Origin of the sequence: Streptomyces sp. RPT161 (genome assembly GCF_027533845.1) — a bacterium.
Taxonomy (GTDB): Bacteria; Actinomycetota; Actinomycetes; order Streptomycetales; family Streptomycetaceae; genus Streptantibioticus_A; species Streptantibioticus_A silvisoli_A.
In genome coordinates this window covers 56,580-114,250 of the sequence record NZ_JAPZVN010000013.1, presented here as the reverse complement: position 1 = coordinate 114,250, position 57,671 = coordinate 56,580, and the positions used below count along the sequence as shown (strand labels likewise).

The following is a 57,671-nucleotide window of genomic DNA, read 5'->3' as shown; positions in this document are numbered from 1 at the left end:
GCGAATGCACGTCAGTTTGCGACGCCCTGTGCTTGCTTGCGGGGCGATTCGATGGAGACTGGCCTGCCCGCTTCACGCGCGGGCCGCACCGCCCACAACGAGGGCGACGTGACGGCCGCGCAGGCGCCACTCGTCATAACCCGTACGGCCGCTGTACGGACCAGCCATACGGCGCTCCCTACGCCGACGTCTCCCCCCGCAACCCCCCGGCCAGCCGATCGCCGACCTCGACGACGAGCGGATCCAGTTTCGGTCGAACCCAGCAGGTCCGGGACGGCTGCGCCGTCGCAAGAACACCCACCGCACACCACGCCACGACGTGCACGATGTCGGCCCACCGGGCTCCCGAAAGGAAGGCACGAAGAAGGCGATCACCCCGCGTCCGTGCCGCACAGGGGAAAGATCAAGCCTGCAGCCAGGCTAAGAATCGCCCACAGAGGGAAATCTCAAGTCGTAGGATTGCTATAAAAGTCTTGACATGCCCTCGCTGGATGGTCGGGTTGTGCTGCTGAACCGCATCAGGCTGGTTGCCTTGCCCAAGTGCTGCCGGAAGTGCTTGTGTGCAGGCCGCGTGATGGGATCCGCCGAAGCCTTTCGTCGGGCCTCGGCACAGATCATCGTGTCGCGGGCCGTTTCTCCAAGGCCTCCACTACCGCGACCCCGCCTGCACCGGAGCGCCCCGTGAAACTGCCCGGCCGTCGTGGAGCCGAAGACCGCGGCACAGCACAGTTGCCTGCTCCGCCAGCGTGGATGCGGTGGCTACCGGCCATCTACGTCGCAGCGGTCCTGGTGCTCGAACCGGTCACTCCAGTGCAGTGGCCGGTGAGCTTCCTGCTCATCGCCCTCCCCGTGGTCGCTGCCTTCGCCCACTCCCCCGCCGTCGTCGCCGGCATCACGATCTTCGCCGTCACGTTCGAAGGCGTCCTGGCCGGCACTCCCTGCTGCGCAGGCCGCTCCGTGGGTTACTTGTGGGAACGCCACTATGTGGCCGTGTACGTCTCCACCGCCTTGGTCGGCGCCCTCGGCACGATTCTGGCTGCGCACCGGACGCGCCGGGAGCGCACTCTCGCCACCGTTCGCTCCGTGGCCGAGACGGCGCAGCGTGTGCTGCTACGACCGGTGCCCCATCGCCTCGGCCCGGTCATCGTGGAATCCCTCTACCTGTCAGCCGCCGCGGAAGCACGCATCGGCGGCGACCTGTTCGAGGCTGTTCCCACCTCGCACGGCGTCCGCCTGCTCATCGGCGACGTCCGCGGCAAGGGCCTGTTCGCGGTGGAGACGGCCGCGACGATGCTCGGGGCCTTCCGGGAGGCCGCCCACGAGGAGCCGGATCTTGCCGGGGTGGCGCGCCGGATCGAGAGGAGTATGAACCGCAGAGCCGCTCAGCTTCCAGGCAGTGATATGGAGGAACGCTTCGTCACTGCGGTGTTCGCCGAGATTCCCGACCGCGAACCCGTGGTCCGGATCGTCAACTGCGGCCACCCGCCGCCCCTGCTCATCGGCCGCGATGGTGTCACCGAGTTGGATCCAACCGATCCCGCACCGCTCATCAACCTCGGTGGTCTGCTCGGAGACGAGTACCACATCGACGTGGAGTCCTTCCATCCCGGCGACCAACTGCTGCTGTACACCGACGGTGTTACCGAGACACGGGACCGCACCGGAGCCTTCTACCCACTCACCGAGCGCATTCGGTCATGGGCCGCCCTTCCTCCTCGCGAGCTCCTCGACCACTTGCACCAGGATCTGCTCGCCTACAGCGACGCGCGCCTCGATGACGACACCGCCGCCCTCGCCGCGTACCGTCTCCCCGAGGAAACCCGCGACTGCTAGTCGTACTGGTGCTGACGGGCTTTCTGACGATCGTGGGTGCTCTGACCTACCCGTACCAGGTGCTGGGCCGCTACGGTGCCAGCGCCGAGGCGGAGGTCAGCGCCGTGCACGTGGTGCACGGCAAGCACGGCGATACCTGGACCTGCGACGTCCGACGGCTGGACGGCGTGCCGCTGGCCCACCGGCAGATGGCCGACGACTACGCGTGCGCTGGGCCGTCCGCCGTCGGGCAGCAGCTCTCGATCCTGGTCGATCCGTACGGCTGGGCGGCTTCGGGCGAGGGTGACCGCAGCGCCTACGACGGCCTCGGGCGGCAGCTCGTCGTGCGGGCGCCGCTGTAGGACTCTTCGCGCTCACCACGTACGGCGTGGCCCGTCTGGGTCCCCGCCGCGCTCGTCGCCCACTCACCAACGCATGACCGGCGAACCCGGTCAGCGCATAACCCCATGCCCGGTGCCTGCGAGTGACTCCCCGCCCGGCGACTGCGGCATCCGGCCCGAACCGCCACCACGCCGGTCGGCACAGGTGGGGTGGGGCCGAGCGGACGCCGCTGACGTGAGAGGCGCCGGGATCGGTGTGAGACTGGGCGCGGAGGAGGTGATCTTCGTGCCCGACGGACCGCACGTGCCCGCAGGCCGAGCCGCCCGGTCCGGCGTCGGCATCGACGAAGAGCGGCTGGAGGAGCTGATCTCCATGGCGCACACCGCCATGCCGACGGATCTTTCGGGCGTGGTGAACCAGTGCGTCTCAACCCTCGGCATGGACTCTGCCGTGATCTACCTCGTCGATCTGCAGCAAAGGCTGCTCGTCCCACTCGACGAGACGTTCCAGACCCTGCCGGTCGACGGCTCGTTGGCGGGCTGGGCGTACCGCACGGTCTCCTTGCGGGTCACCGACTACGAGGACAGCGTAATCGTGTGGGTGCCTCTGGTGGACGGCGCCGAGCGGCTGGGAGTGCTCGCCGTTCGGACCGCGACGCTCGACGGTTCTCGGTTGCGCCGCAGCCGGATGCTGGCGGGCCTGCTCGCGGTGGTGATCACCTCCAAACGCGCCTACAGCGACTGGCTCGTCGCCAGGACCCGCACCGAGCAGATGCAACTACACGCCGAGTTGATGCGTGCCTTCCTGCCACCGCGCACCATCGGCAACCGCGACTGCGTCTCGACCGCGGTGCTGGAGCCGGCCTACGGGCTCGGCGGCGACGCGTTCGATCACTCGGTGGTCAAGAACATGCTCCACACCGCAATCTTCGACGCCATGGGTCACAACCTCGCTTCGGGTCTGACCACCTCGGTCGCCCTCGCGGGCGCACGCAACGCCCGCCGCAGTGGCGCCGGCCTGCCCGAACTGGTCGGCACCGTCGATCAGGCCCTCGCCGGGTGGCTTCCCGACCAGTTCTGCACCGGTATCCTGTGCCAACTCGACGTGACCACCAGCTCGTTGCGCTGGATCAACTGCGGCCATCCGCCGCCGCTGCTGATTCGTGACGAGCGGGTCATCGACCACGCTCTCGTCGGCAAATCACAGCCGCCGATGGCGGCTGCCCGCTCAGCTCGCACCGGCGAACCGGAAGGTCCACGAAGCGGCGCTCGAACCTGGCGACCGGGTTCTGCTGTATACCGACGGCGTCACAGAGGCGCGCAGTGAAGGGGGCATGGAGTTCGGCCTCGACCGGTTCACGGACTTCATCATCCGCTCCACCGCGGCGGGCCAGCGCCCGGCCGAGGTGTTGCGGCTGCTCATCCACGCCATCCTCGATCACCAGCGCAACGAACTGCGGGACGACGCCACCATCCTGCTTTTCGAATGGCGGCCGCAGCGGCGGTGATGCGTTACGTCCCGGGGCCGACGGCAGTACGCCTCGAAGGCTGCCGCTTCCGCGTCGTCCACGAGCATGTCCCGCATGAGCCTCTGGGCGGGCAGCGGCCCTGCGGGGTCGAGACCGAGATCGACGGGAAAGCTCGGCAGTTTCCCGCCGCATGCGGCGATGAACTCCCGCCAGCGGGCCACGACCGCGTGCGCGTCGTCGAGCTGGTCTGCCTTGGTGCGCTCGGCTGCGCAGAAGTCGACGTAACTGGCCACCGGTGCCGTCTCCACCGGACGGCCTTCGAGGCCGGCCGCGTAGAGTTCATGAAGTTCGGCGGTGATGCGCTGGATCGAGTACGCGTCGACGTTGCTGTGGTCGAACGCCATGTAGACGCTTGTGCAGTCGCCACGGACTACTGCGGTGTAGATGAAGTTCGGCCAGGTGAGGGCGTCCGCCACGACGTCGAACCGCTCCTGCAAGTACTGGGCCAGCTTCGCCGCGTCGGCGAAGCTGCCGATGTTTTCCCGGTGCAGCGTGACGGCATCAGCGTCCAGTGTGAAGCGCCGCATTTCGTCGCCGACCCAGCGGAAACCGCTGCGCAGCGTCTCGTGTCGCAGCGTCCAGACGCACAGTGCCTCCTGGAGGACGTCCAGATCGACCTCTCCGGGGATGTCGAAGGCGGTGCCGAGCCAGCTCGGTACCGACAACCCGGCCTGGCGTACCGCTCGTGCTGTCTGGACGATGCCGCGCTTCGGCTGCGCCCGACCGCGCCTACCTGGCCGTGCTCATCCGACGAAGGAAGACCCCGTGTAGCGGAACTCACGGGCCAAGTGGGTCAGTTCTCGCGGAGAGTTGGCCGCTCTCGGCACGGTGTCGGTCAAGTGCGCCTCGCATCTCGCGTTTCGAGGCCTGGGACGCATCCAGTGGACCGGTGGAACGCACGGTGTGTCGCCCGGGTGGTTATTTGCCCGCACCGACCGGGTCGACCGTGATGGGGGGCCGAATTGCTGTCCACGGGAACGTTGATGCCCAGCGACATCGTGTGGGAATGGGTCTCGTTCGACGGGGTGACCACGACCTGGTGAACGTCACCCCCTGCCACCAGGTCGTTACCCGTAAGGTTTGGCTGGCCTAACTAGTTACCCCTGGGTAGCACCGACCGATGGCTCTCGCGTCCCCCGTTCGGCCTAACGCCAGGTTCGCTCCGCATGCTGCGGTTGGGCCGCCTGCATGATGGTGATGGGGCCTGGACACACAGGCCCATCACGGATGAGGTGATCGCAATGAAGGAATCACCGGACAAGGAATCGTCAGAAGAGAAGAGCCAGCCGAAGCGCCTCTACACCGGGGCGGAACGCCCCTTCGATCCTGAAGACCTCGTGATGGCATCGGGACACGACGTGACTCCTGAACGGCTCGAACTGGCGAAGCGACACATCGAGGAGAAGGGCGCCGCCGCACTGGAGAGATACCTCCCGTAGCCGTGCACCACGGGCCGCCCGTGACCCGGCGGGAACTCCCCTTGGACCCGAGCACGGGCGGCCATCAGCAGACAACGGCGGCACAGCCCGTCGAACACACCCGGAGACTCGGTACACGCACTCACGCCTCCGTTCGGACTCATCCGACCGGGGCGTTCGTCATGTCTGGAGGTATCCCGCCAGGCTGCACGACATCGAGTCAGCTCGTACCAGTCCGCCAACCACCCACCGGCGGCGTGACTTCGCGTTCATCAAGAGAAGCGAGGGGCTGGCACACATCGATCCTCGACGGGTCACCGCGACGCCGTGCGTCGCCCGTAGGGGGCGCGCCCAACCGTCCCATGGGTTTTGCGGGCGCGCCCCGGTGCACACCGGTAAGCAGCGCGCGGGCTGGTCCCAGCGTCGGGCGAAGGAGACTCCGTGACCAGGTACGTCGTCCGGTCACTGCAAGGGTGAGGCGGGCGTGGGGGCGGCGCGGGTGACGACGGACTTCTCGGGGAGAAGCAACTCGTGCACCACCGGGCCGATCTCGTTCTTCCAGCGGCCGCTGTCGTAGACCGCAGAGGACTGCGCCTCGCGCTGGGCCTCGTCCTCGAAACGCCTGATCCACACGTAGCCGTCTTCGTCCTGCTCGTCGGTGAACGAGGCGACGACGGTGATGCCCTTCGAGGCCTGGAACGGGATGACCACGTCTTCCATGTAGCGAATCCACTCCTCGCGGCGTCCGGGCTGGCTCTGGTAGTAGCGGATCTCGTAGAGCATGGGGTTGCTCCGGTCTTTCGGATTCCGTCGCGGGTTCGCGGTGGGGGGTCAGGCGTTGGTGCGGAGGACGAGCTTGCCGCGGGTGCGGCCGTGCTCTCCTCGTACGTGGGCCTTGGCGGCCTGCTCCAGCGGGAATGTCTCCTCGACCTCCACCACCAGCTTGCCGGCGTCGATGAGGTCGGCGATCCGGCTCAGTGCTGGGCCGTCCGGTTCCACCAGGAGGGGGCTGACCCGCACCCCGCGCGCCTGTGCGGCCTCGGCCAGTTCGGGTGAGACGCCGGCCGGGACGGCGACGAGCAGGCCGTCCGGGCGCAGGACCTCCAGCGAGCGCAGACTTGTCTTGTCGTGGGCGTCGCCGACCAGGTCGATGACGACGTCGACCGCCCGTGCGGCGTCCTCGAAGCGGACGGCCGTGTAGTCGATGACTTCGTCGGCGCCGAGTTCCCTGAGCCACGTGTGGCGGGCGCTGCTCGCCGTGGCGATGACCTGCGCGCCCAGGTGCTTGGTGAGTTGGACCGCGAAGTGGCCGACGCCACCGGCGGCGGCGTGGACCAGCACGCGCTGCCCGGCGCGCACATCGGCAGTGTCCACCAAGGCCTGCCAGGCCGTGAGGGCGGCGAGCGGTACGGCTGCGGCCTGCTCGTGGCCCACGGTGGCGGGCTTGCGGGCGAACTGGCGGGCGGGAGCGGTGACGTACTCGGCGTAGCCACCGGCCGCGCGCGGGAACCACGGCATCCCGTACACCTCGTCGCCCACGCGCAACGTGGTCACGCCGAAGCCCACTGACTCCACCACGCCGGAGACGTCCCAGCCCAGCACGAAGGGCGGCTCGCCCAACACCCCCGCCATGCCGCCGCCGCTGCGGGTCTTCCAGTCCACCGGATTGACACCGGCTGCGTGCACGCGCACCAGCACCTCCGTCGGCAGCGGCTCGGGCCGGGGCACCTCCTGCACCCGCAGCACCTCCGGGCCCCCGAACCGGTCCTGAACCACCGCGCGCATCATGGCTGCGGACATACGTCATCTCCTGGGATCGCACCGTACGAAAGGCCGTCGGCGGCCTTTCCGTTGATGGCGACGAAGCTATCCCCGGGGGCGTAGTTACCATCAAGGACTACTACTTCCCTTTGGAAAGTACCCTGGTAAGGAGAGTTCGGATGACGACCAGCTGCTCGTCCGGCCAGCACGCGCACCACGACGTCTACGCCGCCCAATGTCCGTGCCGCGCCCTGCTCGACCTACTCGCCAACAAGTGGTCCGCACTGGCCATCGGCGCACTGGAGGAGGGACCGCAGCGGTTCGGAGCGCTCCAGCGCCGGCTCCAGGGCGTCAGTCCGAAAGTCCTGACCCAGACCCTGCGCCGCCTCGAAGACTTCGGCCTCGTCGACCGCACCGTCTACCCGGCCGTCCCCCTCCACGTCGAATACGCCCTCACTTCTGTCGGCAGGAGCGCCGCCGTCCCCCTCAACCTCCTACGCACCTGGGTCGAGGAGAACTTCGACAACGCCGCCCCGGGGGAGCCGGTCCTCGGGGCTTGAGGACGAGCGCGCCCACACCTGCGCAAACGGCCGACCGTCGCGGCAACCCGCACCGCATGGGACAGCCTGCCGTCCGTAAGGGGGCAGGCCGTCGAGTGGACGACGCGGTTCTCAGCGGAGGTTCCATACCGGCCGAGCACTGGCCGTGCCCGAGGACACGTCAGGCGGCGGAGCGCTCGTCGGGCAGGCGGCGGCGCAGCGCGGTCCGCTGGATGGCGGGTGGGTTGTAGGCCATGTCGAGCGTCCCGACGTCGGTGCCAGGAGGCACGATGGCGTCGATCCGGTCGAGGATCTCGTCGGTCAGCGTGATCTCGGCGCCCGCGAGCAGGTCGTCGAGGTGGCCCATGGTGCGCGGTCCGATGATCGCGGAGGTGACGCCGGGGTGGGCGATCGCGAAGGCTGTCGCCAGGTGCGTCAGCGACATTCCGGCCTCCTCGGCGATCGGGATGAGCTGCTCGACAGCATCAAGGCGGCGCTCGTCGCTCAGGTGCTTGAAGCCGAAGCCGGCCCGGTGAGTGTCGGTCTGCTGGCCCTTGCGGTAGCGGCCGGTGAGCAGGCCCCCGCCCAGCGGGCTGTAGACCATGGCGCCCATCCCGTAGCGCTCGCAGACGGGCAGTACCTCGCGCTCGATGCCGCGGTTGAGGATCGAGTACGGCGGCTGCTCGGTGCGGAACCGCTGCAGGCCGCGTCGCTCGGCGACCCACTGCGCCTCGACGATGTCCGAAGCGGGGACGGAGGAGGCGCCGATGGCACGGACCTTGCCCGCGCGTACCAGGTCGGTGAGGGCTGAGAGGGTTTCTTCCACGTCGGTGTCCGGCGCGGGCCGGTGGATCTGGAACAGGTCGACATGGTCGGTCCCCAGGCGGCGCAGGGAGCCCTCCAGCGCACGGACCAGCCATCGCCGCGAGTTGCCCTGCTGGTTGGGGTCGTCGCCCATGGGCTGGTGCGCCTTGGTGGCGAGCACGACGTTGTCCCGACGCCCCTTGAGGGCCTTGCCGACGATCTCCTCGGACTCGCCGCGTGAGTAGGCGTCTGCGGTGTCTACGAAGTTGATACCCGCGTCCAGCGCCTTGTGGATGATGCGCGCACAGTCGTCGTGGTCGGGGTTGCCAATGGCTCCGAACATCATCGCGCCCAGGCAGTAGGGACTGACCTGGATGCCGGTTCGGCCCAGCGTGCGGTACTTCATGGTTCTCCTCGTGCGTTGGCTGATGCCCAATGCCGCGCTACGCTTTCGCAAGCGGAACAGTGTTCCAGTAAGACGATACGGAACGCCGTTCCGGTTAGCAAGAGGAGTACACCGTGAACGATGACCCGACGGACAGGGAGCGCCCCCGCCAGCGCGTGCGCGCCGACGCGCAGCGCAGCATCGACACCCTGCTCACCGCGGCCGCAGAAGTGTTCACCGTCTCCGGCGTGGACGCCCCCGTACGGCAGATCACCGCCAAGGCGGGCGTGGGAGCGGGCACCCTCTACCGGCACTTCCCGCAGCGCTCGGACCTCATCGCCGCCGTCTTCCGCCACGAAGTGGACGCCTGCGCCGACGCCGCCCCCTCTCTCGTGGCCCAGTGCGAACCGGTCGACGCGCTCGCCCAGTGGCTGCGGCGCTTCGCGGGCTTCATCGCCACGAAGCGCGGCCTCAGCGCCGCCCTGCACTCGGGAGACCCGGCCTACGACAGCCTGCCCTCCTACTTCCAGCAGCGCTTCGTGCCCGTCCTGGGCACCCTTCTCGATGCCGCGGCGAAAGCCGGTCAGATCCGCTCCGACATCGACCCCCAGGACCTGCTGCGCGCCGTAGGCAACCTCACCCTGCCGGCCCAGGAGGACGACGACGGTCACACGCAGCGCATGATCGCCCTGCTCATCGACGGACTCCGCTACGGCGCCCACGCCGGGCCCGCCTGAGCAGCCGCCCCGGCACAGCCCGCCGAGGAAGGCCCCGCCAGGGAAGGCCCTTCCGCGAAGGCGGAACCGCACTGCGCCCGGCGCGCCGCCCGGAGTGAGCCCGGCGCTGACAGCAGGGGGCACCCCGTCGCGCGGGAATGCACGGCCCCACGGCCGACGTTCCCCGGATAAGTGTCCTTTACAACTACTCGCTAAGGAGGAGCCGCCACGCCACGCAGGTTCGCACGGAAGCGCGCCGCCCAGTACGAGGCCGTCGGCCGCGCCCTTCTCGCCGAATACACCGTCGCCCAGCTCAGTCAACGCCTCGCCGCGACCAGCAGCCAGCCCACCGAGCTGGACTGGATCACGCGCAGCTGGATCATGGACGAACTACACAGACGAGCGGCGCACGCCCGCCGACGGCCGGACGGTAGCACCAAGCCCGCAGATCCCGGCCACGATCAAGACGAACCCGCTGCTCCCCGGGACGAGGCCACCGAACTGGCGGAGTAGCCCACCCGCCCATGCGACACTGGCCCAGTGGCCCCGCGTCTCCCCCGTCGCGGGGTCACGCCTGTTGTCGGACGCCGGCAGGCCGGGAGTGTCACGCGGCTCGCGGACCCTTCACTTCGATGCGATCGCCTCGATGCCCGCGGTCACCAGTACCGGCCTTCCAGCATGTTCTCGATCGCGGGTCTGTGCAGGATCAGGCCGTCGGTGTCGGTCGGCAGAGGGATCTCGCCGAAGTGCACCCGGCGATAGCCGACGCGAAGCATCACCAAGGCGTGCCGCAGTGCCGCGTAGAGGGAGTAGAACTCCATGTCCCGCGGGGTGTGCCCGGTCAGCTGCGCGTAGCGGGCGGCGACTCGGCCGAGGTCGAGGAAGCCGGGAAGGCCGAGGTGGCCTGAGCCCTCCGTCAGGTCCTGGAAGAAGCGGTGCAGGAAGACCAGCCAGCCCAGGTCCAGTTCACGCGGGCCGACCGACGCCATCTCCCAGTCGAGAACCGCGCACGGAGTGAAGTCAGCGGCGTAGACGATGTTGCCGATCCGGGCATCGCCCCAGCTCAGTACGGACTCACCCGGGTCCTCGGGCCACAGCTCCTCAAGCCGGTCGAAGGCACGCTCGATCAACGGCGAGGGCGAGTGGTCCGCGATCACCCAGGCGTAGTAGGCGCGTTGCTCGTTCACGTGCCGCCGCAGCGCTGTGTCCCCGTCCGCATCCGGAGTCAGGAACGGCGCCTCCGCCGCCGGGACGGTGTGCAGCTCGGCGAGCGCCTCGACCGTCGACCGTTCCAACTGGTCGCGCTGGTGCGCGCTCGCCTCGTACAGCCAGTTGCCGGGGTAGGTGTAGGGAAGCACATCGGGCGGGACCCGGCCAAAGGCTCGCTCCATCACGAAGCCGGGCGCGCCCAGCGGCCCCGGATCCGTCTCCAGGCGCAGAAGGCGAGGTACGGGCACCTTCGTCCGCTCGGCGACCAGCGCGATGGTGCGGTACTGGCGAGCCATGTCGTAGCGCGGGAAGACGGTGTAGGCGAGTGGGTCGGCGGCCAGTCGCAGCACACAGGGCCGCGGCGTTGCCCCGGGTCGCCGGAGGTCGAAGAGGACCGTCTCGCTCGACATGCCGTTGGTGGGCGGTATCTCGTATCGGGTGACCACGGCGCCGGGTTGCCAGGTGGTGACCCAGGCGGTCAGCCGCCGGGCGAGTTCCTCGGGATCTCGGGTGGTCCGGCGCAGCGCGGGTGCATCGCGGGTCTCATCCCTACGGGTCTCGTTCATGGGGTCGCCGAGGTGAAGCCGCTGGGGTCGTGGCGGCCGAAGCTGCCGTGTTCGAGGATGCCGTGCCCCGTCACCCCGTCGTCCCGGACGAACCGGGTCGCGTGGTCGGTCACTCCGAACCGGGCCGGGCCCGTGACTGCTGGGTCAGTCAGGTCGTAGGTGATGCGTTCGGTCCATCCGCGACCGCGCCAGGTGCCGTGCTGCCAGTCCGGCGCGGGCGGGTATCCGGCTCCGACGGCGAGCGGGCTCGACGTGAGGACCGTTGCGCGCAGTTCGACAGGCTTGCGCGCACCGTCCATGAGGTGCAGGACGGCGGTGCGCGGCGTACGGGTGCCCGGGGCGTAGTCGATGTCCGCGTATGGCCAGCCCAGTTGCTCCTCGGGACGTTCCGCGCGCTCCGGGTGGACCCGTATCGCCTCGTTGAGCGTCCGGTAGCCGTCTGCGTCCTCCTGCACGATGACCATGACGAAGCAGTCGGGGAAGCGTATAGGGCACCAAATCCAGTGGAAGCCCTCCGGCCGGTGTTCTTCTGCGGCGCGTCCCGGCTGCTCACCGGGGATGGGCCGAACGCCCCAGCTGCGGTCCCGGGTTGCCGTCCACTCCCCGCCGGTGACGGTGTAGTGAGTGCCGCCGGGGGCAGTGATCCGCCCGGTCGCGCCGCCCGCTTGGACGAACCGGCGGCCCTCCAGCGTCAGCCGGTCGCCGGTGCGGCCGGTGTGGTGGGGTTCCCAGACCGTTGGGAAGTCTCCATGCCAGACGAGATCGCAGGACAGGCTGTCCGCGCAGGCCGGATCCGGCTCGCAGACCAGCCTGATCGACCGCAGTGGCTGCTGGACCTCGAACCGCAGCGGACCGACACACAGCCGCATCCGGTCCTCGCCGAGCGCGTCGGAGGCGCGTACCGCGTGCAGCACGTCGCCGACCCGCAAGGTGACGTACGCGTCGATGACGCCCGTGTTGGGATAGACCCCGAGCCCCGCGATCAGCAGTGCCCGGCCAGCATGGTCGAAGACGTGGAAGATGCAGCGGTCGTAGGCGTTGCGGTCGCTGGTGGCCACATGGCGCATGGACAGCGGTACCTGGTGCACCGGGTACTCGTCGAGCGGCACGGGACGCTGCGGCACGGCGGCCTCCTCACAGAACACCGAGCGGAACCGAGCCTGACAGTACGTCAGTTACGTGTGAACGGCCAGCCCCTCTCCCGCGCGAGTACCTCAGAGTCGGCTACCTGAGCTGCGGTGTTTCGCCGCCTGAGCGGGGCCGACCGCGCCGGGGCGAGGTAGAAGCAGCGCCAGTGCGAGCTGGCGGGTGGCATCACCGAGACGCCTGTCCGGTCGCGTGGGTGGGGCGCGCCTGCGCCTCGTACAGGTGGATGATCTCGTCGACCGAAAGGCCCTTCGTCTCCGGCAGGAAGGTGTAGACGAAGGCGACGGCCGCGACAGCCAGTCCCGCGAAGCAGACCAGCACCCAGGCCAGGCCGATCCCGCTCTGCCAGGTGGGGAACACCTCGATGAGGGCGAAGTTCGCCAGCCAGTCCACAGTCGCCCCGATTGCGGCCGCGCGGCCGCGTACCGCCGTCGGAAAAGTCTCGCCCTGGATGAGCCACCCTGTGCCCCCGACGCCTACCGCGAAAGAGGCAATGAACAGACTGAAGCCGATCATCACCACGATGATCTGCGCTGTGCCGCCCAGAAAGCCCAACCCGAAGGCGGCGATCAGTGCTGAGACCGCCATGCCGCCGTAACCGCCCATGGACATCACACGTCGACCGACCCGGTCGATGTACCTGAACCCGAAGTACGTCGCGCCGACGTTGAGCGCCGTCATGATCGCGGTGACTTCCACCCCCGCGATGGCCGCGTCCACGGTCGTGCCGTGCCCACCCGACTGGAACAGCGGCGCCAGCAAGTGCGGCCCGTAGTAGAGCGGCACGTTGATACCGGTGATCTGCTGGAAGGTGAAGAACACGCAGACCACCACGAGCGCCCGGCGCACTCCCGGCGTCCAACTGCTGACCTGCGCCTCGCCCTTGCGGGCTTGCTCGTATGCGCGCAGTTGCGCCGCCGTACGTTCCACCTGTTCGACCGTCACCTCGACACCAAGCTGCCCTATGGCCTTCTTGACACCGCCGTAGCGCCCCTTCTCCAGCAGCCACCGCGGTGACTCGGGCATCCTCGTACGCAGTACCAGCCCGATGAGCGCGGGCACGGCTCCCAGGCCGAAGATGAGCCGCCAGTCGATCCCATAGGCATGGCCCGGCAGGGATCGCAGGAGCACCAGAGCCACGACGTACGAGACGAGAATGCCAACCGTGATCATCCACTGCTGGAGCATGCTGAGCGCTCCGCGCCGATCCGCCGGGGCGTATTCAGCGATATAGGCGGTGGCGATCGCCGAGTCCGCGCCGATGGCCAGGCCGATCAGGGTACGGGCGGCGATGAGCACCCAAGCATGCCAGGTCACCGCTGACAGCAGCGCCCCTACGGTGTAGATGCCGGCATCGGCGATGAGCAGCGACTTGCGGCCGAAGAGGTCGGTCAGAGGCCCGGCCAACAGTGCCCCAACCGCCGCTCCGACCGACGCTCCCGCCACCAGGTAGCCGAGAGCGAAGCCGGTGAGGTGGTACGGAACGAAACTCAGGGCCGACCCGATGTTCGCCGTGTCGTAGCCGAACAGGAAGCCGCCGATGGTGGCAAGAAGCGTCAACGACCAGTAGAACGAAGTCGGTGGGCGCTGATCCAGCATCTCCAGCACGTTCTGGCTGTCGCCAGTCTGATCCCCTTGCGTATGAACGCTCACAAGACAGTTCCCGTATCACCTTCCTGGCCTCGGAAGTTCCAGGGAGCCGGGACAACATGCCAAGTGTCACCCGCACGTACGCGGCGATCGCACTTCACGGATCCGCGACCAGCTGGCCCGAACAAGCCGTTGGTTGGTCAGGCCGTGTCGAATTTGGGAGCACACTCGGCCGGGACACCCCGGCGGCGAAGGCTGCGGAGCGAGACGATCCGTCCACCGCTGCCCGGCTGAAGCCGAAGAGCGCCGGTCTGTGTCTTCGGGGACGGCCGATCAGCACCATGACCTGGGCGGATGACTTAACGGCACCCACACCCGGCCGCACGTCCCGACGGCCCGCTACTCCCCCAGCAGGCGCAACAGCTGCGCGCGGTCGAGAGCGGGCGGCCCGGCCTCCCCGCGGGAAGCCAGCGGCTGGGGAGGCCGCTTGTCGATCCTGGCCATCAGGTCCGGCCGGGCGAGCACTTCGGCACGCGGTGTGAGGCACACCGCGGCCTCCAGCAGCGCCCGGAAGACCTCGGCGTCCCGGAGGGCCGCCGCAGCAAACCGGGAGGCCACCGGGTCCGGGAGGGGAGGTTCGTCCCCTTCTCGCAGCGCGTCCATCTCGGCGATCCGCACGCGGTCCGCAGCGATCTGATCCTGGTAGAAGGGGGCGACGTACTGCTCGGTTGCCTTGTCCCACGCCGAGGCGAACACCTCCGGGTCGGCAACGTGCGCACGCACGGTACGGCGCAGTTGCTGGACGTGGAGCACTCCGACGCTGAGCCCACGAGCGGCTGTTGGGTTGGTGCACGCCCATGCGTCGCTGACCGCGGCGAACCCCGTGGCGACCGGGCGCCCATCGACGACGAACCGGCGTCGTCGGTTGAGGATCCCCGCCGTCACGAGCACGTCGCTGATCGGCGTGCCGGCCAGCCAGTGAGCCTGGGCGGGGCAGGCGCGCACCAGCCGCGTGAAGCACTCGGGATCGCGTATCGCCCTCAGGGGCGCGTCCTTGGCGGAGCCGACGACCGTGATCGACCAGGTGTCGTTGTCACCGGGGATGGTCAGCAGGGAGACGGTGCCCAGCGGGGTCAGTGGCGCTCCCCTGCGCAGCGGCTGCTGCGGGCCCGTGAAATAGCGGGTGTAGTAGGCGAATCCGCCTTGCTCCTTCTCGGTAGCGGGCTGCTCGGCACCGAGGTGGGCCAGCCAGCGCGGCGCGGCTGTGCGCCGCCCCGTGGCATCCACGACCAGGTCGGCGCGGATCTCCTCCCCGTCGCTCAGGCGCACCCCGGCAACGTGGGGTATGCCCTTGCACCGCGGAGGCCCGCCGAGCAGGCCCGCGACCCGTACGCCGCGCCGCACGGTGACGTCGGCCTGCTCCTCGGCGGCGGCGGCGAAGACCGACTCCACAACGGGGCGCCGCCCGCTGACGAAGCGGAAGCGGTCGTCCTCGGGCCGCGGCGACTGGTCCTCGATCCCTGGCGGCATGGGCGTGAGCGTGTCCATCAACACACATCCGGCGGCCAACAGACGGCCCGTCATATCTGGCAGTTCCTCGGCGAGCACCTGCCGGAACCGCGGCAGCAGATTGTGCGGCTGGCGGAAGTGCGCCACGCCGGTGCGCCGCCACCTGTCCCACGCCTGCACCGGTTCGGGCGGCGGTCCGACGGGATCGACTTCCAGCACCGTGACCGTATGCCCGTCACGTGCCAGCATCAGCGCCGCGGACAACCCCACGACACCGCCACCGCAAACGACGATCCGCCCCATTCGGCCCCCTCCGAATCCACGCCTACCGTGCCATGAGACGCGCCCGGTGGCGAACGGATTTCCGCAGCGAAGCCCGAACTCATCGTCAGGGGCGGGCGAGCGCCGACTGCGGGCGGCGCGGTGCCGGGCTGCGCGGCGGGACAGCCAGGCACCCCCCGGGCGGGGGTCCGCTGATGCCGCCAGTAAAGGCGACGCCAACTGCAACGTCCACCACACCGCCTCGCCACCGGACGTCGCACCGGTGTGGCGTCAGGCGATGGGCCAGCAGTTGTACGCGTTGTAGAGGTTGCCGTTGCAGGAGTACGACATCCCGTACTGGCAGCCGCCGAAGCTGAACGGCACCCACGTCCCGTTGCAGCACCCGTAACACCAGTTGTTCACCTGGTCGCACCAGGAGTCGCCGTCGACACACTGGGCCTGTGGCGCGGCAGCGGTTCCGGCGGGAATGGTGAAGTGGAGAGCGCCGGGCCTCGACGGTGCCGGGGGACGGGCCGCGGCACGGTTCGGCGGCTGCCCTGGCTGCTTGCCGGGCGATCCGCCACAGCCGGGACGCTGCTGCTGCACCGCGTGCAACAGCATGGCCAGCGCGGCCGCTTCGGCCGTGCCGGGCTGCGTCAGTTGCATGCGCACCACAGGGTGCGTGTGATCGTCGCAGGGCATCTGGCCCAGCGGCTCGACCCGCTCGATGAGGGAGACGGGAAGCGTGGTCCAGTTCTGGCACGTGGTGCCAGGGGCGAACTGGATGGCGTCCGTCTTCTCGGCGGTCTTGACCATGCCGGTCAGAACCACGGGTGTGGGTACGGAGTCGGCGACGAGCGCCTGGTAGAACTCTCTTCCTGTGAACGACGTGTTCAAGGTTCCACCCCTCTACGCGAAACGCCCCGAGCCGGGCAATATGAGGACAGCGCAGCCCGGGCCTTCGCGATAGAGCTGCGCGCAAGTTTCACTCGAAGGGCGACGCTCGGCGGCCCGGGCGTACCCAAGCCCGCCCGGCGCTCAGGCACGTCGGCGATGTGGAGTCAGCTGGCTTTGAGCGCCAAGCACTTGGAAAGCGGCCGGGGCACCGGCCGGTGGGCACAGGGTGCGGCCACGGGCCGGCGCGCACATCCGGGTAGTACGACGCCTGCCCCGCCGTCTGGGGAACACACCCATTCGGCCATCACAACGCGTCCCGATCGCATCCGGCCTCGCCCACCTCAAGAACCGGCGATGCCTCAGTCGGCATCACGGCCGACGCGAACGCCTGCCGGACACCATCCGAACCGTCGCCGGACTGCTTTCGGATCAACACGTCAATGCGCAGCACGCCAACCTCTGATCGCGTTCGACCACTGACCACTTGGGACTTGCTCGTCCAGGGCTGAGGCTCCGTTGTGAGGCCACGGCGCGTACAGGGCGAGCCGAACCGGCTGGGCATCGTCATCCCCGACGCCACCGTCCACGAGTCCCGGAGCCGGATGCGGTCGTTTTTCCGGACCTCCGCGATGCATACAGGAAGGTCACAGCCCCCTCGTACCACCCGGGTCCGCCGGGCGCCGCGCGGTCTCGAATGCCGACATGTCCCATGGGTTTTCGACGGCGACGGCGTCGCAAACCGGCCACGGGCGCCGGATCCCGAAAAGCATGTGAAGGAGTTGCCGACATTCCGTGAACGATTCCACGGGGCGGCATGTGGGGATATTGGGAACCCTGGCAGAAATTACCGATGGGCCGGGGTCGCAGTGCGGCCGGTCGGCATGGTTTGCTCTCGCCCCCAAGCCACGAGTGGAAAGGCCAGTCATGCGCAACGACTTCACCCCCGTCGAGACCCAGGAGATTTCCGACGCCGACCTGGACGCCGTTTCCGGCGGCCTTCTCGGCGGCCTGGTCCAGGAAGCCACCTCCGCGCTCCCCGTTCTGCCCGGGCTGCCCAGCGGCGTGATCAGCGGCGGCGCCGGCATCCAGGTCGTCGGCCCCGTCTCGGGCCAGGCCAGCGTTTCCGGAATAGCCGGTCTCTGACGCGACAGCGGGCCCCGGAACTTCTTGGCGCTGGCCGTCAATTCGGGGCCTGACTACTTCGCCCCGCCGATCGTTTGGTCGGCGGGGCGAAGTGCTGCGACTGCCCGTCGTGAACGGGCACCCCGCCGCACCGGCACTCCGTACGTCATGCGTGGCCGCATCCCCGAAGGCGCCGCCGTTACCCGGGCGGTGTCTCAGGCCGCCTGGCGATGACCCGGTAGGCGTTGCTCAGGCCCAGCCGGTGAGCGATCGGCTTGACCAGCAGCCGGTCAAGCGTGGTGCCGAGGAGCAGAGCCGGTACACCGGCCAGCAGGAGCGCGGCGCGCAGCAGGCGGTGGATGCGGTCCGTCGGTGTGGTGAGCCAGGGAGCGTCCTCGGGTGGTGCGACGGCGTTCAGCGACAGCCATACCGCGCCGAGCAGGTCTACCGTGTCATGCGGCTCGGCGTGTGCCTCGGCGACCACGGTGAAGCCGAGGGCGGTCAGCTCTTGGCGGAGGTTGGCCACGGGCAGGAAGTTGAGATGCTGTGGCTGCAGCCAGGGAAGCCACCAGCGGCCGAGCACCCTGGCGAGGCGGCTCTGCGGATCGGGTACCTCGATCAGTAGATGCCCACCCGGGTGGATCGCCTGCCAGGCCGCCCGTAGTTCGCCGCGCGGGTCGGTGCTGTGTTCCAGGTAGTGGTACATGCTGACCGCGTCGTACCGGCCGAGGAGTTCCTGGCGCGCCAACTCGGTGAAGCTGCCCCGAAAGCCGCGGTCGATCCGGCCCGCCCGCTCGGCCAGTTCGATGCCCGCGCTGAAGTCCAGCCCGTCGAACACGGTTCCGGGGAAGACGGTTCGGGCGGTGGCGCAGAAATGCCCGTGGCCCGTGCCGACGTCGAGCCAGTTCTTCGGGGTGCGGTCGAAGGGTTTCAGGGATTCGGCCCGGCGTCGGTACATCTTCTCCCGGCCGGGTCCGGTGAAGACGCCGTCGAGATCCTTCTCCCCCAGTCCGTCGTAGAAGTCCCGGTAGTAGAACTCCAGACCCGCGCCGTTCAGCCTGGGGTTCTGGAAGACATGGCCGCACTGCTGGCACTCGTCGAGGAAGAAGCGGCCGGGCTTGTGCTGGAAGAGGTCGGGCGTGCGCAGTCGTTCCCGCAGTCGGGTCGAGCCGCACCACGGGCAGTCGGTGCGGCGTCTGTCGAAGAACCGCTCGGTGCCGTGGGCCAGATCGGCCTGGTAGCGCGGACGAAGCTCAGCCACGGTCGCGGCCCGGCTGCGCTTCGCCGACGTCCCGGGTGTGTGCTGTTCGCCGCTCATTTCGTCACCTCGGGGGTGGGCGGGGCCTCGTCCGCGCCCGCCGCCAGCCGTTCCAGATGGATGGCGGCCGCGGCGGCTCCGCCCGCCGCGCGGAAGGACGCCCCGACCCGCTCGGCCGCGGCACGGTAGCGGGGTTCCCAGAGCACCGCGTCGAGTGCGTCGCCGAGCTTGGACGCCGTGACCCGGCCGAACCGGACGCGGACGGCCGCTCCGGCGTCCACCACCTGGGCGGCCACCACGGGCTGGTCGTCGCGGATCGGTGCCACGACCAGCGGGACGCCGTGCCACAGGGATTCACAGACGGTGTTGTGCCCGGCGTGGCAGACGACGGTGTCGACCCTTTCCAGGAGCGGGAGTTGCGGAACGTATGGCAGCACCAGCACGTCCTTGTCATCGGCAGTGGGCGGACCGAGCGAGCCCGCGGGATCAGTGATCACCGCCTGGAGGCGGTCGGTTCGGCCGCGAACGGCCGCGCGGCATTCCGCGAGGAAGCGTGTGCCCGCTTCGGCGTTGGCGGTGCCCAAGGTAACCAGTGCCGACGGTCGCGCGGGGTCCAGCCAGTCCCAGGGGAAGTCGCATGTGGCCGGGCGGTGGGCGATCGACGGGCCGACGAAGCGGATCCGGTCGTGCGCCCGGACCGGGCGTCCGGCGAGTTCCTCGGTGGTGAAGGCAAGCACCAGGTGTGGGGAGAACCGGGGATCGGCCGTCCCGGCCGGGTCGCCCATACGGTGGCGCAGGTCGTCCAGCAGCCCTTCGAGCCAGGCGTCGACCTTGGGCATGCCGTCGAGCGCGCCGGCGAACTCGGCCGAGGTGGTCGCCGAGGTGGCCCACCGCACGCCGAGCAGCTCGGCGGTCAGGCCTCCGGCGACGGTCTGCTGGTCGGCGACGAGCACATCGGGACGGAATTCCGCCACGGCCGCACGCACGCCAGAAGTCATCTCCTCGGCGAGCGGCGCCAGGAACCGCTCCCAGAGGAACTTCAGCGCGCCCGGGCCGCGTACGTCCGGTGGGCGGACGGCACCGCCCTCGCCGAGCCTTGGTCCGCCGCAGGCGAAGACGGTGCCGCCGTCACCGACGAGCGGCCGGACGGCGTCGGGCATCCCGGCCCAGGCCACCTGGTGTCCGCGGGCGGCCAGCTCGGCCCCGACTCCCACTGTGGGGTTGATATGGCCGACCAGCGGCGGCACGACGAACAGGAAGCGGCTCATCGCGCGTCGCCGTCCGCCGCGACGGGCACCGGCGGCGTGCCTCCAGGCTCGCCGATCGAGGACAGCAGCAGTCCGAGGACGAGCCCGGGTGCCTCCGCCAGCACGGAGTGCCCCTGTCCGGGCAGGAAGACCGACCGCGTACCCGGCAGCAGCGACGCCAACCGCCATGCCTGACCGGCGAGTTCGGATTCACGACCGTAGACGGCCAGCACCGGGCAACGCACCGAGCGGACCTGCTCCTCGCTGAGCACCCGGCTCGCCGGGATGTCCCGCGCGATGCTGGTGGTGCGCACCAGCCGGGCCGCTGACCTCGCCAACCTGGCGGTGTGGTCGCCCTCGTGGGCGCTCACCCAGGCCAGCGCCTCGGCCTCGTGCTCGACCAGCTCCCCGACGAGGCGCCGGAAGATATCGGCTATGTCCTTGGCCCAGGACTCCGTGGCGGGATTCGACTCGATCAGGCAGACTCCCGCGACCCGCTCCGGGTGGCGGACGGCGTACTCGAAGGCCACTGTTCCGCCGAAGCAGTTGCCAACCAGGTGGACGGGGCTGGTGATCTCCAGGCGGTCGAGCAGCCGCTCCAGGTCGGTGACGAAGTCGGCCAACGCGTAGCTGCTGTAGGGGCGTTCACTGCGACCGTGGCCGCGGTGGTCGTACATCACCACGTCGGTCCCGGCAGCAGCGAGCGCGGGGGCCACCGTGAAGTAGTAGCTGGCCAGGCTGTCGGTGAGCAGGCCGTGCAGCAGCACGGCGGTGGTGGTGGGCGGGCGCCCGTCCGGTGGGGCGAGCCGCTGTACGTGGAGCCTGATGCCCTCCGGTCCGTCGGTTGTCCTGATCATCGCCATGGATCAGTTCCTCTCGGCGTTGAGGCACCGCACGACGTGTTCGACCAGACGTCCGACGGTGAGGCCGATGATCTCGTCAAGCTCCAAGTCGGCCACGAACGCGGCGAAGTTGACCTGACGCCCGTAGTGTGCTTCCAGGCTGCCCGCCAGGGTGACCAGGTCGATGCTCTCCAGCTCCAGGTCCTCGGTGAAGCGGGTCTCCATGGTGATCTCGATGTCGTCGAGACCGTACTCGTCGAGTACGGCCCGCAGCATCCGGGCGATGTCCGCGAGGACGGTGCGCGCGTCGACCACGGAGACCGCGGGGGTCTGCCCACTGATGGTCACTGATCGATCTCCTCGTTGTCGTCCGCCGGCCCGTTCGTCCAGGCCACGATGTAGTCCCTGCACGGCAAGCCCGGCGGATTGGCCACCCCCGTGCTGTGCACCCGGTAGCGGCGCGGCACACCGGTGGACGTGGCCGCCTGGACCACGAGTCGTACCGGCGCGGCCGTGACGTCCGCCTCGACCACGGCGAAGTCCCGGGGCCTGCCGCGGAACCCGGTGCCCTCCGCCTTGGCGACGGCCTCCTTCGCCGCCCAGAACGTCGTGGTCCACCGCGCCTCGGCCTCGCCGGTCTCGGAGCGCAACGCGGCGATCAGCTCGCGCTCCGACGCGCCGAAGGCGACCGCGAGCGTCTGCTCGGCCAGGTCGGCCAGTTCCTCGATGTCGATGCCGGGCCCTGTGCCGTCGGTGCGGCGCCGCAGCCGTCGCGGTACCACGAGCGCCACCCCGGTCTCGGCGCGGTGCGCCAGGGAGAGGTCCAGATCCGGCAGGGTACGGCCGTGCACCCCGGTGGCGTACGGGCGACCGCGTTCGTCGTTGCGGATCCGTATCTCCGCGGGGAAGACAGGGCCTTCGCCGTGGTCCCAAAGCCACCGCCGTACGGCGTCCTTGGCCGCGATCCGGCCGAGCAGCCACTGTCTTCGCCCGTGCGGTGGGTGGCGCTCGTACTCGGCGCGCTCGGCGCCGCCCAGATGGTTGCGCATGATCAGGTCCTGGGAGGCGAGGTCCGGCCACCGTTGGTGGAGGAGGACCCAGCCGCCGGGCTGCGCCCTGGAGAGCGTGTTGCGCTGCGGGAAGCGCTCGACCGCCTTGGTCTGCGGGTGGTTGTCGAACCTGCGGTCCTGCCAGCCGGTCACTTCCGCCCACACCCGGCCGTCCGCGACGAGTTGTACGTCGGCTTCGAGTGCGGCGTCGGTCAGCGAGGCGATCCTGATCAGGCACTCCACCTCGGTTCCTGAGCGCGGATGCGGCCCGAAGAAGCACAGATGCCGAAGGCCGACCGGGAAGACGACGGTCCGCTCGGTGCGGGTGGCCATGATCCAGTAGCCGAGCAGCTGGCCGACGTTGTCCAGCAGGCCGCCGGGCGCGGCAGGCGTGGTGATCGTGCCGCGTACGTGTGCCTCGCCGATGGCGGTGATCTCGGTGAGGCCCTGGAACATCGGGCCGTGGAACATCCAGCGTTCGGCGTAGAGTTGGGCGGCCGTGTGGCGGGGGGCGCGCTCGACGGCGGGGTCGGTACGCCACGGTTCGGGGCGGTCCGCCGGGTAGTGCGGGGCGACTTCCACGGTGGCGTGCGCGCTGCGGCCGAAGGCGACGCGGATCCTGCTGGGGTCGTCGGGTGACGGCGCCGTCGTGATGGGCACGTCGGCCGGGGGTGCGGCGGTCACCCACTGGTCGAATCGGGCGCCGTGCACCGCGATGGCGCGCTGTCCGGGGGCGGCCCGTTCCGCCGCGTCCATGAGGTGCCGCACGATCGTGGTGGCCGGTACCACCGGCCACCGGTCCGCCTCGTCGGGCCAGCCGGGCCGCTGGGGGAAGAAGCAGTGGTCGCGCAGATACGGCATCGCGTCGGTGGAGACCCGTAGCACGGTGCTCGTCTCCAGGGCGCGCGGTGCGCTCGCGATGGTCGCGGGTGACGGACGTGCTGGTGCCGTCCGGTCTCCCGCCGCGATGAGTTCGGCGGCGGCCTCGGCCGTCTCCCGCAGCAGCGCGCCGAGTTCGGCGGCGAGCGGGAAACGGGCGGCCGCGACGTCAAGTGCCGCCGTGGCGCTGGCCGGTTGGCTGGCGGAGTCGGCAGCGGGTGCCAACTCACGGCGCAGCTCCGCTAATACGTCCGCGTCCAGTCGGACCAGGGAACCGCCCAGGTCGAGCCGGACCGGCTGTCGCGGAACCGGCGCCGGGTCGTGCCCCGTCCCCCCGTGCGCGGCCACCGCACGCGGAAGGTCGGGGTCCGTCTCGGCGCCGTCAGCCCACAACGCGGTGGCCACGCGCCTGAGTTGGGCGAGGCCGTCGCGGTGCGGCGAGTTGGCGGCGACCACGAGGTGTTCCCTGTCATGCAGGGTGTCGCTGACGAGCGAGGCCAGCTGGCCTGTACCGACCTGTACGAAAGCGCGGTGGCCTGCCGCGTACATCGCTTCGACCAGCGGCCGGAAGCGTACGGGCTCCAGCAGATGCCGTACGAACAGCTCGCGCACGGCGGCTTCGTCCCGCGGGTAGGGCGCGGCGGTCGTGGCCGACCAGACGGGGACCGTCGGCAGAAACAGCTCGAAGCGGTGCGCGGCTGCTGCGATCGGCCCCAGGTAGGGGGCGAGCATCGGGGTGTGGAAGCCGGACTGGAACGGCAGGACCTGCGCTATCACCCCCTCGGCTCGCAGCGATCGGACGAACTCCGCTACGGGGGCCGGAGGACCGCACACGATCGACTGGTGCGCCGCGTTGTCGTGGGAGAGCACGATCCTGTCGTCCGACCACTCCTCCAACGCGGCCACGACCCGCTCCGCGCAGGCCCCGACGACGGCGAAGGCCATCGCGGGCACGCGGAGCGCGTCCGGGTCGAAGGAGTCGAGGAAGGCGTCGACCGCGTTGGCCGCGTACATGCCTCCCGCCGCCATCGCGGTCCATTCGCCGACGCTGTGTCCGGCCACCGCGTCCGGCACGATCCCCATGTGCCGCAACGCCGCGTCCAGCAGGCGGCCCACGCCGAAGACGTCCGCCCCACGTCGGCCGACGTCACCAGCCGGTGCCGGTCCACTGCCGCGTACGGCTGCCAGCCCGAAGTGCTCGGCCACACCGGCCAGCCGGGGCTCGAACTCGTCCTCAAGACCGGGGAAGACGAACGCCAGCTTCCCCGGCACCCCGTCGGCGCCGCTGCCGAGCAGGGGGTTGGCGGCGAACCAGATGTCGTGGCGACCGCGCCAGGAACGGCCTTTGGCGACGATGCGCCTGGCCAACGCCAGCCGCCTGGCGGTCGGGTCGACGATGCCGAGCCTGCTGCGGCCCGGCCCCGCGGGTCGTTCCGATCCCGCGGCGAGTACGGCGCGGTCGTCTGTCGCGAGGAGTTCGGCGAGTCGTTCCGGGGTGGCCGCGGCCAGCGCCAGGACCCGCTCCGGCTCGGCCACGACGGCCCGTGAAGCGGGCACCGCCACCGGTGAGACGGGCGTTGGGGCCTGTTCCAGCACCACGTGGGCGTTGATGCCGCCGAAGCCGAACGCGTTCACCGCCGCACGGCGTAGTGGCTGATCCGCGGCGGTTTCCCAGGGCCGCGGCGTGTCCAGGGTACGGAACCGGGTGGTCGCGAGAGCGGGGTGCGGGTCGTCGCAGTGCAGCGTGGGCAGCAACACACCGTGGTGGACCGCGAGGGCCGCCTTGATCAGGGCGGCCACGCCGGCGGTGGGCATGGTGTGGCCGATCATCGACTTCACCGAACCGATGACGGCGCGGGTGTCGGCTCCGCCAGGACCGTGGGGGCCGAACACGTCGGCCAGCGTGGCGAGTTCGGCCGCGTCTCCGGCGGGTGTGGCGGTGCCGTGTGCCTCCAACAGCCCGATCGCGTGCGGTTCCCTGGGGTCCAGGCCAGCCGTTCGCCACGCCTGCCGTACGGCGCGCGCCTGACCCGCCGGGTCCGGGTTGGCCGGGCCCGCGGCGCGTCCGTCGCTGGCGACACCGGTGCCCCGGATGACCGCGTAGACACGCTCCCCCGCCCGCTGCGCGTCGGCCAGGCGTTTGAGTACCACGAATCCGGTGCCCTCGCCGATCAGAATGCCGTCGGCCGCTCGGTGGAAGGGCCGGATGCGCTGACTCGGGGAAAGCGCGCCGAGTTGGGAGAAGACGCTCCACAACGTGATGTCGTGGCAGTGGTGCACACCACCGGCGAGCATCACGTCGCAGCGGCCCGAGGCCAGTTCTCCGACTGCCTGGTCGACCGCCACCAGCGATGACGCACAGGCGGCGTCAACGGTGTAGGCGGGCCCGCGCAGGTCGAGCCGGTGCGCCACGCGTGAGGCGGCGAGGTTGGGCACCAGTCCGATGGCGGCCTCGGGGCGGTCGGGCCCGAGGCGCTCGATGAAGGCCGCGTGGACCCGCTCCAACTGGTCCATGCCGAGGCCGGGCAACAACTCGCCGAGGGTGCGGACGAGTTGGCGGGCGGTGCGGACCCGCTGGTCGAGCCGGACGAGACCGGGGGTGAGGTACCCGCCGCGACCCAGCACCACGCCCACCCGCTGCCGGTCCGGCAGCCGGTCCTCGCCGCCCGCGTCCGCGATGGCCGCGGCCGCCACCTTCAGGGCCAGCAGTTGGTCGGGCTCGGCGCCCGGCACCGACGCGGGCATGATCCCGAACCGGGTGACCTCCACCTCGGCGAACTCGTCCACGAATCCGCCCCGTCGGCAGTACACACGGTCCGGCGCGGTCGGGCCGCCCGCGCTGTCCGGGTGGTAGAAGTCGGTGTCCCAGCGGCCAGGTGGCACGTCGGTGATCGCGTCGGCGCCGTGCACCAGATTGCGCCAGTAGGTGTCCAGGTCCGGCGCGCCCGGCAGCAACACGGCCATCCCCACGATGGCGACCGGGTGCGTCCTGCCGACCTGCGCGCGGTGGAGGCCGTCGTCGTGCGCCACGGTCACCATTCCGAGGCGGTGACGACGACGGAACCGGTCGGCTCGCCCTGCCAGGCGAGTTCGCGCAGCAGCGCGAGCGTGCCTTCCTCCGGGTCGATGAGTGAGACGCCGCGCCGCGCGTAGTCGCGTGCGAGTTCGGGGCTCACCATGCCCGTGTGTGTCCCGGTCGGCGCCCAGGGCCCCCAGTGCACGGTCAGCGCCCGGCGGCCCGTGCGAGCCGCCCAGCGCAGGCCGAGCGTCTCCAGCGCGTCGTTGGCCGCGGCGTAGTCCGCCTGCCCGGGATTGCCGAGTACCGCGGAGATGCTGCCGAACAACACCACGAGGGCGGGGCCGGCCGGGAGTTCCTCCAGCGCGTCCAGCAGGGCGCTCGCCCCGTCGACCTTCGTACCGAAGACCCGCTTGAAGGAATCGGCGGTCTTCTGCTCGATCAGCCGGTCCTCGATGACGCCGGCGCCGTACACGGCAGCGTCCAGTCGACCGTGCTCGGCGTGGATCTCCTTGACGGCCTGGAGTACGGCGTCGGTCTCCCGGAAGTCCACGGAGCGGTACCGCACCTGGCTGCCGAGGCTCCTCAACTCGGCCAGGGTGCTGGCGACTTCGCGCTGGGCCAGGATGCGGGAGGTTTCCCGCTGGATCTCGGCCGGTGTCCGATGGCCCTCGGCGGCGAGCGCCGTGCGCAGGGACACCGGGTCGCGGGCATCGGCGGTGGCCGGGTCCTCGGGCCCGCCGGGCTCGGGCGTCCGGCCGAGCAGTTCGATCCGGCACCGTGCGGCGGACGCGAGCGTGGCGGCGAACCGTGCGGTGATGCCCCGCGCCCCACCGACCAGTACGACCACGCTGTCGCGGTCGAGGCCGATGGCGGCGGCCTCCGCCGCCCCGGCACCGGCGGGCCCCGCGCCCGAGATGGCCAGGCTGCCGAGCGGGGTCTCCACCAGCTCCAGCGCGTGCCTGCCAGCGGCGGTCCGTAGCACCACCGGCGCCATGTCCGGGGCGAGCAACTCGCCGAGCAGAGCGTCGGCTACGGACACCAGCGCGTCTCCACCGGTTCCGGGAGCGGACGCGCCGGGCACGGCGATGACGCGTGCCACGATCCCCGGGTACTCCTTCGCCACCGTGCGGAAGAAACCCTGCAGCCCGGCAGCGCGCAGGTCGAGCGGATCGCCGCTGCGCACCGCGAGCATCCAGCGCGGTGAGCGCCGCAGGGCGGCCTGGAGCACCGGGAACGCCTCCGGTAGCACCGGCCTGGCGGAGTCGGCGAGGGGCTGCAGCAGGATCACCCCGTCCACCTCACCGTCCTGAGCGGTGAGCAGGTGGTCGGGGCCAACGGTGATGGCTTCGGCGCCGTGTGCCATGAGCCGGGCCGAGACGCTCTCGGCGGTGCCACCACCGTCGCCCAGCAGCACGAAGCGTTTGCCGGTCAGCAGGACGGTGGGGTCGGTGGCGTTGTCCGGCTCGCCGAGCGGCACGGCGCGCAGCACAAGCCGCCTGGGTGCTTCGCCGACCACGGACGCGGTCCGCCGCATTACCTCGTCGTCCAACCGCTCTGCTGTGGGAGGAAGTTGGTGTTCGGGGGAAGTCTGGGTGGCGTTGCCATCGTCGGTTGCCAGCCGCCCGGAAAGCCAGGCGGTGACGGCCGCGGTGGTGCGGGCCTTGGCGAGTTCTTCCAGTTCCTCGTCGCCGAGAGCCGCCGCGCCTTCACCGCGCATCCCCAAACGCCTGGCGAGTTCGCCCGCGATCTCGGCGCGCTTGATCGAGTCGATGCTCAGGTCTGCTTCCAGGTCGAGGTCGGGCTCGATCATGTCGAGGGGGTAGCCGGTGCGCTCGCTGATGATCTGCGACACCACCCGCGAGACGTCGGCGGCGGTGAGCGCGGCCGGAGTCGGCGCTGCTTCGGATCGTGGTACATCGGCGGGGGCGACCGCCGACGCCGTCGGCGGCGGCTCGACGACGGCGGGGGCGGTCGGGGCGGTCCGACGTGCGCCGGGTTCGGTGCCGAGGTGGGCCAGCAGCACATCGCGCTGGGCCGCCACCATCTCCCGGCTGCCGCGCAGGAACTCACGGACCAGCGCGTCGCGTTCCGCCCGCTCGCCCTCCGACCTGCCGGTGCCGCTGATCATCACCTCCCGGGTCCGTCTGGCGGGCGCCAGCGCACCGGGCAGCAGTTCGCCGTCCGCCGTACGCACCAGGTGGCCGTCCACCGTCCATCCGGGCCGCTTCGGTGGCGCGTTGCGGTCGGCCGCCATGGCGTCGCGGCCCCGGAACATCCAGCCGGTGCGCACCGGCAGCCCGGCTACGGCGAGTTGGGCGAGCGTGTCGAGGAAGGCGCGCAGGCCGTTGGTGCCACCGGCACCGCTGCCCTCGAAGGCGATCGCGTGGTGCGGTCGGTCCCCCAGGATGGAGCCGACCAGCCGGGTGAGCACCGTGCCGGGACCCGCCTCGACGAACACCCTGGCGCCCGCTTCGTACATGGCCTCGATCTGCGCCGCGAACCGGACCGGCGCTTCGATCTGGGCGGCCAGTTCCGACCGCACCGCTTCCGGGTCCGCGGCATGTACGGCGGCGGTGCGGTTGGACCAGACGGGCAGCTCGGGTGCCCGCACCCGGCGCCTCGCCAGCGCCCGGGCGAACCGCTCCCCCGCACCGGCGAGCAGCGGACTGTGAAAGGCGCAGGTCACCGGAAGCCCCCGGACTCCGTGCCCGGCCTCCCGGAACAGCCGCATCACTTCGTCCACCACGTCCGCGCGTCCTGAGAGCACCGTCTGGCGCGGTGCGTTGTGGTTGGCGACGACGGCCTTCCCGGCCAGCCCCCCTTGGCTCAGGATCCGCTCGGCTTCGTCGGGACCCACCGCTACCGCGGCCATGGCGCCCGGCTGGTCGCCGGCCGCGTCGAGGATCGCGGTGGCGCGCTCGGCGCTCAACTCCAGCAGGGTGCGCGGATCAAGGGCGCCCGCCGCGCAGAGGGCGACGAGTTCCCCGTAGCTGTGCCCGGCGAGCATGTCCGGTCGGATACCGGCGGCCGTCAGCAGGGAGTGCGCCGACAGGCCCGCTATGCCGAGAACCGGCTGTGCCACCCGGGTGTCCGCGATCCGCCGCCGCTGTTGCGCCCGCTGGGCCTCGTCGAAGGCGGTCGGCGGGTGGAGAACGTCCGTGTGGGCCCGGCCGAGTTCGAGATAGCGGTGCAGTTCCGGAAAGGCGACGAATATGTCCGCGAACATGCCGGGCCGTTGGCTGCCCTGCCCCGGGAAGAGAAAGGCGACCTTTCCTGGGTTCGGTGTCGGAGAGAACGCCGCAATTCCTGACGTGCCGTCAGGAACGTGGATCCCGGATGCGGGGTCGCGTTCGCCCGCGAGCACCCGTCGCAGCTGTTCGGCGAGATTGTCCAGGTCCTCGGCCACCACGGCCACCCGAACCGGTTCGTGGCTGGTGTCGGAGCGCTGCGCGACCGCCAGCGCGAGATCGCGCAGCCGCCATGGCCGTCCGAAGCTGTCATTGCTCGCGGCCAGTGCCAGCGCCTCCTCGACCTCGCGCAGCGCGGCGGCGCGGTCCGCACCCCGAAAGACGAACAGTTCGGCGGGCCAGGCATCGAGCCCGTGAGCCGGTGGTGCCCCGTTGCCGTGAGCCGCCAGCACCACATGGAAGTTGGTGCCGCCGAACCCGAACGCGCTGATTCCCGCGAGCCGTTCGGCGGCAGGCGCCGCCCAGGGCCGTGCATGCGTGTGGAAGGCGAAGGGGCTGCGCTCCGGCTGCCATGCGTCGTTCGGCCGCGTGATGTGGAGGGTCGGCGGCTTGACCCCGGTGTGCAGTGCCAGGACGGTCTTGATGAGCCCGGCCAGTCCGGCGGCGCATTTGGTGTGCCCGATCTGCGACTTGACGGAGCCGAGCGCACAGCGTCCCGGGGTGGCACCGGCGCTGAGGAACACCTCGCTGAGGATGGCCAGTTCGGTGCGGTCGCCGACGACCGTTCCGGTTCCGTGCGCCTCGATCAGACCGACATCGGCGGGTGAGACCCGGGCGTTGCGGTAGGCGCGTTCCAGCGCGGCCCGTTGGCCTTCGGGGCGCGGTGCGGTCAGCCCGAGCGACCGCCCGTCGCTGGAGCTGCCCACCCCCTTGATCACGCCGTAGACCCGGTCGCCGTCCCGCTGGGCGTCGGCCAGCCGCTTCAGCACGACGCAGGCAACGCCCTCGCCGAGCGCTATGCCGTCGGCCGAGTTGTCGAAGGCGCGCGAGCGACCGGTTGGCGAGAGCGCGTGCACCGAGGAGAACAGCACATAGTCGTTGATGCCGTTGTGCAGGTCGGCGCCCCCGCACAGGACGATGTCGCTGGTGCCGCCGACCAGTTCCTTGCAGGCGACGTCCACGGCGGCCAGCGACGACGCACAGGCCGCGTCCACCGTGTAGTTGGCGCCGCCGAGGTCGAGCCGGTTGGCGATCCGCCCCGAGATCACGTTGGCGAGCATGCCGGGGAAGGAGTCCTCGGTGAGTTCGGGCAGTTGCTCCGCCAGTCCTTCCGGTACCGCGCCGAGGTAGGACGGCAGCACGGCGCGCAGCGTGTGGGCGTTGGACAGATCGCTGCCCGCCTCGGCGCCGAAGACGACGGCGGTACGGGACCGGTCGAACGCCCGGCCCCGCTCGCCGTATCCGGCGTCGTCCAGAGCACGGCGGGCGGCCTCAAGGGCGAGCATCTGTACCGGTTCGATACTGCCGAGCGAGGTCGGCGGAATGCCGTATCGCAGGGGGTCGAACGGTATCTCCGGCAGGAATCCGCCCCACTTGGAGGCGGTGACGCCGCTGCCCCCGACGTCGCCGCCCTCGGTCGGCGCGTAGTGGATCGAGGGGTCCCACCGCTCGCCCGGCACCTCGGTGACGGCGTCGACGCCGCCCACCACGTTCGCCCAGAACGTGGCCAGATCGGGCGCCTGCGGGAACATGCAGGCCATGCCGACGACCGCCACGTCCAACGGCGCGGGCGCCTCCGGTTCGGCGCACCGCTCACCCTGCCCGACGCCAAGGCGCTGTTGGAGCAAGGCCGTACGTTCGGTCAGAAACTCGGCGGCACCGTGGGAGACCGAGTGGTGCAGCGCGCCGATCGTGGTGGTGGCCGAGCGCAGGACCGCGACCTGCCCGGCCATGAACATGCCCTCACAGAGCTGGCGTTCCTCTGTGACCGGCAGCAGTTCACCGCCCGTGTCCCGTTCGAGCCCCTTGCTGGCGATCCGCAGTCGGCCGACGTTGAGCCGCTCCAACTCCTCCCACATCTGCCGGTCGGGGACACCCCGCGCCCTCAGCCGATCCTTGATGGCGCGGTAGCCGTCGGCGAACGGGCTGGCCACGCATCGGGTGGCGTGGCCCGGAGCGGTCTCCAGCAGCACGGTGCGCCGCGCGGCCACCACCTGGCGTTGGAATAGCGGCTGGACGGCGCCTCGCTCCACCGCCTCCTCGGTGAAGAGGTACGCGGTACCCATCAGCAGGCCGACGGCTCCGCCGCGTCGGACGAGCGGGGCGCTGAGCCCCGCCACCATGGCGGCCGAACGTTCGTCGTGGATTCCGCCAGCGAAGAGAACCTCGACCCGGTCCGCCGTCCCGTCGGCGCCGTCCAAGTAGTCCTCGATGACCGCCAGTTGGGCCTCCCAGAGCGGAAAGCTGCCAAGTGGCCCGACATGGCCGCCGCATTCGGACCCTTCGAGGACGAACCGGCGGGCACCGGCCGCAAGGAACTGGCGGAGCAGCCCCGGGGAGGGCACGTGCAGAAAGGCGGTGATCCCGTCCCGCTCCAACGCCTCGGCCTGGGCAGGCCGCCCACCCGCGATGATCACATGGCTCGGGCGCTGTTCGCGTACGGCTTCGAGCTGTTCACGCCGGAGTTCCGGCGGCGCGAACCCGAGGAGGCCGACGCCCCATGGCCGTCCCTCCAGTGCGGACTTGGCCTCTGCCAGCACCTCGCGTGCCCGGCCCCGCCCCGCTAGGGCGAGCGCGATGAACGGCAGAGCGCCCTCCTCGGCGACGGCGCGGGCGAATCCCGCCTGGTCGCTGACCCTGGTCATCGGGCCCTGCGCCAACGGCAGTCGGGTACCGAGTGTGCCGCTCATCGGTGCCCCGAGGCGCAGCACCGCCGCTGCCGTCCCATCCCGCACGGCCTCCCGGATGGCCTCCGTCACGGTTCGAACGGCCGTGGCGGTGTCGTGCCAACGCTCGGCGAACCGGCTCGCGAGGAAGCCGTCCTGTCCCACGGGGAGCAGTTGGGTACGCAGGTCGTGTACGCCGAGCCGCGAGGCGACGCGAGTGGCCGACCCGGCACCGCCCACGGTGCCGGGGCGGTGGCGCAGCACCCGGTGACCTTCGATGACAACGGTCTCCGAACCGTCCATGGACCGGATCGCGGCCATCGCCTCCTGCGGCAGGCCGGACTCGGCGAGCAGCGCCAGTTGGGTGTCCAGCACGACCCCGGCCGCCCCACCGAGTACCGCCCCGGCCGCGGTTCGCGGCCCGATCCCGCCGCAGGCCCATACGGGGATGGTCACCGCCGGTTCGGCGAGCAGGAGTTGAAGCAGCACGAACGTGCTGAGCTCGCCGACCCGGCCACCGCTCTCGCTGCCCCGGGCGATCAGGCCGTGTGCCCCGGAGCGGACAGCGTCCAGGGCCTGGTCAAGGTCGGTCACCTCAGCCAACACCCGGTAGCGTTCCGCGACTTCACTCGTCTGCCAGGGCGCGTCCACACCGAGCACCACGGTGTCCGGTCCTGACCCCTCGTCAGTGCTCAGGTCCTCGGGTGCGAGTTGGCAGGCGCTGGCCACCCGGACACCGAACCGGGCACCGGCCGCCCAGCGCTTGGCGTCAGCGAGCGCCTCACGCGCCCGGCGGCGTCCCGTACCGAGATCGAGCACTCCGAGTCCACCGGCGCGGCTGACCGCCGAGATGAGTCTGGCGTCCGGTTCACCAAAGGGACTGATGCCTATGACAATGTCGGCTAAGCGCGCAGCGGACGTCATGTGCTCTCCGGAGGGGGATTTGATGACGCATTGGGGGGATTAGCGGCGCAAAGGAAGCAACTAGGACATGCGCGAATGGCCATGCGGGATCCAGACCCCGGATGGGCGTTCGAATTGAGGCAAGTGCCGAAGGTAGCGACATCAATGCGAGGAGTCAACCTACGCAACCCACATCAGAAGCCGGAGACCCTAGCCCGTGAGCGGGAATCGAGTACGCCCGAGCGAGCGGCGGATGATACTGAGCGGACAGGGCGGCACAAGGCCAGAGTCGGGCGGATTCCACACGATTACGCGTGGGCGCCACCCCGCGCACACAGCCATGACACGCGCGGTTCCCCATCCCGCGCATGTTGATTCCTCGTGACAGTGGTGTTAACGATTTCAGCGGAGGACGGCGACCACAACCGGCCATCAAACGGCCACCAGGCTGTTGGTCCAACATTCCCTTGCAGCCCACATTTACTTATCCCGGACCTGCGGCTGCGCGACTGCTTCTGGATATGCCGACGCACTCTCGGCACGATTCGGCTTTCCCGCCCGGACGGCTGTCCCAGGTGGCGGTCGAAGGCGCGGATGTCCGCTTCGGTCAGGGTGATGCGAGTGGATGGCCTGCGGGGGTGGTCGGCCAGTTGGCGTATCCCTCACGTCGAATCCACTGGTTCCTGTGGCCGTTCAGCAGGGCGAAAGCCCGTGAGGCAGTGGAGCCGGTGTGCACAGCATCATGTGAGCGGCGCGCCACGACAGCGACACGATCGTGGGGACAGCGTCCCAGCCACCACCGACGGCCATGGTCACCCTGCGTTCACCTGCGGCGATGAGGGCCCCGTCCCCGGTGCGAGGATGGATGAGGGGCGTTCCACCGCCCTGGAGGAACCATGACCCTCACCACGGACAAGGCGCCATCGACCAGGGCCCTCAACGGGCGCATGCTGATGGCGGCCGTGGTATCCGCGATCAGCGGACTGCTGTACGGCTACGACACGGGCATCATCTCCGGCGGACTGCTGCAGATCTCCAAAGAGTTCCACATCGGAAACGACATGAAGCAGGTCATCGCGGCCGCGATCCTGCTGGGCGCCGTGATCGGCGCCCTCGTCTGCAGCCTGCTGTCCTCGCGCATCGGACGGCACCGCACGATCCTCCTGATCTGCGTGGTGTTCATGATCGGCAGCGTGTCCAGCTCGCTCGCCCCCACCGCGGTCAGCCTGGCCCTGGCCCGGGTGGTGCTCGGGTTCGCCGTCGGCGGCGCGACCCAGACCGTGCCCATGTACGTCGCCGAGCTGGCGCCCAAGGCGATCCGCGGACGACTCGTGCTCTGCTTCCAGCTCGCCATCGGCGTCGGCATCGTCATCGCGACGCTCGTGGGCGCAAGCCAGACCGTGTCGTGGCGTGAGGCGATCGGCGCGGCCGCCGTACCGGCACTGCTGATGCTGATCTTGCAGCTCCGCCTGCCCGAGAGCCCGCGGTGGCTGCTCCTCAAGTACGGCCGCGGCCGCGTGGACGAGGCCCAAAAGGTGCTTGGGGGCCTACGCCCCGACGGCTACGACATCTCCGCGGAGCTTGAGGAGATCGTCGCCCTGGAGGAGCGCCAGCAGCGGACCAGCAGGCGCCACCGCGGGTGGGGAGGGCTGCGGCAGCCATGGGTGCGCCCGGCCTTGGTGGTCGGCTGCGGCATCGCTGCCTTCACGCAGCTGTCCGGCATCGAGATGATCATCTACTACGCGCCGACCATCCTGACCGACAACGGCTTCTCCAAGACGACCGCGCTTTGGGTCAGCGTGGCGCTGGGCGTGACCTACCTGGTGATGATGGTGGTCGGTCTGGTGATCGTCGACAGGGTAGGGCGCCGTCGGCTGACCCTGGTGATGGTGCCTGGTGCGGCGCTCAGCCTGTTCGCCCTCGGCGCCTTCTTCGTCACCGGCCACGCCACCCGCGACTACGTCCCATCCATCGTCGCCTGCCTGCTGGCCTTCATGTTCTTCAACGCCGGCGGCCTCCAGCTGATGGGCTGGCTGACCGGCTCCGAGATCTACCCGCTGGCGGTGCGTGCCGCCGCGACGAGCGTGCAGGCGGCCACACTGTGGGGCACGAACCTGCTGATCACGCTGACCCTGCTGACGATGATCAGCACCTTCGGTGTGGGTCAGGTGTTCTGGATCTACGGGATGTTCAACGTCGCCGCGTGGCTGTTCGTATGGCGTCGGATGCCGGAGTTCGCCGGGCACAGCCTCGAAGACATCGAGAGGCATCTGAAGAGTGGGAAGTTCCGCCCCCGCGACTTCACCCGCGTCTGCCGCGACCCCGGTCCTCGGCCGCCGCACTGACCGTGCCCGCTGCGTCGGCGGCCGATCCCTGGGCAACGGGAACGGCCTTGCACGATGACGCTCTACGGCAGCAGCTTCTCAAGGTCCTGGGGGAGAATTGATTTGACGTCCCGCCATTCGCCTTCGGACACGTGCGCCTTGAGCGCCTGCAGGACCGTCCGGACCACGTCGTCGATCCCGACCTCGGCCTGGTAGGGGTTCCGCGCGCACCCGGTCCAGGAACTCGTCCTTGCCCATCTTCACCGGCGCCCGGCTCGGATCCCAGCCGTCGTAATAGATGCCGCGGACGAGCATCGGCAGCTGCGCACCGAGCTGAGCAGCCTCTTCGACCGTGAGCCGGTCGCGCAGGGCGTGCAGCGTTGCACGCAGGGCGGCGTGGGACTGCTTGCGCTTTTCCTTCGGCCACCCGTAGGCCTCTTCGATCTCGCGCAGCAGTCTGTTCGTCTTGTCGACGGTGACGTTGAAGGACGTAAACCCTGTATCCACCATGAGTGTCCCTTTCTCCGCCCACACGGCGAACGGATGGGTCTCGGGAGCATCGCCGTTCTCAGTGGCCGGTACACACTTACGCGCGGACGCATGCCCCCAGCCGCCCACTCCGCACGCATCACCCCGGGCGGGCGGTCCGTTACGGGTGCGCGGGTTGCGCTGTCACTAGACGACTTTCCGGCATATCGGACACCTTCATGGTACGAGGCGGTGGCCACCCATCGGGCTTGAGGGCGATCCCGGTTTGCCTTGTTTGATTGGGCATTCAAGCACTGGGCTTGTCGTCCGCAACCGACGAAGATGCCACTCAGGCCCCACCCAACTGTCCCAAGCCCTGCGGCGGCTTCGACTCAACGCGCAGGGCCGCACGCGAGCGGTCAGGCACTTCCTGACCGCGATCAAGGGCCTCGAACGCGGGCAACTTACCGGGGCGAACTTTCCGCCCGACACGTGTCCCCCGGGTGTGCACGCGACCACCACTCCCCCGTGAACTCCAGCCGCCGCGTCAACTCCCTTATCCGCCAGGGTAGTTCCACCACTCGCACGCGGGCGGCGGTCGATGGCTCCCAGCCCCGCTGGCCCCACAGAAGAACCGCTCCCACTGAGGAATACGTCCGGGCCGCGTAGTGGCGACAGGGAGCCGTGGGAGACCAGGGCCCCGACCGTCGTCCGGTCGGGGCCCAGCTATCAGGTGTGGCTACTGCCGTGCGGCGCGGGCGCGGGCCAGGCCGAGGCCGCCCGCTACCAGGCCGAGGAGGCCGACGACGAGCCCGGCGATGCCGAGGATGCGGGCGGTGGAGTCGCTGGCCTTCGCAGACGCCGTCGTGGAAGCCTTCGGCGCGGCGCTCGACGCGTCGGAGTCGGGGGTCGCTGCGGTCAACGTCAGCGTCGGGGCGGGGTTGTCCGGCTGGGGCTGGCCGGGCTGCTGCTCCTCGATCCAGCGGACGATCTTGCCGTCGGAGTAGGTCTGCAGTGCCTTGAAGACCAACTGGTTCGTATCGGTCGGCAGTTGACCGAAGGCGACGGTGAAGTCCTGGTAGTTGCCGGGGTCGATCTTGCCGCCGGTCCAGATGACCTCAGAGACGGCGTCGGTGATGTTTCCGTCGTCAGTCTTGATCGGGGTCCTCAGCTGGACGGTCTTCACCTGGGCCGTCCAGCCCGCGACCGGCGTGACAAGGACGGAGGGGATCGGGTGGTCGGCGGGGAAGGTGATGTCGACCTTGGTGGTACTGGCGTTGTCCTCCTCGTTCGGCACCCGGAAGGTCAAGGTGCCGTCGGAGGCGCCCTTCGGGTAGCTGTCGGGGTGGATGGTGACGTGGGCGAAAGCCGCACCGGCGCTCGCGAGCACACCGGTGGTGGCCAGCGCGCCGACCACGGCCACGCGGCGCAGGCCGCGCCGGGAGATGGAACGTACAGGGGTCGCAGACATGCGAAGACTCCGTGCAGGGTCGACCGGCGGACATCACGATCCGCCGGTGAAGCGGTGAGAGGGGCACCCCGCTGAAGATCAGCAGCGGTGCGGGGCCGTACTGGGACGGCTCACATGGACGGGGCCGGAACAGGCCCTGCCGCGGGTGGTCCCCGGCGTATCACCGCATGACGCAACAGGACCTGCGGCGTCCACCTCTCCCGCGCATCGCGCTGCCGTACCCGCGTGTCGGACGAGTCTTCCGGCACCACCCCGCTGGCGCGCCACCAGGCCACGAACCCCGGAACCAGGGCAGCCACCTGGCGGAGGAGCGACCACACGGCGGCCTCGCCGCGACGCAGCCACCACGAGGCCGCCAGCGCCGCCACGGCATGCGCCGCGATCGCTCCACCGCCCTCACCGTGCTGCGGCACCATCGCCATGCCGGGCACGGACATGCCCGGCATGCTCGCCATGGAGGACCCGGCGTGCATGGGAGCGGCCTCGAACAGCAGATGAAGCCCGACCTGCACCACGCCCATGGCGCTGCCGATCCCTGCCAAGGACCGCTCTCGGCCACCTAGCAGGTAGCCCAGTGCGAAGACCGCCACGAATCCGACACCATCGGCCCGCATCGCGGGTGCCTGATGGCACGCGAGGCTGTGTCCGGCCGCCGCCAGCGTCACGCACAGCGCGGCGAACACGGCAGCCCGCAGGCTCCGCAGCACCGGCGATGCGTACACGCGAACAACGTCCTTCCAACGGATCGGGCGCAGCCGTCCCAGGGTGCGCTCCGGAGCGGGATGCCGCCAGACGCGCACCGCCCAGCTGTGTGCGCTCCACCGGTAACCGGTGCGCGGGGCCGGAACGCTTGCGGCTGCGACGCGCCACTGTAAGGGGCGTTTTCACGGTGCCCGTCACCACCCCCGTGCCGCCCGTTTGGCGCATGCCAACCGTCCAGGGGCAGGCGGTACTTGACGTGTGCGGTGGTTCTGCCCGAGGCTAGGCCTGGAAATGGTTTTCATAATCGATTAAGGCTTCGGGAACATGAAGATTGCCTTCGTGGGCAAGGGCGGCAGTGGCAAGACCACCCTGTCAGCGCTCTTCGCCCGGCAACTGGCGGCCTTAGGGGGCACGGTGGTCGCCGTGGACGCCGACATCAACCAGCACCTGGGGGTGGCGCTGGGACTGAGTGAGGACGAAGCGGCGCGGCTGCCCGCCATGGGCGGCCGACTGGCCGAGATGAAGGAGTATCTGCGCGGGACCAACCCACTGATCGGCTCGGCCGCCTCGATGGTGAAGACGACGCCGCCCGGACGTGGCTCCCGGCTACTGCGGGTCGGCGGGGACGACCCGATCCACGGCACGCTGGCCCGCGAGGTGGCGGGCGTGCGGTTGCTGGCGGCGGGCGCGTTCGCGGAAGAGGACCTGGGGGTGGCCTGCTACCACTCCAAGGTCGGCGCGGTGGAGCTGTATCTCAACCACCTGGTGGACTTGGACGGCGAGTACGTGGTGGTCGACATGACGGCGGGCGCGGACTCGTTCGCCTCCGGCTTGTTCACCCGGTTCGACCTGACCTTCATTGTGGCCGAGCCCACCCGCAAGGGTGTCTCCGTGTACCGCCAGTACCGCGACTACGCGGCCGAATACGGCATCGCGCTCGCCGTCGTCGGCAACAAGGTCACCGGCCCCGACGACGTTGCCTTCCTCCAGGACCACGTCGGCGACGACCTGCTGGCGTGTCTGGAGCACTCGCCGTACGTACGCGCACAGGAGCAGGGGAAGCGCCACGGATCGCTGGATGAGCTGGAGTCGGTCAACCGGGCCGCACTGGAGCGGCTGCACGCGGCCGTCGACGCCCGGCCGAAGGACTGGGCCACCTTCCAGGCGCACGCCGTGACCTTCCACCGCAAGAACGCGGCGGCCTGGGCGAACAGCGCCACCGGCGAGAACCTCGCCGCCCAGATCGACCCCGCCTTCACGCACGGCCCGGACGCCCTGTGGGCGCAGATCGCAACCCACTGAACACTCCCGCAAACAACCGAACACGATAGGAATCGCATGTCGCTCGATGTGTCCCCCGAACTGCTTGCTCAGGCGGAGCGGGGTGAGGTGGACGAAGCCGCCTTCGTCGACACCGTACGCACCTCGCTGCCGTACGCGTACCGGATGATCTCCGATCTGGCGGGTGAACTGGAGCGCGGCTCGGCCCCGTTCGCCGACAACACCACACCGCCGCCCACGGAGTCCGAACGCGGCCAGTTGCTGCGCGCCCTGGCCAGTGATGCCATCCGGGGCAGCCTGGAGCGGCACTTCGGGGTGCGGTTGGCCTTCCAGAACTGCCACCGCGTCGCGGTCTTCCGTGCGGACGTGGAGCGGGAGGCGTACGAGGACTTCACCTCACCGCGCGCCCAGTTGCTCAACCAGTCGCCACAACTGCGCGACTGCTGAGTCCCAACGCCCGCGGCCTCCGCCGGACCCCAACGGCCGGCGGAGGCCGCGGGCGTTCGGTGTCGGGCTCAACCCTTGTCCGTGGGGCTGGACTTCGAGTGCTCGATCTTGAGGTGTTCGATGTGGTGGACGGCCTCGTTGAGGAGCCTGGCGACGTGGTCGTCGTGGAGCCCGTAGACGATGCGTCGGCCGTCACGGCGGCTGATGACCAGACCGAGGGCGCGCAGCAGGCGGAGTTGGTGGGAGACGGCGGACTGCTCCATGCCGATGGCGACGGCGAGTTCGGTGACCGGGCGCGCGCCCTGGCGGAGCGTGCTCAGGATCAGCAGCCGAGAGGGAGCGGCCAGGGCCTGAAGAGTGGCGGCGACGGTGTCGGCGGTGGCGCCGTCCAACTGTTGGGGTGCGAGCTCGCAGGCGGACGCGTGGTGGTGCTCGGCTCGCGGCGCGGATGAGGGCCGTTCGGCCCGCAACTCATCGGCGTGCACGATTGCGTCCACGGCCGCGCGCCCGTGCCTCGCCCGGCGCGGCGATGAAATGTAGTTCCAGTGTGGCCGGCGGAGCGGTGACGCCGGGGCCTCCGTCGGTGGCCCAGCGCAGGATGTCGCTGGTGCAGTCGTCGTCCAGGGCCCAGCCTATCCAGGTGGCTCGACCGCCGTTGCGCCGTCCCTCGGCGGAGGGTTGGACCACGATGACGTTGGCCTGACCGCAGGGGCCGAGGCAGTCGGTGGTTCGGACGCTGAGTCGGCCGCCTGATTCGGCGGCTGCCGCCCGCAGCCGGTCCAGTTGCCACTGGTGATCGGTGCCGGGGTGCTTGCGGGGGTTGCCGCAGCAGCAGCCCCGGCACACGACCAACGTGCACGGCCGGGTACGGGCGGCGCCGACCACGGCGCGGCTGCTCACAGAGCGGTCCTGGACGGCAGATGGTGGGCGCGTACCGTGCCGTCGCGGTGGGCGGCGATCAGTAGATGCGGTCCGACCCAGCTCAGCGCCGCCACCGCCGCGTCCCCGTCCAGGGTGCGGGCCGGGCGTAGTCGTCCTTCGGGCCGTCCCGCGGTTGCCCGCCACAAGGCGACCGTGCCGTCGTCTCCCCCACTGGCCAGGTGGCCGCCGCCTCCGGGCCGCCAGGCGAGGGCGGTGATGGACTCGTGGCAGCGCAGCGAGCGGGGTGCGGTGCCTGCTGGGCCCTTGCCGGAGAAGTCCCAGACGGTCACGTCGGGGGCTCCGTCGGCGGCGAGCCAGAATCCGGTGTCGTCGAAGGCGAGCCGGGAGACCTTCTCCCGGTAGCCGGACATGGTGAGTTCATCGCCGTCGCGGGTGCGCCAGATGTGGATGGAGGCGTCCTGGTTGCCGCTGCAGATCCACCGCTCGGTGGGTGCGACGGCGAGCGCCAGGTGGGATCCGATGTACGGGTAGGTGGTTACCGGCGCGGTCTGGTGCCGCTCATGGCAGCGCACCGCGCCGTAGGCGGCGACGGCCAGCCGTCGGCCGCCGCGCATCCACGCCAGATCGGTGACCGTGCTGGCGGCCGGTTCCGTACGCCACAACTCCCTTCCGTCTGCGGCGAGTACGACGGCACGTCGGCCGGAGGCGACGGCGACGCGTTCACGGTCGGCCCACCGTGCGACCGACGACCAGGCGCCGGTGTGGAAGGTCGCCATCTGGCCGTTCTCCCGCCGCCACAGGGCGTACCCGGTGGGACCTGTGGCCGCCAAGTGCCGACCGTCCGGGGCCAGTTCGAGGTGAAGCAGACCGCCGGGCACTTCGAGGGCGTCGATCCGAGTACCGGTGGCGGTGTCCAGTACGCTGACCATGCCCTCCGCACCGGCGACGGCCACCAGGTCATCCTGGGCGCTGAGGGCGACCGGGGCGTCGTCGATCGTGGTGTGCCAGACCGTGGACACGTCGGCGTCGGGAGCGGTGGTGCTGCTGTTGTTGCTCACGCGGTGGCTCCCGTGGTGGCCAGACAGGCGGCGAAGTCGCGTTCCAGGGCGGTGCGGTCGAGGTTGCGGCCGATGAACACCAGCTTGTTGCCGCGGGGTTCACGATCGTCCCAGTCGCGGCCGAACTCGCCGTCCAGCAGCATGTGTACCCCCTGGAACACGTACTGCTTGGGCGCGCCCGCGATGGCGAGGATGCCCTTGGACCGGAAGATGTCGGCCCCCTTGGTGCGCAGCAGGTTGCCCAGCCACCGGTTGAGCCGGTCCTCGTCGAGTTCACCGGGCAGGTCGATGCCGACGGATGTGACCGTGCTGTCGTGCTGGTGCTCGGTCTCGGTCAGGAACTGCGGGTCGTCCTTGAGCACCCGGTCCAGGTCGAACGCGCCGACGTCCATGACCTGTTGGAGGTCCACCTTGGCGTGCTCGGCCGGGATGATCTGGACGGAGGCGTTGATGGCCCGGATCCGGGAGATGACCTCGCTCACGGTGGCCTCGTCCGCCAGGTCGGTCTTGTTGAGCACCACCCGGTCGGCGAAGGCGATCTGCTCGACCGCCTCGTTCTCCACACCCTCCGGTTTGACTTCGTCCAGGTGCTGGAGGACGTGGGCGGAGTCGACGAGGGTGACGATGGCGTCCAGCCGTAGCTGGGCGGCGATCTCGTCGTCCATGAAGAAGGTCTGGGCGACGGGGGCCGGGTCGGCCAGCCCGGTGGTCTCGATCAGGATGTGGTCGAACTTCTCCCGGCGCCGCATCAACGCGCCCAGGATCCGGATGAGGTCGCCGCGTACGGTGCAGCAGATGCAGCCGTTGTTCATCTCGAAGATCTCTTCTTCGGCGTCGAGCACAAGGGCGTCGTCGATGCCGACCTCGCCGAACTCGTTCTCGATGACGGCGATCCGCAGACCATGCTGCTCGGTCAGGATCCGGTTGAGCAGCGTGGTCTTGCCAGAGCCGAGGAATCCCGTCAGCACGGTGACCGGGACGCGGCCGTCAACGGCCGCCGCTGTGGCTTGTGTCATGGGGGTCAGGCTCCTTCTGGGCCGCTGGCGAGCAACGGGCGCAGGTCGTCCTCGGTGATCTGGTCGGTGGGTCGGTGCAGGGTCCAACGGCGCGCCGGGCCGTCCATGGGCAGCACGGCGATGACCGTTTCCAACGGCGGGCAGCCCGGCTCGGTGCAGGCGAGTTGCCGGATCACGACGGCGGTGTCGTCGTCGAGGCCGAGCAGGCGCCGTACGGTTTCCTTCAGTTCGAGTGAGTGCGGTGTTCCCCGTGGCGGGCGGGCCCCGAGCGGCATGGTGGTTCTCCTTCGTCGGCGTTGGGCACACAGAGGGCGCAGATCCCGGTGAGCTCGACCGTGTGCTGGACCGCGGCGAACCCCGCGTCCCTCCCGACCCGCTCGGCCCACTCCTCCACCACCTCGGCGGCCACCGGCTGACTACGCCCGCAGCAGCGGCACATCAGGTAATGGCGATGACCATCCGCGACGCGCCGCCGGTAGAGCCGCTCGCCCGCGTCGTCGCGCACGACGTCGACACGACCGGTCGCCGCCAACGCCCGCAGGGCGCGGTAGACGGTGGTCAGCCCGACCCCTCGCCCTGCTGCCTCCAGGAGTGCGTGCAACTCCTGGGCGGAGACGAAGTCCTGACACCCTCCGAGCACTCGCAGCACCGCAGCCCGCTGCCAGGTCACGCGCTCCGGTCCGTGCCCACGTGGCGGCCTGGCGGGCGTGCGGCCATCCACGACAGATCACCCCACTGGAGACTTTGCGGCCGGTCACACTCTGAGGCTAATTGAAAACGACTTCCATGTCCATCTGGCGTTTACAGGGCCGCAGTGCTGCCGGTTTTGGACGGCCGGACGGTGCGCCCTGGCAAGGTCAGCCGAGATCGCGCGGCAGTTCGGCGCGCTCGACCGGCATGGTGATCACGCGGTCGTGGCCGGTCGCCAAATCCCATGACCCACCAGTTGCCGCGGGCTTCCCCCGCACACGCACATGACCGCGTGGCCGCGCGGACACATTTGTCGGCACCCGCAGGGCCGAGACGGGTCACAGCGACGACACCACCCGCCCGCACGGTGGGGCGCCCACCCAGTCCTCCCCGAGTTCCGCGTCCCGGGCACGCCCTCAGGTCTTCAGTTCTTGAAGAAGGCCACATCCCTTGACGCCTCATCAGTTCACGAGTTAAATCACGCCGCGAAATAAGTCGGAAAACCAGCCCGACCCCAAGGGACCCCCCATGTCACCCACCCCAGGCCCTCTTCCGCCTGCGCCATCCCGGGCCGTCTCCCCCCACCGCCGGCGCGGCCCTGGTCGGCGCCACAGATGGATCGCCGGTCTCACCTCCGCGGCGCTGGCCGTAGCCGGATTCCTCATAGCCAGCCCCGGCACCGCGCACGCGGTGGGCGAACCAGTCAACGTATGGCTGACCACCACCGACGACTCCGGCGGCCGCCATGTGACGCGTGGTCTGGAGCAGCAGAGCCCCCTCGCGTTCGCCCCCGGCACGGGCAGCACCGGTCAGACCGTGGCCGTCAACGAGAACAGCCGCTACCAGCAGTTCAGCGGAGGCGGCGCCTCGTTCACCGACACGGCCGCCTGGCTGATGAACAGCAGCGGCGCCCTGACCCCGTCGACCCGCGACGCGGTGATGGGGAAGCTGTTCGACCCGAAGGCCGGTATCGGGCTGGACTTCCTGCGCAACCCCATCGGCGCCTCGGACCTGGCCCGGAACGACTACACCTTCGACGACATGCCCGCCGGGCAGAGCGACCCGAATCTGGCGCACTTCTCCATCGCCCACGACCTGGCCGACGTGCTGCCGCTGACCAAGCAGGCCGAGCAGCTCAATCCGGACCTGAAGGTCCTGGGCACACCGTGGACCGCTCCGGCGTGGATGAAGGACAACGGAGCGATGGACCAGGGTTGGTTGCAGTCCCAGTACTACGCCGCCTACGCGCAGTACTTCGTTAAGTACATCCAGGCCTACCAGGCCCAGGGCGTGCACATCGACTATGTGACCCCGCAGAACGAGCCGACCTGCTGCTCCGGTTACCCCTCCATGCAGTGGAACGGCTCCGGGCTGCACTACTTCACCGGAACCGACCTGCTGCCCGCGCTGCACGCGGCGGGACTGTCGACCAAGGTCCTGGCCCTCGACTGGAACTGGGACACCTACGGCTCCTACGGCGCCCCGACCGTGGACGACGCCTCGATCCGCAACGACCCGCTGTTCGGCGGTGTGGCCTGGCACGGCTACGGCGGCGACGTCACCGAACAGACCACGGTGCACAACCAGTACCCGAACCTCGACGCCTACGACACCGAGCACTCCGGCGGCACCTGGATCGGCAACCAGCAGCAGGAGGACATGAACAACATCATCGACTACACCCGCAACTGGGGTAAGTCGGTGGTGAAGTGGTCGCTCGCCGTGGACCAGAACATGGGCCCGCACAACGGCGGTTGCGGCACCTGCACGGGGCTGATCACCGTGCACAACGGCGACGGCCGCAGCGGTCAGGTGGACTACACGGTCGAGTACTACGACATGGGCCAGCTCACCAAGTTCGTACGGCCGGGCGCCTACCGGATCGACTCGACGGCCAACAGCGCCATTCCCAACGTGGCGTGGCTCAACCCGGACGGGTCGAAGGCCCTGATCGCCTACAACGGCGGCGGCTCGGACCAGCCGCTCACCGTCAACTGGGGTGGCCAAACCTTCACTTACACGCTGCCCGCGCACACTTCGGCCACGTTCACCTGGAACGGCACGCAGAACTCCGGCGGAAGCCCGACGGGAGCGATCAGCGGGTACGGCGGCAAGTGCGTGGACGTCGCGGGCGCCAACTCGGCCAACGGCGCGGCCGTGCAGCTCTACGACTGCAACGGCACCGCCGCCCAGACCTGGACCGTCGCCGCTGACGGCACCCTGCGCGCCCTGGGCAAGTGCCTGGACCTCACCTCCGGCGGAACGGCCAACGGCACCCAGGCCCAGCTCTACGACTGCAACGGCACCGGAGCACAGCTCTGGCGTTCGGGCTCCGGCGCAACGCTGGTCAATCCGCAGTCGAATCGCTGTCTCGACGCCACCGGTCCCAGCTCGGCCAACGGCACCCGGCTACAGATCTGGGACTGCACCGGAGCCGCCAACCAGCAGTGGAAACTCCCCTCGGCGTGATCGCCCCCTGATCCCCCCAACGACACATTCGACGAGGTGAACACGATGCCCTCAACCATCCCCCCACAACCCGCCCGTGCGCGTACCCGAATAGGGAACCGCCGGCGCACCCGCGCCGCCCTCGCCGCGGCCCTCCTGCTCACGGCGGGCTGGACGTTGGCGGCCACGGCTCCGGCCAACGGCAGCCCGGCTTCCCACCGGCCCGCCGCCGTCACCACCTTCTCCGACGACTTCAACGGCCCGGCGGGCAGCGCGGTCGACGGCGGCAAGTGGCGTTACGAGACCGGCGACAACGTCAACAACCACGAGCGGGAGTACTACACCTCCGGGACCGCCAACGCCGCACTGGACGGCAACGGCCATCTGGTCATCACCGCCCGCAAGGAGAATCCGGCCGGTTACCGGTGCTGGTACGGCAGTTGTCAGTACACCTCGGCCCGGCTCTCCACCGCGCAGACCTTCACCCAGGCGTACGGGCACTTCGAGACACGTATGAAGATCCCCCGCGGCCAGGGCATGTGGCCGGCGTTCTGGATGCTCGGCAGCGACATCGGCAAGGTGGGCTGGCCCGCCTGCGGCGAGATCGACGTCATGGAGAACGTCGGCTTCGAACCCGGCACGGTACACGGCACCCTGCACGGCCCCGGCTACTCGGGCTCCGGCGGCCTGGGCGCCGGCTACACCCTGCCCGGAGGGCAGGCGTTCGCGGACGGCTTCCACACCTTCGCCGTCGACTGGTCGCCGCGCGCCGTGACCTTCTCGGTCGACGGCCACGCCTACGAGACCCGCACCCCGGCCGACACCCACGGTAACAAGTGGGTCTTCGACCACCCCTTCTACCTCATCATGAACCTCGCCGTCGGCGGCTACTGGCCCGGTGACCCCAACGGCAGCACCCAGTTCCCGCAGTCGCTGGTCGTGGACTACGTCCACGTCACGACCAGCAACAGCGCGCTGCGCCACTGACCCGGCGGGTCGGTGGCCGACCGTCGCACGGACGGCGCGGGGGCGGGAAGGGCGACGCGCCCAGCCCGCCCCCGCTTCGTGACCGGGTCAGCCCACGATGCGACCCAGCGGAAGGCGGCGCGTGACTTGTCGTGGCCGCATACGGATCACGCAAACCATAGACACCCTATATAGGCCAGTGATACAACTCGAATATGGAAGAAACGCCCGAAGAGAGCTGCCGGGAGACGGCAGCGGCGCTGTTCGACGTGACCACCGTGATGATCAGGCACCTCTCGGACCGGCAGGGCATGAGCCTGACCACCGCCTCGACGCTCAGACGGCTGGAGCAGGCAGGTCCGATCCGGCTGACCGCGCTGGCCGCGGCGGAAGGCGTCACCCAGCCGTCGATGACCCAGTTGGTGCAGCGACTGGAGCGCCAGGGCCTGGCAACACGGGTGGGTGATCCCCAGGACGGACGGGTCTGCCTCGTCGCCATCACGGACGCGGGGCGGGAGGTGCTGGCCGAGCGCCACCGGAGCGCACACGCCCGTCTTGCCGAGCTGCTGGGCACGCTGCCCGCCGAGGACCTGCAAGCGCTGGGCGAGGCCATGCGGACGGCCCTGCCCGTCATCCATCGGATGACCCAGGCCACCGCGCGGCCCCGCGTACCAGGCGGCGGGCCAGCCCACTGACCCACGCCGTGCTTTTCGGTGCGTCTCTCCTGCAGGCCGGACCTGCTCCGCTGCCCTGGCCGCGCCCCCGCGAGCCGGGTCCCGGTCCCCGCCTGCCCCATATGGCAACGGACTTCCGAAAGGGGCAGAGAACATGAGCACCATCTCAGCACCCGGCACCGACGCACCCTCCGCTGAGCTACCGGCCTACCCCATGCCCCGGGCCGCCGCCTGCCCGTTCGACCCACCGCCGACCCTGCGCACCCTGCAGGGCCAGACCCCGATCGGCAGGGCCCGGCTGTGGAACGGCAGCACCCCATGGGTGGTCACCCGGTACGAGGACGTACGGGCGCTGCTGGCAGATCCGCGGATCAGCGCGGACAGCACCCACCCGCACTACCCCCATCAGTCCGCGGGCGCGGCGGAGCGCCGGAAGCAGTCGCGGACCTTCCTCGCCATGGACGATCCGGAGCACGCCCGGCTGCGTCGGATGGTCACCGCGACGTTTTCCATCAAGCGGGTGGAGGCGCTCCGGCCGGCCATCCAGAAGATCGTGGACGACCTGATCGACAAGCTGCTGGCCGGACCGAAGCCGGTGGACCTGGTCCAGGCGTTGGCGCTGCCGGTGCCCTCACTGGTCATCTGCGAGCTGCTCGGCGTCCCGTACGCCGACCATGACTTCTTCCAGTCCAACAGCAAGACCCTGATCAGGAGCACCACAACGCGGGAGCAGGCGCGGGAGGCCACCCAGCGGCTGGTGGACTATCTGGAGCGGCTAATTGGCGACAGACTGGCCCACCCCGCGGGCGACCTGCTCTCCACACTGGCCGAGCGGGTTGATGCCGGTGAGCTCTCCCTGCGCGAAGCGGCCAACATGGGGATGCTGTTGCTGGTCGCCGGGCACGAGACGACGGCGAACATGATCGCGCTGGGCACCCTGGCCCTACTGCAACACCCGTACCAGCTGGCCCAGTTGCGGGAGAGTGACGATCCGAAGGTGATCGCCTCGGCGGTTGAGGAACTCCTGCGCTACCTGACCATCGTGCACAGCGGCCGACGCCGCGTGGCCCTGGAGGACATCGCGATCGACGGGGTGACCATCCGCGCCGGCGAAGGCGTCATCCTCGCCAACGACATCGCCAACCGCGATCCGGCCGCCTTCCCCGGCCCGGACCGGCTGGATCTGGACCGCAACCCCCGTCACCACCTGGCCTTCGGCTTCGGCGTGCACCAGTGCCTGGGTCAGCCGCTGGCCCGGGTGGAACTGCAGGTCGTCTACGGCACCCTGTACCGCCGGATTCCCACCTTGACGCTGACGGTGGATCTCGACGAGATCCCGTTCAAGCACGACGGGCTCGTCTACGGCGTCTACGAACTGCCCATCACCTGGTGACCGAAGCCGAGTGCCGAGCAGGAAGGGAGGATCCGATGAAGGTGGTCATCGACCAGCACAAGTGTGTCGCCTCCGGCCAGTGCGTACTGACCGCACCCGAGGTGTTCGACCAGCGTGAGGAGGACGGCATCGTCGTCCTCCTCACCGAGACCCCACCCGAGGGCCTGGTGGACGACGTGCGGCAGGCCGCCGCCCTCTGCCCGGCCCAGGCGATCTGGGTGAAGGAACAGGCAGAGGAGTGAAACGCATCGTCATCGTCGGAGCCTCGGCCGCAGGACTGACCGCGGCCGAGACCCTCCGCCGCCGCGGCTACGACGGTGACCTCACCCTCATCGGTGAGGACCCCCATCCGCCCTACGACCGGCCGCCGTTGTCCAAGCAGGTCCTGACCGGCACATGGGAGTCCGAGCGGGCCACGCTGCGCACCGCGCAGCAACTGCGGAAGCTGCAGGCCGACTTCAGGCTCGGGCAAGCCGCCACCGCACTCGACGTCGCCGATCGCCACATACATATGGGCGGTCGCGAGAGCATGGGCTTCGACGGTTTGATCATCGCCACCGGCGTCGTCCCCCGGCGACTCCCCGACAGCGACCTGGCCGGGGTGCACATGCTGCGCACGCTCGACGACGCCCTCGCCCTGCGCGCCGCGCTGCTCGCCGGTCCCCGGGTGGTCGTGGTGGGCGCAGGGTTCCTGGGCACCGAAGTCGCCGCGGCGGCCCGGGCCTTGGGGCTGGACGTGACCCTGGTCGAGCCGGAACCGGTCCCGGTGCGCCGCCCGTTCGGGGACCGCGTCGGCGCGCTCGTCGCCGAGTTGCACCGCGCCCACGGAACCCGGCTGCGCTGCGGCGTCCCGGTGCGCCAACTACGCGACGCCGACGGCCGGGTGACCGGGGTGGAACTCGGCGACGGCACGACGCTGCCGGCCGATGTCGTAGTCCTGGCCGTCGGATCCACCCCCGCAACCGGATGGTTGACGACCTCGGGGCTGCGCCTGGGGAATGGTGTCGTGTGCGACGCGCTGTGCCAGGCCGCGCCCGGCATCTACGCCGCCGGTGACATCGCCTCCTGGCACAACCCCCACTTCAACACCCGGATGCGGCTGGAACACCGCATGAACGCCGCCGAACAGGCCATCGCCGCGGTCGGCAACCTGCTCGGCGACGCCGTCCCGTTCGCACCGGTGCCCTACTTCTGGACCGACCAGTACGACACGAAGATCCAGGCGTACGGCGTCTTCCCACCCGGCGCGGAGCTGCGGATCGTCCACGGCGATCCGTCGAACGGCCACTTCGCCGCGGCCTACGGTCACGAAGGGGTGGTGGTCGGCGTGCTCGGCTGGAACACGCCACGCGAGGTACGCATGCTGCGCCGTCTGGTCGCCGAACGTGCCCCCTGGACAGCCGTCACGGGCGCCTGCGCACCCGGCTCCACAACGGCGCACCGGCCCCTCGACCTCCGCGGTGGGCAATGAACCCTGGCGAGCGGACATATCCGCCTGACGTGCGCGGGCGTCCTTTTCGGCACCGGCAACGCACCACCGCTCAGCCGCGGATGAGACCGGCCGCCCGGTGGCCGATGACCACGCACGGCGCCATCGTGTTCCCGGAGGTCACCCGGGGCAGAACCGAGGCGTCGGCGACGCGCAGGCCCTCCAGGCCCCTGACGCGCAGCTCGGAATCGACGACGGCGTCACCGTCGACGCCGACCCGGGCCGTCCCGCACTGATGCCAGAACGTGGAGGCCGCTGCGCGGATATAGGCGGCGACCTCGGCGTCGGACACGCCGCCGGGGATCGCGCGGGAGCCACGGTAGGGGCGCATCGCCTCCGTGTGGGCGATCTGCTCGGCGAACCGATAGGCCTCGACGGCGTCCCGCAGATCGTCGGGCTCGTCGAAGTAGCCGGTCTCGATCACGGGAGCGCTCGCCGGGTTCGCGTCGGCGAGCCGCACCGATCCGCGCGACCGCAGGCGCATGCCGAGCAGGAGGGTGAAGGCGGACTCCGGCCTGCCGTACCGCGCCTCCGCCTCGGGGCTCATGAACGCGCTCGCGCCGGAGTACATGACGAACTTCGGCGACTCCGCGCGTCCATCGGTACCCCAGAAGCACACCGCCTGGGCGCGCGACGGCGGAGGCAGCTCCTGCGCGCCGGCCTCCCACACGCAGCCGAACAGCAGATGGTCGTCAAGGTTGGCACCCACGCCGGGTAGGTCCGCAAGGACGCCGATGCCGAGCGACTCAAGGTGTCGAGCGGGCCCGATGCCCGACTGCATGAGGACCTTGGGCGTCTGCACCGCCCCGAGGCTGAGCACTGTCTCGCGCACGGCGCGAAAGCGGACGAGACGGCCCCCTGACACGGCCTCGACGCCGACCGCACGGTTGCCCTCGAACACGACCCGGGTGACCAGCGTCTTCGTGAGCACCGTCAGGTTGCGCTGTCGGCGCCGTGGACCGACGAGCGCGCGGTAGGGGGAGCGGCGCGTGCCGTCCTCGACGATCTCGTCCCGGACGGCGCAACCGCTGCCTCGCTCGGCGAGTTCCCCGTTCGGGCTGTCGTAACGATCGAGCCCGACCGACTCGGCTCCCGCGAGCATCGCCGAGAAGAACGGATGCAGCGGCTGCGCCGGCTGGACGTGCATCGGGCCAGCCGCGCCCCGCCGGTCGGGGTCGGGCTCGCCCCGCCAGGTCTCCAGCTCGCGGTAGACGTCGAGGGTCGAGCGGTAGTCCCACCGCGGGTCCGCACAGCTCGCGGCGAAGTCATCCCAGTCGCGCCGGTGGCCGCGCGACCAGACGCTGACGTTGATACTCGAGCCGCCGCCGAGCCCCTTGCCCATCGAGTACAGCAGGCGCCTGTGGTCGACCTGGGCGCCTGGCTCGGTGACAAAACCCCAGTCGCGTTCGCTGCCGAGGTTCTCGAACCACCGGTCGGGATCGGACACCCGCTCATCGGCGTCGTCCGGGCCCGCCTCGAGGAGCAGCACCCGCAGGTCCTCGTCGGCCGCGAGCATCCCCGCGACCGTCGACCCCGCCGAGCCCGCGCCGCACACGATGACGTCGAACTCGTCTTCGGCGGCTCGGCCGCCGAGGTCGGCGGCGAATCCGGCTTCTGTCCGCTGTTGGCACTCGTCCACGTTGCGCGCTCCTCATCAAGCCCGCCCGACACGGGCGTGGTTGTCGCTCGCTCCACCGGACGGATCAGCCGTCAAGCGGCAAGCACCCGCCCGCTACACCCACTCCCCCGCCGATCACCAGCCCGGAACACCTCACCCTCCCCGACGTGCCCAGACCCAACCGGCTCGGCGACGCCGTTGGGCCCACGGGATCACTCATGAGTGTGTCGCCCAGGTGGTTATTTGCCCGCACCGACCGGGTCGACCGTGATGGTGGGGGCCGAGTTGCTGTCGGCCGGAACGTTGATGCCCAGGGACATCGTGTGGGAATGGGTCTCGTTCGGCGGGGTGACCACGACGCTGGTGAACGTCACCCCACTGCCACCGGAGTTGTTCGGCGGGTAATGCAAAGTGAAGTTCGTGGACTGCCCAGCAGACAGCGTGACCGTGGGCGCCGCCATCTTGCTACGCCCGGCACTGACCGTCCCGTCCCGACCCTTGAGGTCCACACCAGGAAAGCCGTGCAGCGAACACGCCCTGGACCCGACGTTCTTCAAGTTGATCAGCACCTCACCCTCCGCCATACCTCCGGAGCTGCTGAACGACAGATTCGCCGTCCGGCAAGCCGCCCCCGCCGCCGAACCACCACCCGCACCCGAGCCACCACCAGCAGAGCCCTGAGAGCCCGAAGCAGTACCCGCCGTGGCAGTGCCGCCCGCCCCAGACCCAGCCGTCGCCTGCGAAGCACCAGAAGCACTGGAGGAAGAACCCGAAGCGGAGGGCGAATCGTCAGGACCACACGCGGTCAGCGTCATCCCCGCAGCGACGAGCACAACAGTCGACACACCCCAACGAACAGTCCTTGTACGCATGATGTCCCTCTTTCACTATCGATGTCGTTATCGCCCCGCCAACCAGCGGCAACGAGAGCGGCGATGAGCACAATCCCACCCCGAACACACAACAACCCGCCGCAGCAACGACCTTGACATGCACACCCGCCCACGTCAGCGCCTGTTACAACCCCGTCGCACAACGCCATACACCTGACAACAATCAACACCGGACCATTGCCAACACCGCCAAACACACCACCCCACCCCCACCGGGACGCCAAACCCCACACCGGCCCCATCCACCCCACGACCAACGCCACCGCACGCCACAACCCGCCAACACCCACCGCCCGCCCACTCAACGGCCGCACCACCCGCGCCCCAGCAGCAGCCAAGCCGCCAGCTCTGCCTCGCCGAAAGCCTCATCCCATATGAGCGCGCCGCGCCGACCCTCCGGAACGGCCCGTATCACCCTTTCGGCCCACCTGGGGTGGTCCGAGTGTGAGCGCATCAGCAGTGTGGCTTGGGGACCGTCGAGCACAGGTGGAGGCGTCATGACGTCGTTGAAGGACCCGTCCATATCGCGCAGGACCCGATGTGCCGTCGCGGTCGCCCTCGTGGCGACCGCGAGCCTCAGCGCCTGCGGCAACCGCGCCGACCACTCGACACGCGCTGACCGGGTGGCGCATGTCGACACCGCCGTGGACAGAGCGGCAGCCGCCTACGTTCCCTGCGGAAAACCACCGGTGAAGCTGGAGAAGCAGGACCAGGACTTCCTCGACCAACTCGCGGCCGCCGACGGCACCCCCCTGTACAAGCTGTCCTACAAGGCCGCGCGCGATGTGCTCAACAAGGCGCAGTCCGGTCCCGTGGCGAAGCTCGCTGCTCGGATCAGCGACCGGACCGTCCCCGGCGGCCCGACCGGACCCGTGTCGATTCGCGTTGTCCGGCCCGCAGGAGCGACGGGCACGCTTCCGGGCGTGGTTTACGTTCACGGGGGCGGCTGGGTTCTCGGTAACGCGATGACACACGACCGCCTCGTCCGCGAGATCGCCAACGGAGCGCGTGCCACCGTCGTGTTCGTCAACTACACGCCGTCTCCCGAGGCGCACTTCCCCGTGCCCGTCGAGCAGGAGTACGCCGTGGCGAAGTGGCTGGCTGCCAATGGCAACACCATCGGCGTCGACCCGACACGGCTGGCCGTCGCAGGCGACTCCGTGGGCGGCGACATGACCGCGGCCCTCACCCTCATGGCCAAGCAGCGCGGCGGACCGCACTTCCGCCAACAGATCCTGCTCTACCCGGTGACCGACGCCAACTTCGACACCGCGTCCTACCACCGGTTCGCCGAGAACTGCTGGCTCACCCGGCCCGCGATGCAGTGGTTCTGGGACGCCTACGCCCCCAACCGTGCGGCCCGCAAGAGCCCTCTCGCCTCACCGCTGCAAGCCAGCCTCGCCCAGCTGCGTGGCCTGCCTCCCGCGCTTGTCATCACCGACTCCGACGTGCTGACCGACGAAGGCAACGCCTACGCGGCCAAACTGCGCCAGGCGGGAGTCCGGGTCACCACGACTCACTACCCACAGATCACGCACGACTTCATGATGCTGAACGCCCTGGCCGGGACCCAGTCCAACAAGCAGGCAGTCGCGGAGACCAACGCCGCTCTCAGAGCAGCCTTGTACAAGGCGACACCGACCGGAGCCAGTGCTTCTGCCGGTACCCGCTAAGCCTCGATCCACCGACGCGAGCCGGGGCCCGATTCCCCGCTGTCTTCGGTGTCAGTGTCCGGGATGCGCGGGTCGGTGGGCGGGGGCGGCGAGTTGGTCTGCCCCAATTCGCCAGAGGAAGTGACCGTCAGTACGGATGGCGGTTCGGTTTTTCCCTCCACGCCTGGTAGGCCTGGGCACCCAGCTCCGGGTGCATCTGCTCGACGGTGATGCTCCGCTGGTCTGGCGGCCGTTGGAAGTCCTCGTACTGGAAGTTGTCGCTGAACCCGATCTCCTCGGTCGCTTTCCAGTCGCAGCTGTAGTAGACAGCGTCGATCCGAGCCCAGTAGATGGCGCTCATGCACATCGGACAGGGCACGCCGCTGGTGTAGATCGAGCAGCCCTGGAGCATGCGAGCACGCTGCGGCAGGATATCCGGCGACCCCTCGGGACGAGGCACCAACTCCAGTGTGTACTCGTTCTGATGCTCTTCGGAGACCGTGGGCGCCTCCGGGTTGAGGAACTGAATCGCCTTGCGGATGGCTTCCACTTCGCCATGCGCGGTGGGGTCCGCCGTGAGGAGCACGCGGTTCTGTCCGCGAGCGACGATCTCACCGTCGTGGGTGATCACTGCACCGAACGGGCCTCCCCAGCCGTTCTCGACGGATTCGGTGGCTAGTCGCGCCGCTGTGGCCAGGAATTCCCTGTGTCCCATCTGCATGCCTCCGATCGAACCCCACTTTTGCGCCATATGCCCTTTTTACTACCCCAGGAGGCGTGAGTCCGCGTGCAACCCTGGCCCCCACGACGACAGCACGACCGTCGCAATCCCAGAAGATCCATCCGGTTGCGAAGACGACTACCCGCGCTGGCAGGATCGAACGAACGAGGTTGCCGCCGAATTCGACGGGTTCGAGGGCACGGAACCGTACCCGCCGACCTCCGCAGAAGGAAGCGTTTGGGGGGCGGTCCCGGACAGCGCCTCGCAACGCGGTGTGCGGTCCCCGGCCGGGGACCGCACACGGTCAGGATCAGTACTGTGTGGTCACGGTGACTCCGCTGAAGTCCGTGACGGCGTACAGACTGACGTACCGGTAGCCCGCTGCGGTGTTGCTGACGGTGATGCGTTGCGCCGTGCCGGAGGCGGTGGAGGAGGCGGTGTACGTGGTCGGCGTCGCCCAGGTGTCGGGGTCGTAGTACAGGGACGCGCTCCCGGTGCCGCCGTTCGTGGTGACCGTCAGCGTCGTCGTGCCGGCCGGCAGCCAGATGTAGAGGTAGTCCAGATTGCCCGCGCTGGCTGACTGGTTGTGCCGTGAGCAGTTCTGACCCATCGCCTGGGTGTTCTGGTCAGTGCAGGTCGGGAGGCTACCGCCACCCGCGAGGGCGCTGAGCCAGGAGTTGAAGTCGGCGTCGTACCTCGCGCCGATGGTGTTGGTGTAGTAGTTGTACGCGCCGGTGTAGTCACCGTTCCGGAAGTACGTCAGGATCTTTTGTACGTCGTCCGGATGCTGTTCGACCATGTAACGGACCGCCAGGTAGCCCCAGGGGAAGACGCGGTCGTCGTTGCTGTTGGCGTAGGTGGTCTGCCACAGGGTGCTCAGCGGGTAGGTGTGCTGTCCCGCGTCGGTCACCGCGTCGGTGTCGACGATGCCCCGGTAGCTGTAGGAGATGTAGCCGGAGATGCCCTCCACCCACCAGATGTTCGGCTCGGTCTCGATCTGGGCCCAGGTGCCCTTGGTGTCGTACCTGGCGTCCAGGAAGTGGGTGTATTCGTAGTTCAGGTTCCAGATGTTGTCCGTGTAGCCGTCCGGGCTGGGATCCTGGTACAGGATCGAGTAGTCCTGGTTCCCCGCCGTCGAGGGGTCGCCATAGAGGGTGATCCCGCCGTTGTTGGTCTGCACTCCGTAGATCGCGCCGGCGTAGATGACGTAGTTCAGCTGGCTGGAGAACACCACTACGTTGTCGGTGGTGTTGTACTGGTTCGGGATGGGGCCGCTGTCCTTGACCACGCCCTGGAAGTAGGAGTCCTGGCCTGCCAGGTTGGAGCAGGCCGCGGTGAGGTCGGCCGGGCTCAGTGACTGCGAGAGGATGGTGATCTCGGAGTTGCAGTGATACGTGGTCGGCAGCGCGGCCGCGGTGAGTTGGGCCGTGAGGTTGCAGGTGCCGTAGTACGAACAGTGCGCGTTGTCGTAGGCGTTGCTCTGCTCGGCGACGGCGACCCAGAGTGCGGCGGTGGTGCCTGCGATGTGGGAGGCTTTCAGGAGGCCGAGCATCAGTGGTCGGACGGTCGCCTGAAGCGCCGGGAACTGGACGTACACGGCAAGGTCCTGGCCGGCGTCCGCGTCGAGGAAGGTGTTGGCGCCGCCGAGCAGGTTGGTGTGGTTGAGGGCGAACGAGTGCAGTGCGGTGAGGATGCTCGAATCACTGGTGACGGCAGCCACGAAGGCAGGGTTCCACTGGCCGCGCCACAGCGGTGTGTAGACGTCGTACGCGACGCCGTCCATCGCGTATGAGGCGTCCCACGAGCTGTTGTACGCGCCCAGGATCCGCTGGTAGGTGCTCAGGTAGTCCTGCTGGACGTTGGCGCTGTCGGTGAGGATGACGACTTCGCCCAACACGTTGCCGTTCGCCGTGGACACGTCCCGGGAGTGGGCCGCGGCGAAGAAGGCACTGAGGCCGCCGACGACCGCACTGGTCAGACCCGCATCGTAGGAGCCCACGTCGGCGGAGTCGTTGTACTGCACGTAGTACCCGGCACGTAGGTAGATGACGAGTTGCCAGATACCAGCGGTGTCGTCGCCGGTGTACCCCCCGGACAGGCGTTGGAAGGCCTGCGCGACCGGGATCATCTGGGACTCCTGGAAGACGCCGTGCGCGTCACTTCCGGTGATCGAGAACAGGCTGTTGATGCAGTCGGTGGTCGAGGACTCGATGTAGGAGGCCAGGGCCGAACCGGTGCGGCTGCTGAAGTCCGCGGCAGTGCAGGGCTGCGTCGCGGCCTGGGCGGGCGAGGAGTGCGTGTGCTTCGGTGAGGACTGTGCGGAGCTTCGGGCCACGAGGGGGCGGGGCGGCGGGATCCGCCCCGGCGAAACCCGCCCGTGCTGGACGGCGCTGGCGTTCGTACCGGCGGGAGAGGCGCCGGTGGGCACGGGTGGAGCCGAGGTCAGGGCGTTGTGAATGGGGTGACTGCCGACGGTCCTGGCACCATGGCCCGGCGCGGCAGCCGCGAGCGCCGGGCCGGTGCCGAGGCAGAGCGCGACAGCGGCGGCCGTGAGGCTCGCTGCCATCCTTCCGAGCGCTCGCCTTGGTCGGGTAAGCATCATG

General features: G+C 69.7%; 43 protein-coding genes and 3 pseudogenes. 17 read left to right on the top strand and 29 right to left on the bottom strand.

All coding sequences use genetic code 11. The annotated features are described in order from the left end of the window. Window positions 1-750: 750 nt before the first annotated feature. The 3 genes and pseudogenes from O5O46_RS23830 to O5O46_RS23820 all read left to right on the top strand — a co-directional run bounded on the left by O5O46_RS23830 (window position 751) and on the right by O5O46_RS23820 (window position 3,661). Window positions 751-1,833: a PP2C family protein-serine/threonine phosphatase gene (locus tag O5O46_RS23830; protein WP_269857590.1), complete on the top strand. Its 1,083-nt coding sequence runs from the start codon at window positions 751-753 to the stop codon at window positions 1,831-1,833. Between the two features lie 32 nt (window positions 1,834-1,865). After that, window positions 1,866-2,174: a hypothetical protein gene (locus O5O46_RS23825; RefSeq protein WP_269857589.1), complete on the top strand. Its 309-nt coding sequence runs from the start codon at window positions 1,866-1,868 to the stop codon at window positions 2,172-2,174. Window positions 2,175-2,526: 352 nt separating this feature from the next. Then, window positions 2,527-3,661, top strand: a pseudogene (locus tag O5O46_RS23820) (PP2C family protein-serine/threonine phosphatase). A 20-nt stretch (window positions 3,662-3,681) separates the two neighbouring features. Here O5O46_RS23820 and O5O46_RS23815 read toward each other — a convergent pair. After that, window positions 3,682-4,380 (bottom strand): annotated as a pseudogene (locus tag O5O46_RS23815) (condensation domain-containing protein); the annotation flags it as partial. A gap of 543 nt (window positions 4,381-4,923) precedes the next feature. On the opposite strand from O5O46_RS23815, the gene O5O46_RS23810 reads away from it, so the two are divergent. After that, on the top strand, window positions 4,924-5,121 hold the full coding sequence (locus O5O46_RS23810) for a hypothetical protein (protein WP_269857653.1): 198 nt from the start codon (window positions 4,924-4,926) through the stop codon (window positions 5,119-5,121). A gap of 441 nt (window positions 5,122-5,562) precedes the next feature. Here O5O46_RS23810 and O5O46_RS23805 read toward each other — a convergent pair whose 3' ends face one another. Beyond that, window positions 5,563-5,883 carry an NIPSNAP family protein gene (locus O5O46_RS23805; RefSeq protein ID WP_269857588.1) on the bottom strand — a complete coding sequence of 107 codons (321 nt, stop codon included), beginning with the start codon at window positions 5,881-5,883 and terminating at the stop codon, window positions 5,563-5,565. A 48-nt stretch (window positions 5,884-5,931) separates the two neighbouring features. Then, on the bottom strand, window positions 5,932-6,900 hold the full coding sequence (locus O5O46_RS23800) for an NADP-dependent oxidoreductase (RefSeq protein ID WP_269857587.1): 969 nt from the start codon (window positions 6,898-6,900) through the stop codon (window positions 5,932-5,934). A 140-nt stretch (window positions 6,901-7,040) separates the two neighbouring features. Between O5O46_RS23800 and O5O46_RS23795 the strand changes: the two genes are divergently transcribed. After that, window positions 7,041-7,421: a winged helix-turn-helix transcriptional regulator gene (locus O5O46_RS23795; RefSeq protein ID WP_269857586.1), complete on the top strand. Its 381-nt coding sequence runs from the start codon at window positions 7,041-7,043 to the stop codon at window positions 7,419-7,421. A 160-nt stretch (window positions 7,422-7,581) separates the two neighbouring features. Here O5O46_RS23795 and O5O46_RS23790 read toward each other — a convergent pair whose 3' ends face one another. Continuing rightward, window positions 7,582-8,610: an aldo/keto reductase gene (locus O5O46_RS23790; protein WP_269857585.1), complete on the bottom strand. Its 1,029-nt coding sequence runs from the start codon at window positions 8,608-8,610 to the stop codon at window positions 7,582-7,584. A 113-nt stretch (window positions 8,611-8,723) separates the two neighbouring features. On the opposite strand from O5O46_RS23790, the gene O5O46_RS23785 reads away from it, so the two are divergent. Next, complete coding sequence (locus O5O46_RS23785; RefSeq protein WP_269857584.1) at window positions 8,724-9,326, top strand: TetR/AcrR family transcriptional regulator; 603 nt, start codon at window positions 8,724-8,726, stop codon at window positions 9,324-9,326. 635 nt (window positions 9,327-9,961) lie between these two features. Here O5O46_RS23785 and O5O46_RS23780 read toward each other — a convergent pair. The 5 genes from O5O46_RS23780 to O5O46_RS23760 all read right to left on the bottom strand — a co-directional run bounded on the left by O5O46_RS23780 (window position 9,962) and on the right by O5O46_RS23760 (window position 16,483). Continuing rightward, window positions 9,962-11,080, bottom strand: a complete 1,119-nt coding sequence (locus tag O5O46_RS23780; RefSeq protein ID WP_269857583.1) for a phosphotransferase family protein — start codon at window positions 11,078-11,080, stop codon at window positions 9,962-9,964. Beyond that, a complete protein-coding gene (locus tag O5O46_RS23775) occupies window positions 11,077-12,204 on the bottom strand; it encodes a hypothetical protein (protein ID WP_269857582.1) in 1,128 nt (375 codons plus the stop codon). The genes O5O46_RS23780 and O5O46_RS23775 overlap by 4 nt, the downstream gene beginning before the upstream one ends. A 190-nt stretch (window positions 12,205-12,394) precedes the next feature. Next, window positions 12,395-13,879: a sugar porter family MFS transporter gene (locus O5O46_RS23770; RefSeq protein WP_269857581.1), complete on the bottom strand. Its 1,485-nt coding sequence runs from the start codon at window positions 13,877-13,879 to the stop codon at window positions 12,395-12,397. A gap of 336 nt (window positions 13,880-14,215) precedes the next feature. Continuing rightward, on the bottom strand, window positions 14,216-15,628 hold the full coding sequence (locus O5O46_RS23765; RefSeq protein ID WP_269857580.1) for an NAD(P)/FAD-dependent oxidoreductase: 1,413 nt from the start codon (window positions 15,626-15,628) through the stop codon (window positions 14,216-14,218). Between the two features lie 249 nt (window positions 15,629-15,877). Then, window positions 15,878-16,483, bottom strand: coding sequence for a hypothetical protein (locus O5O46_RS23760; RefSeq protein WP_269857579.1), 606 nt, complete (start codon window positions 16,481-16,483; stop codon window positions 15,878-15,880). A gap of 924 nt (window positions 16,484-17,407) precedes the next feature. Between O5O46_RS23760 and O5O46_RS23755 the strand changes: the two genes are divergently transcribed. Further along, on the top strand, window positions 17,408-17,626 hold the full coding sequence (locus tag O5O46_RS23755; RefSeq protein WP_269857578.1) for a type A2 lantipeptide: 219 nt from the start codon (window positions 17,408-17,410) through the stop codon (window positions 17,624-17,626). Window positions 17,627-17,804: 178 nt separating this feature from the next. Here the strand turns inward: O5O46_RS23755 and O5O46_RS23750 are convergent, their stop codons facing one another. From O5O46_RS23750 to O5O46_RS23725, 6 genes are all read right to left on the bottom strand, one after another. Next, the gene (locus O5O46_RS23750; protein WP_269857577.1) at window positions 17,805-18,923 is read right to left on the bottom strand and encodes a class I SAM-dependent methyltransferase; all 1,119 of its coding nucleotides are present in this window, start codon (window positions 18,921-18,923) and stop codon (window positions 17,805-17,807) included. Continuing rightward, entirely contained in the window at window positions 18,920-20,131 is a 1,212-nt protein-coding gene (locus O5O46_RS23745) for a glycosyltransferase (protein WP_269857576.1), read from the bottom strand. Before O5O46_RS23745 ends, O5O46_RS23750 begins: the two co-directional genes overlap by 4 nt. Further along, window positions 20,128-20,973: an alpha/beta fold hydrolase gene (locus O5O46_RS23740; RefSeq protein ID WP_269857575.1), complete on the bottom strand. Its 846-nt coding sequence runs from the start codon at window positions 20,971-20,973 to the stop codon at window positions 20,128-20,130. Before O5O46_RS23740 ends, O5O46_RS23745 begins: the two co-directional genes overlap by 4 nt. Window positions 20,974-20,976: 3 nt before the next feature. Further along, on the bottom strand, window positions 20,977-21,228 hold the full coding sequence (locus O5O46_RS23735; RefSeq protein WP_269857652.1) for an acyl carrier protein: 252 nt from the start codon (window positions 21,226-21,228) through the stop codon (window positions 20,977-20,979). A 68-nt stretch (window positions 21,229-21,296) separates the two neighbouring features. Then, complete coding sequence (locus tag O5O46_RS23730) at window positions 21,297-25,919, bottom strand: type I polyketide synthase (RefSeq protein ID WP_269857574.1); 4,623 nt, start codon at window positions 25,917-25,919, stop codon at window positions 21,297-21,299. Continuing rightward, window positions 25,913-32,896 carry a type I polyketide synthase gene (locus O5O46_RS23725; RefSeq protein WP_269857573.1) on the bottom strand — a complete coding sequence of 2,328 codons (6,984 nt, stop codon included), beginning with the start codon at window positions 32,894-32,896 and terminating at the stop codon, window positions 25,913-25,915. The genes O5O46_RS23730 and O5O46_RS23725 overlap by 7 nt, the downstream gene beginning before the upstream one ends. Window positions 32,897-33,771: 875 nt before the next feature. Between O5O46_RS23725 and O5O46_RS23720 the strand changes: the two genes are divergently transcribed. Then, window positions 33,772-35,220 (top strand): sugar porter family MFS transporter, encoded by a 1,449-nt coding sequence (locus O5O46_RS23720; RefSeq protein ID WP_269857572.1) that lies wholly within the window; start codon window positions 33,772-33,774, stop codon window positions 35,218-35,220. 62 nt (window positions 35,221-35,282) lie between these two features. Here the strand turns inward: O5O46_RS23720 and O5O46_RS23715 are convergent, their stop codons facing one another. From O5O46_RS23715 to O5O46_RS23700, 4 genes and pseudogenes are all read right to left on the bottom strand, one after another. Continuing rightward, window positions 35,283-35,351, bottom strand: coding sequence for a hypothetical protein (locus O5O46_RS23715; protein WP_269857651.1), 69 nt, complete (start codon window positions 35,349-35,351; stop codon window positions 35,283-35,285). 127 nt (window positions 35,352-35,478) lie between these two features. Then, window positions 35,479-35,709 (bottom strand): annotated as a pseudogene (locus O5O46_RS23710) (DUF2267 domain-containing protein); the annotation flags it as partial. A gap of 697 nt (window positions 35,710-36,406) precedes the next feature. Further along, on the bottom strand, window positions 36,407-37,138 hold the full coding sequence (locus O5O46_RS23705; protein ID WP_269857571.1) for a YcnI family copper-binding membrane protein: 732 nt from the start codon (window positions 37,136-37,138) through the stop codon (window positions 36,407-36,409). Between the two features lie 110 nt (window positions 37,139-37,248). Next, window positions 37,249-37,860, bottom strand: a complete 612-nt coding sequence (locus O5O46_RS23700) for a hypothetical protein (RefSeq protein WP_269857570.1) — start codon at window positions 37,858-37,860, stop codon at window positions 37,249-37,251. Window positions 37,861-38,164: 304 nt separating this feature from the next. Here O5O46_RS23700 and O5O46_RS23695 point away from each other — a divergent pair, with 304 nt between their 5' ends. Both O5O46_RS23695 and O5O46_RS23690 read left to right on the top strand, forming a co-directional pair. Further along, window positions 38,165-39,142 (top strand): ATP-binding protein, encoded by a 978-nt coding sequence (locus O5O46_RS23695; RefSeq protein WP_269857569.1) that lies wholly within the window; start codon window positions 38,165-38,167, stop codon window positions 39,140-39,142. A gap of 36 nt (window positions 39,143-39,178) precedes the next feature. After that, entirely contained in the window at window positions 39,179-39,568 is a 390-nt protein-coding gene (locus tag O5O46_RS23690) for an SCO5389 family protein (RefSeq protein ID WP_269857568.1), read from the top strand. 68 nt (window positions 39,569-39,636) lie between these two features. Here O5O46_RS23690 and O5O46_RS23685 read toward each other — a convergent pair whose 3' ends face one another. From O5O46_RS23685 to O5O46_RS23660, 6 genes are all read right to left on the bottom strand, one after another. Further along, a complete protein-coding gene (locus tag O5O46_RS23685) occupies window positions 39,637-39,960 on the bottom strand; it encodes an ArsR/SmtB family transcription factor (protein ID WP_269857650.1) in 324 nt (107 codons plus the stop codon). A gap of 79 nt (window positions 39,961-40,039) precedes the next feature. Further along, window positions 40,040-40,468 carry a (2Fe-2S) ferredoxin domain-containing protein gene (locus O5O46_RS23680; RefSeq protein ID WP_269857567.1) on the bottom strand — a complete coding sequence of 143 codons (429 nt, stop codon included), beginning with the start codon at window positions 40,466-40,468 and terminating at the stop codon, window positions 40,040-40,042. After that, window positions 40,465-41,508 carry a WD40 repeat domain-containing protein gene (locus O5O46_RS23675; RefSeq protein WP_269857566.1) on the bottom strand — a complete coding sequence of 348 codons (1,044 nt, stop codon included), beginning with the start codon at window positions 41,506-41,508 and terminating at the stop codon, window positions 40,465-40,467. The genes O5O46_RS23680 and O5O46_RS23675 overlap by 4 nt, the downstream gene beginning before the upstream one ends. Continuing rightward, window positions 41,505-42,524: a CobW family GTP-binding protein gene (locus O5O46_RS23670; RefSeq protein ID WP_269857565.1), complete on the bottom strand. Its 1,020-nt coding sequence runs from the start codon at window positions 42,522-42,524 to the stop codon at window positions 41,505-41,507. Before O5O46_RS23670 ends, O5O46_RS23675 begins: the two co-directional genes overlap by 4 nt. Before the next feature lie 5 nt (window positions 42,525-42,529). Beyond that, complete coding sequence (locus O5O46_RS23665) at window positions 42,530-42,799, bottom strand: hypothetical protein (RefSeq protein WP_269857564.1); 270 nt, start codon at window positions 42,797-42,799, stop codon at window positions 42,530-42,532. Then, entirely contained in the window at window positions 42,748-43,194 is a 447-nt protein-coding gene (locus O5O46_RS23660) for a Fur family transcriptional regulator (protein ID WP_269857563.1), read from the bottom strand. Before O5O46_RS23660 ends, O5O46_RS23665 begins: the two co-directional genes overlap by 52 nt. A gap of 548 nt (window positions 43,195-43,742) precedes the next feature. On the opposite strand from O5O46_RS23660, the gene O5O46_RS23655 reads away from it, so the two are divergent. From O5O46_RS23655 to O5O46_RS23630, 6 genes are all read left to right on the top strand, one after another. Beyond that, a complete protein-coding gene (locus O5O46_RS23655; RefSeq protein ID WP_443072606.1) occupies window positions 43,743-45,683 on the top strand; it encodes an RICIN domain-containing protein in 1,941 nt (646 codons plus the stop codon). Between the two features lie 45 nt (window positions 45,684-45,728). Next, window positions 45,729-46,649: a glycoside hydrolase family 16 protein gene (locus tag O5O46_RS23650; RefSeq protein WP_269857562.1), complete on the top strand. Its 921-nt coding sequence runs from the start codon at window positions 45,729-45,731 to the stop codon at window positions 46,647-46,649. A 194-nt stretch (window positions 46,650-46,843) separates the two neighbouring features. Beyond that, on the top strand, window positions 46,844-47,323 hold the full coding sequence (locus O5O46_RS23645; RefSeq protein WP_269857561.1) for a MarR family winged helix-turn-helix transcriptional regulator: 480 nt from the start codon (window positions 46,844-46,846) through the stop codon (window positions 47,321-47,323). A 133-nt stretch (window positions 47,324-47,456) separates the two neighbouring features. Continuing rightward, the gene (locus O5O46_RS23640; RefSeq protein ID WP_269857560.1) at window positions 47,457-48,695 is read left to right on the top strand and encodes a cytochrome P450; all 1,239 of its coding nucleotides are present in this window, start codon (window positions 47,457-47,459) and stop codon (window positions 48,693-48,695) included. 35 nt (window positions 48,696-48,730) lie between these two features. After that, the gene (locus O5O46_RS23635) at window positions 48,731-48,937 is read left to right on the top strand and encodes a ferredoxin (RefSeq protein ID WP_269857559.1); all 207 of its coding nucleotides are present in this window, start codon (window positions 48,731-48,733) and stop codon (window positions 48,935-48,937) included. Next, window positions 48,934-50,166, top strand: coding sequence for an NAD(P)/FAD-dependent oxidoreductase (locus tag O5O46_RS23630; RefSeq protein WP_269857558.1), 1,233 nt, complete (start codon window positions 48,934-48,936; stop codon window positions 50,164-50,166). The genes O5O46_RS23635 and O5O46_RS23630 overlap by 4 nt, the downstream gene beginning before the upstream one ends. Window positions 50,167-50,236: 70 nt before the next feature. On the opposite strand, the gene O5O46_RS23625 is transcribed toward O5O46_RS23630, so the two are convergent. Together O5O46_RS23625 and O5O46_RS23620 are read right to left on the bottom strand one after the other, a co-directional pair. Next, window positions 50,237-51,823, bottom strand: coding sequence for a GMC family oxidoreductase (locus O5O46_RS23625; RefSeq protein ID WP_269857557.1), 1,587 nt, complete (start codon window positions 51,821-51,823; stop codon window positions 50,237-50,239). A 218-nt stretch (window positions 51,824-52,041) separates the two neighbouring features. Next, on the bottom strand, window positions 52,042-52,617 hold the full coding sequence (locus O5O46_RS23620; RefSeq protein WP_333482423.1) for a DUF4232 domain-containing protein: 576 nt from the start codon (window positions 52,615-52,617) through the stop codon (window positions 52,042-52,044). Between the two features lie 575 nt (window positions 52,618-53,192). On the opposite strand from O5O46_RS23620, the gene O5O46_RS23615 reads away from it, so the two are divergent. Continuing rightward, window positions 53,193-54,368, top strand: a complete 1,176-nt coding sequence (locus O5O46_RS23615; protein WP_269857555.1) for an alpha/beta hydrolase — start codon at window positions 53,193-53,195, stop codon at window positions 54,366-54,368. A gap of 127 nt (window positions 54,369-54,495) precedes the next feature. On the opposite strand, the gene O5O46_RS23610 is transcribed toward O5O46_RS23615, so the two are convergent. Together O5O46_RS23610 and O5O46_RS23605 are read right to left on the bottom strand one after the other, a co-directional pair. Next, entirely contained in the window at window positions 54,496-55,062 is a 567-nt protein-coding gene (locus tag O5O46_RS23610; protein ID WP_269857648.1) for a nucleoside deaminase, read from the bottom strand. Window positions 55,063-55,378: 316 nt separating this feature from the next. After that, on the bottom strand, window positions 55,379-57,634 hold the full coding sequence (locus O5O46_RS23605) for a collagenase (protein ID WP_269857554.1): 2,256 nt from the start codon (window positions 57,632-57,634) through the stop codon (window positions 55,379-55,381). Between the last annotated feature and the right edge of the window lie 37 nt (window positions 57,635-57,671).

Excerpts from the sequence above, each read along its gene's own strand:
- O5O46_RS23830 (WP_269857590.1), top strand. The coding sequence starts at position 751 with ATGCGGTGGCTACCGGCCATCTACGTCGCAGCGGTCCTGGTGCTCGAA.
- O5O46_RS23810 (WP_269857653.1), top strand. The coding sequence starts at position 4,924 with ATGAAGGAATCACCGGACAAGGAATCGTCAGAAGAGAAGAGCCAGCCG.
- O5O46_RS23805 (WP_269857588.1), bottom strand. The coding sequence starts at position 5,883 with ATGCTCTACGAGATCCGCTACTACCAGAGCCAGCCCGGACGCCGCGAG.
- O5O46_RS23800 (WP_269857587.1), bottom strand. The coding sequence starts at position 6,900 with ATGTCCGCAGCCATGATGCGCGCGGTGGTTCAGGACCGGTTCGGGGGC.
- O5O46_RS23795 (WP_269857586.1), top strand. The coding sequence starts at position 7,041 with ATGACGACCAGCTGCTCGTCCGGCCAGCACGCGCACCACGACGTCTAC.
- O5O46_RS23790 (WP_269857585.1), bottom strand. The coding sequence starts at position 8,610 with ATGAAGTACCGCACGCTGGGCCGAACCGGCATCCAGGTCAGTCCCTAC.
- O5O46_RS23780 (WP_269857583.1), bottom strand. The coding sequence starts at position 11,080 with ATGAACGAGACCCGTAGGGATGAGACCCGCGATGCACCCGCGCTGCGC.
- O5O46_RS23765 (WP_269857580.1), bottom strand. The coding sequence starts at position 15,628 with ATGGGGCGGATCGTCGTTTGCGGTGGCGGTGTCGTGGGGTTGTCCGCG.
- O5O46_RS23755 (WP_269857578.1), top strand. The coding sequence starts at position 17,408 with ATGCGCAACGACTTCACCCCCGTCGAGACCCAGGAGATTTCCGACGCC.
- O5O46_RS23750 (WP_269857577.1), bottom strand. The coding sequence starts at position 18,923 with ATGAGCGGCGAACAGCACACACCCGGGACGTCGGCGAAGCGCAGCCGG.
- O5O46_RS23745 (WP_269857576.1), bottom strand. The coding sequence starts at position 20,131 with ATGAGCCGCTTCCTGTTCGTCGTGCCGCCGCTGGTCGGCCATATCAAC.
- O5O46_RS23740 (WP_269857575.1), bottom strand. The coding sequence starts at position 20,973 with ATGGCGATGATCAGGACAACCGACGGACCGGAGGGCATCAGGCTCCAC.
- O5O46_RS23735 (WP_269857652.1), bottom strand. The coding sequence starts at position 21,228 with ATGCTGCGGGCCGTACTCGACGAGTACGGTCTCGACGACATCGAGATC.
- O5O46_RS23730 (WP_269857574.1), bottom strand. The coding sequence starts at position 25,919 with ATGGTGACCGTGGCGCACGACGACGGCCTCCACCGCGCGCAGGTCGGC.
- O5O46_RS23725 (WP_269857573.1), bottom strand. The coding sequence starts at position 32,896 with ATGACGTCCGCTGCGCGCTTAGCCGACATTGTCATAGGCATCAGTCCC.
- O5O46_RS23720 (WP_269857572.1), top strand. The coding sequence starts at position 33,772 with ATGACCCTCACCACGGACAAGGCGCCATCGACCAGGGCCCTCAACGGG.
- O5O46_RS23705 (WP_269857571.1), bottom strand. The coding sequence starts at position 37,138 with ATGTCTGCGACCCCTGTACGTTCCATCTCCCGGCGCGGCCTGCGCCGC.
- O5O46_RS23695 (WP_269857569.1), top strand. The coding sequence starts at position 38,165 with ATGAAGATTGCCTTCGTGGGCAAGGGCGGCAGTGGCAAGACCACCCTG.
- O5O46_RS23690 (WP_269857568.1), top strand. The coding sequence starts at position 39,179 with ATGTCGCTCGATGTGTCCCCCGAACTGCTTGCTCAGGCGGAGCGGGGT.
- O5O46_RS23670 (WP_269857565.1), bottom strand. The coding sequence starts at position 42,524 with ATGACACAAGCCACAGCGGCGGCCGTTGACGGCCGCGTCCCGGTCACC.
- O5O46_RS23665 (WP_269857564.1), bottom strand. The coding sequence starts at position 42,799 with ATGCCGCTCGGGGCCCGCCCGCCACGGGGAACACCGCACTCACTCGAA.
- O5O46_RS23655 (WP_443072606.1), top strand. The coding sequence starts at position 43,743 with ATGTCACCCACCCCAGGCCCTCTTCCGCCTGCGCCATCCCGGGCCGTC.
- O5O46_RS23650 (WP_269857562.1), top strand. The coding sequence starts at position 45,729 with ATGCCCTCAACCATCCCCCCACAACCCGCCCGTGCGCGTACCCGAATA.
- O5O46_RS23645 (WP_269857561.1), top strand. The coding sequence starts at position 46,844 with ATGGAAGAAACGCCCGAAGAGAGCTGCCGGGAGACGGCAGCGGCGCTG.
- O5O46_RS23640 (WP_269857560.1), top strand. The coding sequence starts at position 47,457 with ATGAGCACCATCTCAGCACCCGGCACCGACGCACCCTCCGCTGAGCTA.
- O5O46_RS23635 (WP_269857559.1), top strand. The coding sequence starts at position 48,731 with ATGAAGGTGGTCATCGACCAGCACAAGTGTGTCGCCTCCGGCCAGTGC.
- O5O46_RS23620 (WP_333482423.1), bottom strand. The coding sequence starts at position 52,617 with ATGACGCTGACCGCGTGTGGTCCTGACGATTCGCCCTCCGCTTCGGGT.
- O5O46_RS23615 (WP_269857555.1), top strand. The coding sequence starts at position 53,193 with ATGACGTCGTTGAAGGACCCGTCCATATCGCGCAGGACCCGATGTGCC.
- O5O46_RS23610 (WP_269857648.1), bottom strand. The coding sequence starts at position 55,062 with ATGGGACACAGGGAATTCCTGGCCACAGCGGCGCGACTAGCCACCGAA.
- O5O46_RS23605 (WP_269857554.1), bottom strand. The coding sequence starts at position 57,634 with ATGGCAGCGAGCCTCACGGCCGCCGCTGTCGCGCTCTGCCTCGGCACC.